Raw genomic sequence first — 57671 nt, 5'->3', positions numbered from 1 at the left:
TTCAAAATCAAAGGCCAGGGAAATCGCTTCCCGAACGCGGCGGTCAGCGAATACCGGACGCTGAATATTAAACGCCAGCCAGCGCGTGTCCTGGGCGGATTCGTTTTTATGCTCGTCTTTAACGATATAGCCTTTCGCGAAATTCTTGCCGATATAACGGGTTGCCCAGTTTTTCGCGCTGCTCTCCACGCGTAAATCGAAGGCGCCCGCTTTGAACGCTTCAAATGCGACATTATCGTCAAGGTAGTAATCATAGCGAAGGGCGTCGAAATTCCAGCGCCCACGGTTTACCGGCAGGTTTGCCGCCCAGTAATCTTTCACCCGGGAATAGACCACGTACTGCCCCATGCGCCAGTCGGTGATGCGGTAGGGGCCGCCGGCCAGCGGCGGCGTGGAGAGCGGGTCGCTGAGCTTATGCTTTTTCCAGAACGATTCAGGCATAACCGGCAGCGAAAACAGGCTGAGCATATTCTCTTTATTCGGCTCGCTCAGCTCAATGCGCACGGTCAGGGGGGCAATGGCGCGCACCGTTGCGCCTTTATACACAATGCGGAACTGGGGTACGCCTTCGGTCATAAATTTATGAAACGTAAAGGCCACGTCGCTGGCCTTAACCGGCGAGCCATCGTGAAAACGGGCCCGGGGGTTGAGCGAAATTTCGGCCCAGGCGAAGTTATCCGCATAGCGGACATTATCAGCAATCAGCGGATAGTAGCTGCCGGGTTCATCATCGGAGGTCACAAAAAGCGTATCGTAAAGGGATTCCGTTCGCGCCGCCGCGACGCCACGCAGGGCGAAGCGGTTAAAGTTGTCAAATGTTCCCGTGGCGGAGAGCGTGACCTTTCCGCCTTTGGGGGCGGCAGGATTGACGTAATCGAAGTGCGTAAAATTGACCGCGTACTTTGGCTCGCCAATCACGGCGAACGCGATGTTTTCTTTGATGGTTTGCGCCTGGCTCGACAGGCTTGCTAATACCAACAAAAGCAACATGAAGCGCATAAACATCTCGCGGCGGCTCCCTTTTTTACAGACCGGCTCAGTTAAGCTGAATAATAAGTGACGTCACAGGCAATGTGAAATTATTCGGCCTGAGACGACACCTTATTTTGCCAGGTACGGAACTGTTCCAGCGGCATAGGACGGCTAATCCAGTATCCCTGTAGGAAGTGGACGCCATGCTCACGCAGCCAGGCTGCCTGTTCCGGCGTTTCCACCCCTTCCGCAACGGTTAACATATTCAGCTTTCTTGCCAGCGTCAGCACAGCATCCAGCACCGGAGAGGTGACGGTTTCGGTGCCAATTGCGTTGACAAACCCACGGTCGATTTTCAGGTAGTCCATGGTGAAATGTTCAAGATAGATCAGCGCACTGTGGCCGGTACCGAAATCATCAATGGCGATTTCGAATCCTTCGTTATGTAGCCATTCGAAGAGGCTGCTGGCTTCCCGATGGTTAAGCATGTCGCGCTCGGTGATCTCCAGCACGATCTGGAAGTAATCTGGCGGCAGTAAGCTTTTGAAGGTGCGCATATCATCTTTGAAGCTTTCCGCATGCAGATGCCCCGGCGCGATATTGATCCCCAGTTTTGCGCCCGGCGGCAGCACGGTTTGTAACACCGGCGCATCGCGAATGATGAGGTCAAACAGATGCAGCGTCAGCGGGACAATCAGTTTTTGCGCTTCGGCAAAATTGATAAAGGCGTCCGGTGGGATCTCACCCATGGTCGGGTGTTTCCAGCGCATCAGCACTTCAACGCCCCGCATCTGAAGTGCATCCGTATCCACCACTGGCTGATAAACCACATAAAACTGACCGCGCTTGATGGCGCTCAGAATTTCTTTGCCCGGGTTGAGACGCAGGGTGAGGATGTAGAAGTTAAGCGACCCTGCCGCAATCCCGCATAACAGTCCGAAGAACAGGGCGAAGAGGATCTCGTCGCTCGTCCACTCCCTGGCGTACAGTTTGATGGTCAGAGGGACCTCTGTGAGCGTCGCGGTGCGCGCAGGCGTTTGATGTAAATCACGCGCCCTGACGAGGGTGCTTGAGGCGGTGGATAATGCATTGTCGCCGATGATAATCGCGATGCCGGCAAACTCTTCCTGGCGCGCGGTATAAAGCAGGTACGGCGTCAGGTTGAGATTCACCGAGGTGAATACGCCGCCGTCCTCCACTAACGGATTACGATACCAGATGGCAATGGCGGGTCTGTTGGGCAGCATGGGCGTGCCGGGCAGCAGTGCGATATCAATCTGCTTGTTGATGTGCAGTTCGGGTATCAGCTCCTCCATCGGCGTATTCATCGGCCCTGTGGCTGACGAGCAGAACGCCATTTTGTTTCTGACCAGCAGAAAGGCGCGCACGTTGATGCTGAAGGCCGCGCGCGAGGTAAGCTCCGCGTTAACGTCCTGGCAATTATTCAGCGTGAGCGGCTGGAGTACGTCGATCGAGGTTTTCAGCTCCTCGAAATAGTTCTCCATGTAGATGCTCACATCCTTAATTAGCGTATCGAATCGGATTTCCCGCTTATGGTAGCTCCAGAAAAATTGCAATGATCCCAGTAGGATAGCCGCGATCAGGCCGGTAATAATGCTGAAGAACAGTATCTTGCGATGACTGGCGAAGTAGCGGGTGAGCATAAACGTCGTGATTCCTGAATTGCCGCTGATTATATTCAGTGTAACGGGCAAAAAAAAGCACCGCCTAAGCAGTGCTTTTTTTTATTATATCGCCAGCCAAGGGATAACCAGCGATACAATCATGATATTAACTGCGTGTCAGTACGCGGCGCGCTTCGTTGTAGCGCTTCTTCCAGTACGGTTCGTTCATGCTGGAGATGGTGACGCCGCTGCTGGTGGAGGCATGTACAAACTGGTCATTACCAATGTAAATGCCAACGTGTCGACCTGTTGAACCAGCACGGAACAGAACTAAGTCACCGGTGCGCAGCTTGGTGCGGGAAATTGACTTGCCCATCTCCTGCTGTTCGTAGGTCGAACGCGGAAGATCTAATCCAAATTGCTCACGGAACGTACGTTGTACAAAACTGGAACAGTCAATACCTTTTTTAGTATTGCCGCCAAGACGATAACGCACGCCTTTCCAGTCAGCATACTGGTCCATAATACGGGACTTCACGTCCAGATTACGTACCATATTTTCAAATTCATCCTGAGAAGCTTGCAGTGAAGAGGAATCTTCCGTTCCCACAACACGCGTCTCAGGATGCATATTCTTTGCGGTGTTCGATGTACTACATGCAGATAACAGTACCGCGACTGCTATCGCCGGGATCCCCCGTAAGATATATCTCAGAAACGGTTGAGATTTGACCATTTTGTTTATTTTCCCTTGAAGTCCTTAACGACAAATATCGTTATAAAAATGCCAAACGTGACGAGACTAATTATCTGTACACAATGAGACAATTGTTTCTGATGACATTTGTGGCACAGCGCACAAAATTATTCACCATCGAAATAATTATCCCTATGGGGCAAAACGAGTTCGAGATTAACCGATTGCCTGGGGTATTGCGAGTAAAAAAACCGTTTTTTTTATAAGAAATTGTGATACAGAAAGTAAAAATGGGCAATTGCTCAAAATAGCGGCAGATCCGCAGCGTTATCGCGCAATTGCTTCATTTTTATCATGAATACGATGACGAGAATATGACAGCGTGAAAGGATCGGGGGACGTGATCTATCAGGGATCGCAATGATCCCTGACGGTTAACGTTAAAAAACGGTAGTTATTTGTTTAATACTTGTTGCTTTCTGCGCGGGAGATAGCGATCAAAAACGGCAATCAGGCGATCGCTCAAGGGGGTCATCAGCACCCACGGCAGACCAATCAGCACTGCTGAAAGAGAACCCACGACAATATCCGTCAGCCAGTGAGCGCCAATCATCACGCGCGGGAAGGCAAATATCACCACAATAAGCAGGGCAATAGTGAATGCCTTCTTGCCGAAATAGCGCAGCATGAAACCCGAAAAAATAAGCAGCATCATGCCGTGATCGCCCGGAAAACTGTCTTTCGACGCATCTTTCGTTGGAATATGCAGCAATTCGCTGACGCGGTAAATATTCGGGAAAGAGAGCGACGGGCTGGCGCGTTTTACCGGCATCAGATGTTGCGCCAGCTGATTAATAACCACCGCAGCCAGAAGCATCACCAGACCGATGATCAGGATACGGCGACGCCCTGTGCCATCCTCTTTGAGCCAGAAAGAGAGCATCAGACCACCCATCGCCAGCAAGGAAATGCCGTCGAAGGCGCGGTTGTTGGTGATTGCCACCAGCCACAGGAACGCATCGCTCTTCACCAGCGCCTGGTTGAAGAAATGAAACAGGCCTGAATCCAGCGGGAACCAGAAACCGTGATTCGCCGGGATATACCAGGAGAAAAAGAGCGCCAGACCGGCGACATTAAGCAGTAATATCAGGGGAAATCGAGTTGTCATAACGTTCAGCATAGAGTGAAAACTGGGGCAACGTTAGCCGCCTGAACTTAAACGAAGCTTCAACAGGCTGGACTGCAGGGCATTCCAGTCGGCGTTAACCGCACTAATTAACTCTATTCGGCTATCCGGCGGCGCGACGTTTTGCGTTTCGATAAAGAAATCCTCGCCCTGACGGTTGATCCGCACCAGCCCGTCTGGCGTGCGCATAATGCCTTTTACGCGATCAAGCGGCGCAAGTCTGGCCCACTCAAGGATGCCTATGGTGTCGAAAACCGTATCGGCATCGAAAATCCATCCGCAGGCCTGATATCCCTGGCCGCTGTTCAGATTACGTCGCCAGCGCTGGTGCTCTGGCAGGCTAAGCGCCGCCAGTCCCTGTTTAACGGGATGGTGATGAGCATGCTCTGCGCTGGCCGGGAGTTCCGCCAGATTCTGGCGAGGCAGGTCGAGCAGGGCGCTATCGATTTTTCCCTGGGTGGTCTGCACGCGGGTACGATTGCCGCCGAAATGTTGCCACCACGCCTCAAGCGCGGCCTGGCTTTCCGCCGTGGCGCGATCTTCTTTATTAGCGACAATAACGTCCGCCGAGGCGAGCTGATCGCGGAAGTTCTCATTGGCCACCGCTTTTTCATCAAGCAGCAGACGCGGGTCGAGCAGGCACAGGGTGGCGCGCAGATCGATCCACGGCTCGTAGACCGGTGCGGTCAGCAAATCGAGGATCTGCTTCGGATGGCCCAGACCGGTAGGCTCAATCAGCAGGCGGTCCGGTTTACCCTGACGCAGCAGCGTATTGAGCCCGACCTGCATCGGCAGGCCATTGACGCAGCACATGCACCCGCCGGGGATCTCTTTAATCATTGCGCCACTCTCTGACAGCAGCGCACCATCAATGCCCACTTCGCCAAATTCATTGACCAGTACGGCCCATTTTTCTGCAGGATCTTTATTCGCCAGCAGATGGAGAATTGAGGTGGTTTTACCGCTGCCGAGAAAACCGGTGATGAGGTTCGTTTTGGTCACATGCACTCCAGACGAGAATTGTGATGCTATAACACTATTCTCTTATCCTGGCGAAAAACGTACCCAATGAGAAGGGGAAGGGCGAACGGAGGCGACGTCCGTTCGCGTTAAGCGCAATAATCGTTAAATATTTAACGTTTCTATAACAGCCTGACGGGCGCCGCGGCGGGTGATGCGCGCGTATGCCTCGCTTACCGCCTCAACAAATACGCTATTCTGGGGGAGATCGTGGCCAAAGACCTCGCTCAGCCCCAGCAGCGCGTTAACGCGGTCAGCGTCGTGGCTGGCCCCGACAATCGCGCGAATTTTATCGCTGAGGGGATCGCGAACATCAATCGCGTTGCCGCGTTCGTCGGTACCGCTGACGTACCGTATCCAGCCGGCAACGCCCAGTGCCAGAAGAGGCCAGTCGGTATTTCGCTCAAGGTGGATGCGGATGCCATCCAGCATCCGTTGCGGCAGTTTCTGGCTACCGTCCATCGCAATCTGCCAGGTCCGGTGTTGCAGCGCCGGGTTGGCGAAGCGCGCAATCAGGCTGTCGGCATAGGCGGTCAGGTCCACATCCTTTATACGCAGCGTAGGCGCCTGCTCCTCCAGCATTAACCGCCGGGCGGCTTCACGGAAGGCGGCATCCTCCATACATTCATTAATATGCGCGTACCCGGCGAGGTATCCCAGATACGCCAGGAAAGAGTGGCTGCCGTTGAGCATGCGTAATTTCATCTGCTCCCACGGCAGAACGTCCTGCACCATCTGGACACCTGCCACTTCCCACTCCGGACGCCCGGCAACAAAATTATCTTCCACCACCCACTGAATAAACGGCTCGCAGCTGATGGCACACGGATCGTCGACGCCGAGCGCATCGGCGATTTCTGCAAGCGAGGCCTCCGTCGCCGCGGGAACAATTCTGTCGACCATCGTGCCCGGAAAACTCACGTGGCCTTCGATCCACTCCGCCAGGGCCGGGGAACGTTTCTGCGCCATGCCAAGCACGGCATTTTTCACCACGTGGCCATTGTCAGGAATATTGTCACAGGAAAGCACGGTAAACGCTGGCAAACCTCGCTCGCGGCGGCGATGTAGCGCCTCGACCAGGATCCCAGGCGCAGAATGCGGTTCGGCGGGGTTGTCCAGGTCGTGCTGGATCCGCGCGTTTTGTCGATCCAGCTTACCGGTCGCGGGATCGATGCAGTAGCCTTTCTCGGTGATGGTGAGCGATACAATCGCCACCTGGGGCTCACAAAATTTCTCAATAATGGCGGACAGGGAGTCAAGCTTTGCATTCAGGCATTCATGAACGGCGCCGACAATGATTGGCTGATTTCCTTCAGCACCTTTCTCCAGCACGGTAAACAGATGATCCTGCGCGCGCAGCTGGCCCATCAGCACATCACCGCTAAAGAGGCTAATCTCACAAATCCCCCAGTCGCCGCCTTTTTCATTCAGCACCCGGTTTGTTAACAGCGCCTGGTGCGCGCGGTGAAATGCGCCAAAGCCAAAATGGACGATCCGGGAGCGTAATTGCTTGCGATCGTAGCGAGGTTGCTGAACATGGGCAGGAAGCGAGGTGGAGGCAATTGTCTTCATGAAATACACACCTGATTAACCATTAATTAACAATGCCAGTGTAAAGTTATATGACAGCAAATAAAATTGGTGAGCCGTAAATATCCCCGTTCTGTGAGTTAGATCAATCAACGTGTGGCGGTATGTTGACCCTGTACGCTAAACATGTATGGTAGTCGTCATTGCAGTAACACATATTGGTATAACAACTTTAGAGGGTGAGGCAATGGAACAAACCTGGCGTTGGTACGGGCCGAACGATCCGGTTTCTCTTGATGATGTGCGTCAGGCTGGCGCAACGGGTGTCGTGACGGCGCTGCATCACATTCCTAACGGCCAGGTCTGGCCGGTTGAGGAAATTCAACAGCGCCAGGCGCTGCTGGCGGAGAAGGGATTAACCTGGTCTGTCGTGGAGAGCATTCCGGTCCACGAAGATATCAAAACCCATTCCGGGGATTACCAGACCTGGATTGCGAACTACCAGCAGAGCATTCGCAACCTGGCGGCCTGCGGCATTGATACGGTTTGCTATAACTTCATGCCTATTCTGGACTGGACGCGGACCGATCTGGAATACCCGATGCCGGACGGCTCAAAAGCGCTGCGTTTCGACCAGATTGCCTTTGCGGCATTTGAGCTGCACATCCTGAAACGCCCTGGCGCCGACGCGGATTACACCGCTGAAGAGCAGCAGCAGGCGCTTCAATGGTTTAATGACGCGAGTGCAGCGGATATTGAAAAGCTGACCCGCAACATCATTGCGGGCCTGCCGGGCGCAGAAGAGGGATACACGCTGGACCAGTTCCGCGCGCGTCTGGCGGAATACGGCGATATTGATAAGAACCAGCTGCGTGAAAACATGGCTTATTTCCTGCGCGCTATCGTACCGGTTGCGGAAGAAGTCGGCTTGCGTCTGGCCGTGCATCCGGACGATCCACCGCGTCCTATCCTCGGTCTGCCGCGCATCGTTTCCACTATCGAAGATATGCAGTGGCTGAAAGAGACGGTCAACAGCATCTATAACGGCTTTACCATGTGTACGGGCTCCTACGGTGTTCGCGCGGATAACGACCTGGTGCAGATGATTGAAGCCTTTGGCGATCGCATTCACTTCACGCATTTGCGCGCGACCTGCCGGGAGGATAATCCTAAGACCTTCCACGAAGCCGCGCACCTGGGCGGAGACGTCAATATGGTCGCGGTGGTCGATGCCATCCTGGCAGAAGAGGCGCGTCGTAAGCAGGCTGGCGATGTCCGTCCTATTCCGTTCCGCCCGGACCACGGGCACCAGATGCTGGACGATCTGCGCAAGAAAACCAACCCTGGCTATTCGGCGATAGGCCGACTGAAAGGGATGGCGGAAGTGCGCGGCGTTGAGCTGGCGCTGAAGATGACGAAATACCCGGAGCTTCTTTAAGCTCTGTTGCCCGGTGGCGCTACGCTTACCGGGCCTACAAAAAAACCGGCCTGAGAGCCGGTTTTTGTGTTTTTGTAGGTCGGGTAAGGCGAAGCCGCCACCCGACAAACGCCGCTATCAGTCAGCGCGACCCATATAGCGTTTTTCTTCGATATGGATGCGGATTTTCTCGCCTGCGGAGAGGTATTCCGGCACCTGCACAACCAGACCGGTGGTCAGAGTGGCAGGTTTGTTGCGGGCACTTGCGGATGCGCCCTTGATGCCAGGTGCCGTCTCAACGATTTCCAGATCGACGGTCTGAGGCAGTTCCAGCGCCAGCAGCACGCCATCCCAGGTCAGAACCTGCATGTCAGGCATACCACCTTCAGGGATGAACAGCAGCTCTTCTTCAATCTGATCTTTGGTGAAGATATACGGGGTGTAATCTTCTTTATCCATGAACACGTACTCGTTGCCGTCGACGTAAGAGAAATCAACATAGCGACGGGTCAGGGTCACGGTATCGACAATATCGTCACCTTTAAAGCGCTCTTCCACTTTCAGGCCGGTACGCACATCGGCAAAACGCATTTTGTACAGCGTGGCAGCACCACGGGCGCTGGGAGCCTGAATGTCGATGTCTTTCACAATCAGCAGTTTGCCGTTGTAATTCAGTACCATACCTTTCTTAATTTCGTTCGCTCTTGGCATTGCAATAATCCTGTTTACGGGAGGTAAAAAATATCGCGCCAAATTACTCGTGCGCGGCCTTTCAGGCAAGCGGAATTCGTGGCTTTTGCTATCAACGCACAAAAGGTGTTACTGTGCGCCCGATGCCCGACTGCACGGGCTTCGTCACTGAGAGAGCATGTATGGATTGTCGTCCAGATTGCGGCGCGTGCTGTACCGCTCCGTCCATTTCAAGCCCGATACCCGGAATGCCGGAGGGCAAGCCCGCCAATACCCGCTGTGTTCAGCTCTCTGAATCCAACCTGTGTATGATCTTTGGTTCGCCCCTGCGCCCGAAGGTCTGCTCCGGGCTACAGCCTGGGGTCGAGATGTGTGGCAGTTCGCGTGCGCAGGCGATGCTCTATCTGCTTGAGCTGGAAGCGCTCACCGCGCCTTAAACGTCTTTGATTCTCGCCAGACAGCCAATGGTCAGCGTACACATCACCAGCGCAATCCAGAACACCGTGTGGTAGTTCCAGATCTCAGCAACGACCCCGGCCATGGAGCCTGCAATAATCCAGCCCACGCGCGTGGTATTAGTATAAAGGGTGGTCGCTGAGCCTGCCTGGCCCGGCATCAGATCCTGGAAGTAGAGCATGCCAATCCCCGCCAGAATCCCGATATAGATGGCGTTCAGCAGCTGTAAAGCCAGCAGCAGCCCCGGCGTATGGACCGTCAGCATACCGACGTAGAACAGCAGCCCGGCGACGGCCGCGATGCGCATCAAAAAACGTTTTCCGAAACGCTTCGCGTAATAGCCCGCTATCAGCATGGTCGGGATCTCCAGACCGGCAGCGGTGCCCATCATTATGCCGGCCAGTTTCTCCGGCAGATGCAGTTCATCAATAATAAACAGCGGCATGTTAATGATATACAGGCTGTTGGTGCCCCACATCAGCGTGCAGATAATAAACAGCAGCAGGGCATCGCGACGATTACGGCGCGGGGCCTCCAGAACGCCTGTCGCCACTTTGGGCTCTTTGCGCATTGACGGCAGGAAGCACCACACCATCGCACCGCACGCCACAAACGCGACCGCCGCGCTCAGGTACATCACCGTAAAGCCAAACCCCATCGCCAGCGCGTAAGCCAGCGGCGGGCCAATCACCCACGCCAGCGACACCTGAGCACGTAGGACCGAGCTGAACATCACCGCTTCACGCCCGGTATGGTCGGCATGCTCGCGGGCGAGGGCAAACAGCTGCGGGTTGGCGGTTGAGCCAAAGCTGCTCAGAAAAACCCCCACGAACAATAAAATGAAGTAGCTACGGTTCCATGCAAACAAAACGCAGGCCAGGACGCCCATCAGGCAGCAGAAAACGATCAGGCTTTTACGATCGCCTTTTCGGTCGGAACGGCCCGCCAGGAACTGGCTTACCAGGATGCCGATAATGGCGCTCCCGGTAAAAAAGAAGCCAACCATCGCAGGACGGGCGTGAACCTCGTTGGTCAGGAATAAGCTCAGCGTTGGGGTTTGCAACGCGCCAGCAATGCCCGTGAAGAAGGCAACAATCAGGAACGCCGTTGACGTCAAATCGAAGGGCTTCGGCGAGGTGGCCGCAGGGGTGTTATGCATGTTTTATAATTAGCGAGTAACAGAGAGGGGCGGAGTTTACGCCGTTAGCTAAAAAATAAACAGTGGGCGAGGTCAATGATGCCACGAAAAATCAAAATGGCATTTCAACTTCTCACCCTGCTGGCTGAACTTAGCTGAAACTGATTTGCTGAACTTCAGCAAAATTCAGCTGAATGCGGAAGAAATGTGCTGCATCTCTAAATTCTGAGATCGGAAATACGACTTTTCTTGCAAGACATTGCAGAAAGCGCAAGACTTTTTGAAACGTTTCAGCGCTATCTTGTTTTAGCAAACGGAGCAGGCTAGCGTATTTTTTCTCATGTAAGCTGAAACGATTCACTTTCAGCAGGAGAGGAGAACCATGTTCCAGTTATCTGTTCAGGATATTCACCCAGGCGCTCAGGCCGGGGATAAAGAAGAGGCTATTCGTCAGGTCGCCGCTGCCCTTGTGCAGGCAGGCAACGTCGCGGATGGCTACGTAAACGGTATGCTGGCGCGCGAGCAGCAGACCTCCACCTTCCTCGGTAATGGGATTGCCATTCCGCACGGTACAACAGACACCCGCGACCAGGTGCTGAAAACCGGCGTGAAGGTTTATCAGTTCCCGCAGGGCGTGCTCTGGGGCGAAGGTCAGGTAGCATATGTGGCTATCGGCATCGCGGCCAGCAGCGACGAACATTTGGGTCTGCTGCGTCAGCTAACGCATGTCCTGAGTGATGACGCCGTGGCAGAACAGCTGAAGTCAGCGACAACCGCTGAAGAGCTGCGTGCCTTGCTGATGGGTGAAAAACAGAGTGAAGCGCTGAAACTGGATAATGACACGCTGACGCTGGATGTTGTGGCTTCGGATCTGGTCACGCTGCAGGCGCTGAACGCGGGTCGTCTTAAAGAAGCCGGGGCGGCTGATGCCACCTTTGTGACGCGCGTGATTAACGACAAACCGTTGAATCTTGGCCAGGGTATCTGGCTGAACGACAGTGCTGAAGGCAACCTGCGCAGTGCTATCGCGGTGAGCCGTGCAGCCACAGCGTTTGACGTTGAGGGTGAGCCTGCCGCCATGCTGGTCACCGTGGCGATGAACGATGAGCAGCCAGTGTCGGTGCTGAAGCGTCTGGGCGATCTGCTGCTGAATAATAAAGCTGAAAAATTGCTGAACGCGGATGCTGCCACCGTGCTGGCTCTGCTGACCAGTGATGATGCGCTGACGGATGACCTGCTGACCGCTGAGTTCGTGGTACGTAACGAACACGGCCTGCACGCCCGTCCAGGCACCATGCTGGTGAATACCATTAAACAATTCGAAAGTGAGATCACCGTGGCTAACCTTGATGGTACGGGCAAACCGGCCAACGGCCGTAGTCTGATGAAAGTGGTCGCGCTGGGCGTGAAGAAAGGTCACCGTCTGCGTTTCACCGCGCAGGGTGCTGATGCTGAACAGGCGCTGAAAGCGATTGGCGACGCCATCGCGGCAGGTCTGGGGGAGGGCGCATAATGAGCAGACGTGTTGCGACTATTACGCTGAACCCGGCATATGACCTGGTGGGGTTTTGCCCGGAGATTGAGCGCGGCGAAGTAAACCTCGTGCGTACCACTGGCCTGCATGCTGCGGGCAAAGGGATTAACGTCGCGAAAGTGCTCAAGGATCTCGGTATCGATGTCACCGTGGGTGGATTCCTCGGTAAAGATAACCAGGACGGTTTCCAGCAGCTGTTCAGCGAGCTGGGCATTGCTAACCGCTTCCAGGTCGTTCAGGGCCGTACCCGTATCAACGTCAAGCTGACGGAGAAAGACGGTGAAGTAACCGACCTGAACTTCTCTGGCTTCGAAGTCACCCCGTCAGACTGGGAGCGCTTTGTTAACGACTCCCTCACCTGGCTCGGTCAGTTCGACATGGTGTGCGTCAGCGGCAGCCTGCCGTCCGGCGTGAGCCCGGAAGCGTTTACCGACTGGATGACGCGCCTGCGTAGCCAGTGCCCATGCATTATTTTCGACAGCAGCCGTGACGCACTGGTTGCGGGTCTGAAAGCGTCTCCATGGCTGGTGAAGCCGAATCGCCGCGAACTGGAGATTTGGGCTGGCCGTAAGCTGCCAGAATTAAAAGATGTGATTGATGCAGCCCATGCGCTGCGTGAGCAGGGTATCGCTCACGTCGTGATCTCGCTGGGTGCAGAAGGCGCGTTGTGGGTTAACGCTTCTGGCGAATGGATTGCCAAACCGCCGTCAATGGAAGTTGTGAGTACCGTTGGCGCTGGGGATTCGATGGTTGGCGGCCTGATTTACGGCCTGCTGATGCGTGAATCCAGTGAACATACGTTACGTCTTGCCACCGCCGTTGCAGCCCTGGCCGTGAGCCAGAGCAATGTCGGTATTACCGATCGTACCCAGTTAGCCGCGATGATGGCGCGCGTTGACTTAAAACCTTTTAACTAACAGCAGGAGAGGAATAATGAAAACGCTGCTGATCATTGACTCCGGTCTCGGACAGGCTCGCGCCTATATGGCGAAGACCCTGCTGGGCGCGGCGGCACAAAAAGCACACCTGGACATCATTGATAACCCGGGTGATGCTGAACTGGCGATTGTTCTGGGTGATAAAATCCCTGCGGACAGTGCGCTGAACGGCAAAAAAGTGTGGCTGGGCGACATTAATCGCGCGGTGGCACATCCAGAACTGTTCCTGAGTGAAGCGAAAGGCCACGCGTCGGTTTACAGCGCACCTGTCGCGACAGCACCGACCGCGGCTGCGGCCACCGGGCCGAAACGTATTGTGGCGGTAACGGCGTGTCCAACTGGGGTAGCGCATACCTTTATGGCGGCTGAAGCCATTGAAACCGAAGCGAAAAAACGCGGCTGGTGGGTAAAAGTCGAAACCCGTGGATCCGTGGGTGCCGGTAACGCTATCACCCCGGAAGAAGTGGCGGAAGCCGATCTGGTGATTGTGGCGGCCGATATCGAAGTCGATCTGGCGAAGTTTGCCGGTAAGCCGATGTACCGCACCTCAACCGGCCTGGCGCTGAAAAAGACCGCTCAGGAATTTGATAAAGCGCTGGCGGAAGCCAAACCTTACCAGGCTACCGGTGCGGCTAAAACCGCCACCGAAGGGAAGAAAGAGTCTGCGGGGGCCTACCGTCACCTGCTGACGGGTGTGTCTTACATGCTGCCGATGGTGGTGGCGGGTGGTCTGTGTATCGCGCTCTCGTTTGCGTTTGGTATTACAGCATTTAAAGAAGAAGGTACGCTTGCGGCTGCGCTGATGCAGATCGGCGGGGGTTCAGCGTTCGCGCTGATGGTGCCGGTTCTGGCAGGCTTTATCGCTTTCTCCATCGCTGACCGTCCTGGCCTGACGCCGGGTCTTATCGGCGGTATGCTGGCCGTCAGCACCGGTTCCGGTTTTATCGGCGGTATCATTGCCGGTTTCCTGGCCGGTTACGTCGCGAAGCTGATCAGCTCGAAGCTGAAGCTGCCGCAGAGTATGGAAGCGCTGAAACCGATTCTCATCATCCCGCTGATTTCCAGCCTGGTGGTGGGTCTGGCGATGATTTACCTCATCGGTAAACCGGTAGCGGGCATCCTGACGGGTCTGACCCACTGGCTGCAAACCATGGGTACGGCGAACGCGGTTCTGCTGGGCGCAATCCTCGGCGGTATGATGTGTACCGATATGGGCGGTCCGGTGAACAAAGCGGCATACGCGTTTGGCGTTGGCCTGCTGAGTACCCAGACTTACGCGCCGATGGCGGCGATCATGGCGGCCGGTATGGTGCCACCTCTGGCGCTCGGCCTGGCGACCATTATCGCCCGTCGTAAGTTCGACAAAGCGCAGCAGGAAGGTGGTAAAGCGGCGCTGGTGCTGGGTCTGTGCTTCATCACCGAAGGTGCAATCCCGTTCGCGGCGCGTGACCCAATGCGTGTACTGCCATGCTGTATCGTGGGCGGTGCGGTGACGGGGGCCATCTCCATGGCGATTGGCGCGAAGCTGATGGCACCACATGGTGGTCTGTTCGTCCTGCTGATCCCAGGCGCAATCACCCCGGTACTGGGTTACCTGCTGGCAATCATTGCCGGTACGCTGGTGGCGGGTCTCTCTTACGCGGTGCTGAAACGTCCGGAAGCGGAAGTGGTTGCAAAAGCAGCGTAAGCGATAAGCAACAAAAAAGCCGGGTGCTAAGCAACCCGGCTTTTTTTATGCCGCCTGTTCAGCGGTCTGCTGTGCCTTGAGCCACGCGATCTCTTCCGCCCAGATATCCGGATTGATGGTTTCCAGCACCATGGGGATACCGTCGAAACGGGCATCCTGCATAATAAAGCGAAATGCATCGTGACCGATATTGCCTTCGCCCAGGCTGTGGTGGCGGTCAACCCGGCTACCAAAGGCGCTTTTCGCATCGTTGAGGTGCATACCGCGCAGGTACTTGAAACCCACGATGCGCTCAAACTCATCGAACGTGTTTTTCGTTGCCTCGGTTGTACGCAGATCGTAACCAGCCGCAAACGCGTGACAGGTATCAATGCACACGCCCACGCGGGATTTATCTTCCACGCCGTCGATGATCGCCGCCAGATGTTCGAACTTAAAACCGAGATTGCTGCCCTGACCGGCAGTGTTTTCGATCACCGCGGTCACGCTGTTGGTTTTCTCCAGGGTGATGTTGATGGACTCAGCAATACGCGCCAGACAGGCGTCTTCGTCGATCTGCATCAGATGGCTACCCGGATGGAAGTTCAGCAGCGTCAGCCCCAGCTGTTCACAGCGCTGCACTTCATCAAGGAACGCCTCGCGGGATTTATCCAGTGCTTCCTGAACCGGATGACCGAGGTTAATCAGATAGCTGTCGTGGGGAAGGATCTGGCCCGGCCCGTAGTGGTATTTTTCACAGGCGGCTTTGAAATCATCAATCACGTCGGTGGTGAGCGGTGCGGCGCGCCACTGGCGCTGATTTTTGGTGAACAGGGCGAAAGCGGTTGCCTCGATTTCGGCGGCGCGAATGGCGGCGTTTGCAAGGCCACCTGCAGCGCTGACGTGCGCTCCAACATATTTCATAAAAAGACTCCTGTTAACCCGAAACGCTTATCATAACGGGTTAACAGGAGAACGACGAGAGGGTTTATGCCATCAGGCTGTGTACGGCGAGGTTAATCGCGCCGCCGCCCACAATCAGCCAGATAAAGAGCACCAGCGCCATCAGCAGCGGTTTTGCGCCGGCTTTTTTCAGGGCGCTGACGTGCGTGGTCACACCCAGAGCCGCCATCGCCATGGCCAGCAGCACCGTATCCAGCGTCACCAGCATATCCACGACCGCTTTTGGCAGAAGGTGGAACGAGTTAAAGATAGCGACCACGATGAACAGGATCGCAAACCACGGAATGGTGATTTTGCTTTTCTCGCTGCCACCTGCCGGAGCCAGTTGCTTAACCCGCGCGGCCAGGAAAATCAGGAACGGGGCCAGCATCATGACGCGCAGCATTTTGGCGATGACCGCGGCATTTTCCGCTTCCGGATTGATGGCGTGACCTGCTGCGACCACCTGCGCCACCTCGTGCATCGTCGAACCGATATAGATGCCGTAGGTTTCCGGGCTAAACCAGTGCGCCACCAGCGGATACATAGCCGGATAAAGGAAGATCGCCAGCGTACCAAAGATGACCACCGTCGCGACGGCCACCGTCACTTTACTGGCTTCAGCTTTAACGACCGGTTCCGTTGCCAGTACCGCTGCCGCACCGCAAATGCTGCTGCCTGCGCCAATTAACCAGCTGGTCTGCTTGTCCAGGCCAAACACCTTCTGGCCGATAAAGCACGCCAGCATAAAGGTGCTCGAAAGGGTCAGGACATCAATGGCAATCCCGCTCACGCCGACATCCGCAATCTGCGAAAAGGTCAGGCGGAAGCCGTAAAGAATAATGCCCAGACGTAATAAATGTTGTTTGGCGAAAATGACGCCCCCGTCGCAGGATTTCCAGATGTGCGGGTAGACGGTATTCCCGACCACCATGCCGAGCAAAATAGCCAGCGTTAATGCACTAAACCCGGCACCGGCCACTGCCGGTATACTGCCGCCCCATAAGGCCACACCGGTGATGACGGAGCTGAGCGCGAGACCCGGCACGAAGTGCCACACTGTACGATGATGTTGTAAGGTGAGTTCTGACATAACCTTCTCCTTTGTCTGGCTAAAGGTTACGGCGATCTGGCTTAAAAATAAAATTGATTATATACTTATAATCAATCTATATAAGTGGTAAGTGACCATGCACATTACATTGCGTCAGCTGGAAGTGTTTGCCGAAGTGCTGAAGAGCGGCTCTACGACTCAGGCGTCACAAATGCTGGCGCTCTCTCAGTCTGCCGTGAGTGCGGCGTTGACCGATCTTGAAGGACAGTTAGGCGTTCAGCTTTTCGACAGGGTAGGGAAGCGTCTGGTGGTCAATGAGCATGGCCGCCTGCTTTACCCGCGCGCGCTGGCTCTGCTGGAGCAGGCTATCGAAATCGAACAGCTGTTCCGCGAAGACAACGGCGCGATCCGCGTTTTTGCCAGCAGTACCATCGGTAACTACATCCTGCCGGAAGTGATTGCCCGCTATCGCCGGGATTTTCCCTCGTTGCCGCTGGAGATGAGCGTGGGTAACAGCCAGGACGTCATCAACGCGGTGATCGATTTTCGCGTGGACATCGGTCTCATTGAAGGTCCGTGCCACAACGTCGATATCATCGCTGAGCCCTGGCTGGAAGACGAGCTGGTGGTGTTTGCCTCCCCGGCCTCTTCTTTATTACAGGGCGAGGTGACGCTGGAGCGCCTGGCGCAGGCTCAGTGGATCCTGCGCGAGCAGGGTTCCGGCACGCGTGAAATTGTCGATTACCTGCTGCTGTCTCATTTGCCGCATTTCCAGCTGGGAATGGAGCTGGGGAACTCGGAGGCGATTAAGCATGCGGTGCGTCATGGACTGGGGATCAGCTGCCTTTCCCGACGCGTGATTGCCGAACAGCTTGAGACGGGATCGCTGGTGGAAATTCCTGTTCCATTGCCGAAACTGGTGCGCACGCTGTGGTGCATCCATCATCGTCAGAAACACCTTTCCAGTTCGCTGCAGCGTTTTCTGCGCTATTGCGAGATGTGAAATTGCCCCTCATCCCGGCCCTCTCCCCAAAAGGGGGAGGGAAAAATGATGCTTTACTTATAATCCTGGCCGCGTCATGAAGCTCTCTTATAACTGAGTATTTCTGCCGGAAGGAACGCCGATCGTCTGCTACAATCGCGCCTCATTTATTGAATGGACAGCATTTTCACATGGTTTCAGAAACTAAAACCACAGAAGCGCCCACGCTACGTCGTGAACTCAAGGCGCGTCACCTGACGATGATCGCCATTGGCGGATCCATCGGTACAGGTCTTTTCGTTGCCTCTGGCGCAACGATTTCGGCAGCTGGCCCGGGTGGGGCATTATTCTCTTATATCCTGATTGGCCTGATGGTCTACTTCCTGATGACCAGCCTGGGTGAACTGGCGGCATACATGCCGGTATCCGGTTCGTTTTCGACCTACGGACAAAAATACGTGGAAGAAGGCTTCGGCTTCGCGCTGGGCTGGAACTATTGGTACAACTGGGCTGTTACCATCGCCGTTGACCTCGTCGCCGCACAGCTGGTGATGACCTGGTGGTTCCCGGACACGCCGGGCTGGATCTGGAGCGCGTTGTTCCTGGTCGTCATTTTCCTGCTGAACTACATCTCCGTACGCGGGTTTGGTGAAGCGGAATACTGGTTCTCTTTGATCAAAGTGGCAACCGTCATCATCTTTATCGTCGTCGGTGTGGCGATGATCGTTGGTATTTTCAAAGGGGCAGAGCCTGCGGGCTGGAGCAACTGGACAATAGGCGATGCGCCGTTTGCCGGTGGGTTCTCGGCCATGATTGGCGTGGCGATGATTGTCGGCTTCTCTTTCCAGGGCACTGAGCTGATTGGTATTGCGGCCGGTGAATCTGAAAACCCAGAGAAGAACATTCCTCGCGCGGTGCGTCAGGTCTTCTGGCGTATCCTGCTGTTCTACGTGTTCGCGATCCTGATTATCAGCCTGATCATTCCGTATACCGATCCAAGCCTGCTGCGTAACGATGTGAAAGACATCAGCGTTAGCCCGTTCACTCTGGTCTTCCAGCACGCGGGACTGCTCTCTGCGGCGGCGGTAATGAATGCGGTGATCCTGACGGCAGTGCTGTCTGCGGGTAACTCCGGTATGTACGCGTCCACCCGTATGCTTTACACCCTGGCCTGCGACGGTAAAGCGCCGCGCATCTTCGCTAAACTGTCTCGCGGTGGTGTGCCACGTAACGCTCTGTACGCCACCACGGTGATTGCCGGTCTGTGCTTCCTGACCTCCATGTTCGGCAACCAGACGGTTTACCTGTGGCTGCTTAACACCTCCGGGATGACGGGCTTTATCGCCTGGCTGGGCATTGCCATCAGCCACTATCGCTTCCGTCGCGGTTACGTAATGCAAGGTCATGATCTGAACGACCTGCCGTATCGCTCAGGGTTCTTCCCGCTGGGGCCAATTTTCGCCTTCATTCTGTGTCTGATTATTACGCTGGGCCAGAACTATGAAGCGTTCCTCGCGGATACTATCGACTGGGGCGCCGTCACGGCAACCTACATTGGTATTCCGCTGTTCCTGATCATCTGGTTTGGTTACAAACTGACGAAAGGAACACACTTCGTTCGCTACAGTGAAATGGAATTCCCGGAACGATTTAAACAATAACCGCAATTCCTCTCTTTCAGCCCGCTCATTCGAGCGGGCTTTTTTATGGGGCGGTTAGAAGCTGTAAGTCATGCCCACGGTATAACGACGTCCATCAAGCACGGTGTCATACGTATCGTAATCAATTTGCTTATCGAGCACGTTATACACACCGGCAGTCACAAGCAGGTTTTTGTTCGCGTTGTAGCGCAGACCCACATCCACCTGGGTATAGGACGGTGTACCCTGGGACATTGATGTACGGCTCAGATACTCAGACGTTTTACCGCGCAGGTTCAGACGACTCCAGAAGCCGACGTCTGGTGTCGCCTGCCAGTCCAGGGTGGTATTGAACATATGTTTTGGCATTTTGTTCAACGGCTTACCGGAGAACTGGCCGCTCTTCTGCTCGGATTCCGTATAAGTGTAGTTGGCAGTCCAGTTCACATCGCGCGTGATTTTCCAGCCGAAGGTAGACTCCACGCCGCGCATGTTGGCTTTGTCAACGTTGACGCGGTCGCTCACGAAATCATAGCTGTGATCGCCAATCGTACAGGCGGGATCGGAACTGCTGTTACAGCGGCGAACTTCAGTAATTTTGTCTTTGAAGTCGGTATTGAACAGCGTCACACCGGCATTAAGATTGTCGTTATTATCCCAGAGCAGGGCGATCTCTTCACTCAGACTCTTCTCTGGTTTCAGGTCCGGGTTGCCAACGATGATACCGTCAAGACGGCCACCACCCGTTACCTGCCCCCAGCTGGCAGACGACTGACGCAGGTCCGGTGCACGGTAGCCCGCAGAAACCCCGCCTTTCAATGTCCACTGCTCGGCGAGGTGCCATACACCGTAACCACGTGGCGTCCAGTTAGTACCATAGTTTTGGTCTTTGTCCATGCGCAGGCCGCCGGTTAACGTAAAGCTTTCCGTCATTGCCCATTCATCTTCGGCAAACAGTGCCCAACTCCAGCGTGTTAGTTTGTTCAGGCCATCGGCAGCCTCCAGCTGATTGCCGTTGTCGCGCAGTTTCTCATAGCGATATTGCCCGCCGAGAGTCAGGGTATGATCGGCGAGGAAGATCTGGTTCTGGTTGTTGAAGGTGGTGTTGTACGAGCGCATTTCACGATCCGGATTATTCGTCTCTTCCTGTTGGATATAGCTGGTGGTATTGAAGTCGTCGTAATAACCGCTGTGGGTTAATGAGTAGGTGGTATGTTCATAGCGGGTTTCGCTTTTGATATTTGGCGTACAGGTCGTTCCACGGCAGGTTTCCGTCGCTTTCGACATCCCCGGCGTGCTGTTTCTGTCCTGAAGTTCACGGGCAAAGTCGAGGTCGAAATCATTTTGCTCGTCCGGCGTGAAATTCAACGTAATACCGCCGTTACGCATTTTCTGCTCGTTATACCCGTTTACAATCTTATCTTCTGCGCGGCGTGACAAAAGCCCCGTCACTTTTGCGCCAAGCAGCCCGTCAATCAGGGGACCTGAAGCGTAGGCGTTGGTCTGAAAGATATCACCGGAATCATTGTTTTCCTGGAAGGTTGCATCGCCATGCAACGAACCTGTCCAGGCCTTGGTGTTCGACACTTTTTTGGTAATGACGTTGATGACTCCACCCATAGCATCAGAACCGTAAAGTGAGGACATCGGGCCACGGATAACCTCGATACGCTCAATGGACTCCAGCGGCGGCAGCCAGCCTTGTTCAATGCCCGAGTTGTCGCTGTTTGGGCGGGTACTGCGCGTACTCACGCGTTTGCCGTTCACCAGGAACAGCGTGTACTGCGACGCCATGCCGCGAATACTGATATCACTGCTGCTCCCGCCGCCAGTAACGACGACGCCCGGGACGTCTTTCAGGGCATCGGTGACATCACGGTAGGCTTTATCTTCAATCTGCTGTTTTGAAATCACCGAGATGGAGGCGGGGGCATTCTGGATTTTTTGTTCAAAACCCGTCGCAGTGACGACAACGGTGTCCTGATCGGCTGCGTGAACGAAGGAGGAAAGTGTGGCGGCGCCAATGGCGGCGGCCAGCAATTTAACGCGTGGTATTGTCATTTGTACATTCCATATAAAAAGAAAAAAACTCCATCGGGATAACCCTGAGAACTGTATGTATTTGTCTTGTAAGAACTCTTTGTGATGGAGAAGAGTCTGGAATTGTACAAAAGAATGTATAATTGTAAACACAAATGATAATTGAAATCATTTGTGTTTGATGTGTTGGCAAGAAAATAGCCTGGTTTCAAGCGGATAGGATTATGTCAATAAGGGGAAAAGCCCGACAGGCGAGAGGCTATCGGGCAAATAGCGAAAATTACGCGAACAAATGCGCCGCGTGGAAGCGGAGATGATCCTCAATAAAGGAGGCCATAAAGTAATAGCTGTGGTCATATCCTGGCTGAATGCGCAGCGTGAGCGGCCAGTCCTTCTGACGTGCCGCTTCAGCTAAAACGGCGGGCTGGAGTTGCCCGGCGAGGAACTGATCCGCATCGCCCTGATCGATAAGCATCGGGATCGCATTCGCTGAGTCGCTCGCCAGCATCAGCGTACAGCTGTCCCATTCCTGCCATTTCGTTTCATCTTTGCCCAGATAGTGGGTGAAGGCTTTTTGTCCCCACGGTACCTGCGTTGGGTTAACAATCGGCGCGAACGCAGAGACGCTGGTATATTTCCCGGGGTTTTTCAGCGCCATGATTAGCGCCCCGTGTCCGCCCATGGAATGTCCGCTGATGGCGCAGCGATCGTTTACCGCGAATTCGGCCTGAATCAGCGCAGGCAGCTCGTCACGGATGTAGTCATACATACGATAATGACTCGCCCACGGCTGCTCGGTCGCATTCAGGTAAAACCCGGCGCCTTTACCCAGGTCGTATCCTGCATCATCCGCCACATCGTCCCCACGGGGGCTGGTATCGGGCATCACCAGCGCGATACCCAGCTCGGCCGCAATACGCTGCGCACCGGCTTTGGTTGTGAAGTTTTCGTCGTTGCAGGTCAGGCCAGAAAGCCAGAACAGAACAGGCGGATTCTCTGCCGGAGGCAGGAAAATACTGAACGTCATGGCGCAGTTCAGCGTGGTGGAGTCGTGCCGCCAGCGCTGCTGTCGACCTTCAAAACAACGGTGCTCTTCGAGCAGTTCCATGCAAGGCTCCTTAATGAGAATAGCTATTCATTAGCATCATAATACAGCGTTTTCATTTACCTGTGAGCAACTTTCACTTTCGCGGAACGGAAAGATGCTGCATCATAAATTTACTTTTCTTTAACAATTGGAGCGGTCATGGCGCTGCGTATTGCGCTTAGTGGGTTTGTCGTGCTGGTGGTGGCGATGGGGATAGGGCGCTTTGCCTTTACGCCTCAGGTACCGCTGATGATTGCCGCCGGGCAACTCACGCTCACCAGCGCAGGCCTGGTGGCGGCGATGAATTATCTTGGCTATCTGGTGGGAGCATGGGATGCCATGCGCGCGCGCCGCTTTGTTGAAACGCGGCTCTGGCTCGGCATTACGGGTGCGGTTGCATTGACGCTGCTCTCCGCGGCGGCGGATAACGCCGTCATACACGGCCTGCTGCGCTTTGCGATCGGCTGCATGAGTGGCTGGTCAATGGTGCTGATTGCCGCCTGGACCAACGAGCGGCTGGGGCAACTGGGTAAACCGGGGCTCAGTGCTGCGGTGTTTGCCGGCCCCGGCGCGGGTATCGCCCTGAGCGGCCTGCTCGCGGTCTATATTCAGGCGAAATCCCTTTCGGCCGGTGCGGCGTGGCAGATCTACGGCGTGCTGGCGCTCGTGTTGATTGCGCTGGTGGCACGCTATCTGCCGCGTGCGGGTCAGCTTCATCGCCCGGGGACTGCGCCTGAGTCGCTGCGGCTGACCGCGGATTTAAAGCGCCTGGTCTGGAGCTACAGCCTGGCGGGATTTGGCTATATCCTTCCGGCGACCTTTTTATCGCAAATGGCCGCCGTGCGCTTTCCCGGCAGCCTGTTTGCCCAGTTTGTCTGGCCGATTTTTGGTCTCGCCGCTGTGGTGGGGATTGCGCTCAGCATTGCCTTGCGACATATCTCCACGGCTAACCGCAGGCTGGCTATCGTGCTGTGGCTTCAGAGCGCGGGTGTCCTGGCGGCCTGGCTGCTGCCGGGCATCGGCGGTTTGCTGACGGGCGGGCTGCTGGTAGGTGGCGGGTTCCTTTGCGCCGTGCAACTCTCTCTTTTATACGGCCGAGAGCTGGCACCGAACCACACGCGTTATATGGCGGGACTGCTCACCACCGGGTATGCCATCGGGCAGTTGATTGGCCCGGTGACGTCGGCATTATCGACCTGGCTAACCCACCGGCTGGAGCCTGCGCTGGGGCTGGCGGGCGTCGCGTTGTTCATCGGCGGCGCCCTGGTCTGGAATCGTCACGCTGAAAGGCAACAGCAATTGCAATAATTATCGTCGTGAATACTGGATTATGTGCGTCGCCTCACGCACAATGAGCGCATACTTTTGCCACAACGAGGGCGAAAGACGCCACACCTGCAGGAGAAGAAAATGTCATCACTCAGTAAAGAAGCTGCCCTGGTCCATGAAGCCCTGCTTGCGCGCGGTCTCGAAACGCCATTGCGTCCGCCCGTTGAGGATATGGACAATGAAACCCGTAAAAGTCTGATTTCCGGGCATATGACCGAGATCATGCAACTGCTGAATCTCGATCTGAGCGATGACAGTCTGATGGAGACGCCTAAGCGCATCGCGAAAATGTACGTCGACGAAATTTTCTCTGGCCTGGATTACGCCAACTTCCCGAAAATTACCGTTATTGAAAATAAGATGAAGGTGGACGAGATGGTCACGGTACGTGATATAACGCTGACCAGCACCTGCGAACATCACTTCGTCACTATCGACGGTAAAGCGACCGTGGCTTACATTCCGAAAGATACGGTGATTGGTCTGTCGAAGATCAACCGTATTGTGCAGTTCTTCGCGCAGCGTCCGCAGGTTCAGGAGCGTCTTACGCAGCAGATCCTGATTGCCCTGCAAACGCTGCTGGGCACCAATAACGTGGCGGTCTCCATCGATGCCGTTCACTACTGCGTGAAAGCCCGCGGCGTACGTGATGCGACCAGTGCAACCACCACCACTTCGCTGGGCGGTCTGTTTAAATCGAGCCAGAACACCCGCCAGGAGTTCCTGCGCGCCGTGCGTCACCACAACTAATCTCACAGGGCAGGGACCATGGAGCGAAACGTCACGCTCGATTTTGTTCGCGGCGTCGCCATACTGGGTATCCTGCTGCTGAATATCAGCGCCTTCGGTCTGCCGAAGGCCGCTTATCTCAATCCCGCCTGGTACCGCGACATCACCCGAAGCGATGCCTGGACCTGGGCAATCCTTGATCTGTTTGCCCAGGTTAAATTCCTCACGCTCTTTGCCCTGCTGTTTGGCGCAGGACTACAGCTTCTGCTTAAACGCGGCACCCGCTGGATCCAGTCGCGCTTAACCCTTCTGGTGATCCTCGGTTTTATCCACGGTCTGTTCTTCTGGGACGGCGATATTCTTCTCGCGTATGGGTTAGTCGGGCTTATCTGCTGGCGTCTCATTCGTGATGCGCACAGCGTTAAAAGCCTGTTTAACACCGGCGTGATGCTCTATCTCATGGGGCTTGGGGTGCTGCTGCTGCTGGGGATGATCTCTGGCGAAGCGACCAACCGTTCCTGGATCCCGGATGCTGCAAACCTGCAGTACGAGCAGTTCTGGAAGCTAAAAGGCGGTACGGAAGCCATTAGCAACCGGGCGGATATGCTGGGGGATAACCTTCTTGCGCTGGGGGCGCAATACGGCTGGCAGCTGGCAGGGATGATGCTGATGGGGGCGTCATTGATGCGCACCGGGTGGCTGAAAGGGGAGTTCAGCCTGCGTCATTATCGTCGCACCGGGGCGGGGCTGGTTCTGCTCGGCGTGCTGATAAACCTCCCGGCGGTGATGACACAGTGGCACATTCACTGGGATTATCGCTGGTGCGCTTTCCTGCTCCAGGTACCGCGTGAACTGAGCGCGCCATTCCAGACCATCGGCTACGCGGCACTAATATATGGCTTCTGGCCGCAGCTTTCTCGCCTGTGGCTTATCAGCGCAGTCGCCTGCGTCGGGCGCATGGCGTTAAGCAATTACCTCCTGCAAACGTTGATATGCACCACGATTTTCTATCGCTTTGGCCTGTTTATGAAATTCGACCGCCTCGGGCTGCTGGCGTTTGTTATTCCGATCTGGGCGGTTAATCTGGCGTTTTCCGTTATCTGGCTGCGTTATTTCCGTCAGGGGCCGCTGGAGTGGGTGTGGCGTCAGTTAACCGCACATGCTTCAGGGGTATCATTGAGTAATACATCCAGATAACGATCTGGATCACAATCATTAACAAAACGGATGTAAGCGTTTTCATGACTGTGAGCTTCTTCACGTAGTCCCTTTTCTCTCGCTGCCAAAATAGCCACCTTGCTAAACACAGGGGGTGTCTGTGAGTTGCTGCAATCCTTTGAAGGATGGTGAATATGATCACCATTCGTGATGTCGCCCGTCTGGCGGGCGTTTCTGTGGCTACCGTCTCCCGCGTGCTGAACAACAGTGCGCTGGTGAGCCCTGAAACCCGTGAAACCGTAATGAAAGCCGTGACCCAGCTCGGATACCGGCCAAATGCCAACGCGCAGGCGCTTGCCACGCAGGTCAGCGATACCATCGGCGTGGTGGTGATGGATGTCTCAGACGCCTTTTTCGGTGCGCTGGTGAAAGCGGTCGATGTGGTTGCCCAGCAGCATCAAAAATATGTGCTGATTGGCAACAGCTATCATGAGGCGGAGAAAGAGCGTCATGCCATCGAAGTACTGATTCGCCAGCGCTGTAACGCCCTGATTGTTCACTCCAAAGCCTTAAGTGATGAAGAGCTTGCCGGGTTTATGGAACAGATTCCGGGCATGGTGCTGATTAACCGAATTGTGCCGGGCTATGCCCACCGCTGTGTTGGGCTGGATAACGTCAGCGGCGCCATGATGGCCACCAAAATGCTTATCAATAACGGCCATCAGCGGATCGGTTATCTTGCCTCCAGCCATCAAATTGAAGATGACGCGTACCGGCGTGAGGGCTGGCAAAACGCCCTGAAAGAACACGGCATTACCGCATCAGAGAGCTGGATCGGCACCGGTACGCCTGACATGCAGGGCGGTGAGGCGGCAATGGTGGAGTTGCTGGGCCGCAATCTGCAGCTTTCTGCGGTGTTTGCGTATAACGACAGCATGGCAGCGGGCGCGCTGACGGCACTGAAAGATAACGGCATTGCGGTGCCGCAGCATTTGTCGTTGATTGGCTTTGACGACATTCCGATCGCCCGTTACACCGACCCGCAGCTGACCACGGTGCGCTATCCCATTGCTTCTATGGCAAAACTGGCTACTGAACTGGCGTTACAGGGAGCCGCAGGGCTGCTGGATCCTGGGGCGACGCATTGCTTCATGCCAACCCTGGTGCGTCGGCATTCCGTCGCGTCGCGGCAAATTGTGGCTCCGATCACTAACTGATTACATGAGGTGATGTAACCGTTTTCAATCTGTGAGTAAATTCACAGTATCTTAACAAGGCGCTGACTATGATGTCAGCGTTTTAGCAGCTGAAACGCTATGTAACGGTGATTATTCACTTTAACAGTAGCCAATGTGCCGCAAACAACGAATAAAACGCATTTCTGGAGCGTTACCGACCACGGAAGAGAGAAATTTTATAAGTGAACGTCGGCTGTCAGTAACGTTTTATTAACATCTGCCTGCCGCTCGTTATTCACCAGAACTACCCTGCATAAAAAAAACCGGAGATACCATGAATAAGAAGGTGTTGACCCTGTCTGCTGTAATGGCAAGCATGCTTTTTGGTGCAGCAGCGCACGCTGCGGATACCCGTATTGGTGTGACGATTTATAAATACGACGACAACTTCATGTCTGTTGTACGTAAAGCTATCGAGAAAGATGCGAAAGCAGCGCCAGACGTACAGCTGCTGATGAATGACTCCCAGAATGACCAGTCCAAACAGAACGACCAGATCGACGTTCTTCTGGCGAAAGGCGTGAAAGCCCTGGCGATCAACCTGGTTGACCCGGCTGCAGCAGGCACGGTAATTGAAAAAGCGCGCGGCCAGAATGTGCCAATCGTCTTCTTCAACAAAGAACCTTCCCGTAAAGCGCTGGATAGCTATGACAAAGCGTATTACGTCGGTACTGACTCCAAAGAGTCCGGCATTATTCAGGGCGATCTGATCGCGAAACACTGGGCAGCGAACCCGAACTGGGACCTGAACAAAGACGGTCAGATCCAGTTCGTTCTGCTGAAAGGCGAACCTGGTCACCCGGATGCTGAAGCGCGTACGACTTACGTTATCAAAGAGCTGAATGATAAGGGCCTGAAAACCCAGCAGCTGGCATTAGATACCGCGATGTGGGATACCGCCCAGGCGAAAGATAAGATGGATGCCTGGCTGTCCGGCCCTAACGCGAACAAAATCGAAGTGGTTATCGCCAACAACGATGCGATGGCAATGGGTGCGGTAGAAGCGCTGAAAGCCCACAATAAATCGTCCATTCCGGTATTCGGTGTGGATGCCCTGCCAGAAGCGCTGGCGCTGGTTAAATCTGGCGCGATGGCCGGTACCGTTCTGAACGATGCCAATAACCAGGCGAAAGCCACCTTCGATCTGGCGAAAAACCTCGCTGACGGTAAAGGCGCGGCAGATGGCACCAGCTGGAAAATTGACAACAAAATCGTTCGCGTACCTTACGTGGGCGTAGACCAGTCCAACCTGGCTGAGTTTATCGGTAAATAAGTGAGTTAACCTGTCTCCACTGGGCGCAATTCGTTGCGCCCTTTTATAACGCGATATGCGAGGCCAACAAGGTATAATTATGGTCAGCACAACTACTCAGTCAACCGGTGAATACTTGTTGGAAATGAACGGTATTAACAAGTCATTTCCCGGTGTTAAGGCACTCGATAATGTTAATTTAAAAGTCCGTCCTCACTCTATTCATGCATTAATGGGGGAGAACGGTGCGGGTAAATCAACATTATTAAAATGTCTTTTTGGGATCTATCAAAAAGATTCTGGCAGCATTCTTTTTCAGGGGAAAGAGATCGATTTCCATTCAGCGAAAGAAGCACTGGAAAACGGTATCTCGATGGTTCACCAGGAATTAAACCTGGTACTGCAACGTTCCGTTATGGATAACATGTGGTTGGGGCGTTATCCAACCAAAGGTGTCTTTGTCGATCAGGACAAAATGTATCGTGACACCAAAGCGATTTTTGATGAGCTGGATATTGATATCGATCCGCGCGCTCGCGTGGGAACCTTATCCGTCTCACAAATGCAGATGATCGAAATTGCCAAAGCGTTCTCCTATGATGCGAAAATCGTCATCATGGACGAACCGACATCGTCATTAACGGAAAAAGAGGTTAATCACCTTTTTACCATTATTCGTAAGCTGAAAGAACGCGGCTGCGGCATTGTCTACATCTCTCACAAAATGGAAGAGATCTTCCAGCTGTGCGATGAGATTACCATCCTGCGCGACGGCCAGTGGATTGCCACGCAGCCGCTGGAAGGGCTGGATATGGACAAGATCATCGCCATGATGGTTGGCCGCTCCCTTAACCAGCGCTTCCCGGACAAAGAGAACAAGCCGGGTGAAGTGATTCTTGAAGTGCGCAATCTCACCTCGCTGCGTCAGCCGTCCATCCGCGATGTCTCCTTCGACCTGCACAAAGGCGAAATCCTGGGGATTGCCGGTCTGGTGGGGGCAAAGCGTACCGACATTGTGGAAACCTTGTTTGGTATCCGTGAGAAGGCCCAGGGCACCATTACGCTGCACGGAAAGAAAATTAACAACCACAATGCCAACGAAGCCATTAATAACGGTTTTGCGCTGGTAACGGAAGAACGTCGTTCGACGGGTATTTATGCTTATCTGGATATTAACTTTAACTCGTTAATTTCTAATATTCGTAATTACAAAAATAAAGTCGGACTGCTGGATAACTCCCGCATGAAGAGCGATACCCAGTGGGTGATTGACTCCATGCGCGTGAAAACGCCTGGCCACCGCACGCAAATTGGTTCGCTTTCGGGGGGTAACCAGCAAAAAGTCATTATCGGACGTTGGTTATTAACCCAGCCAGAAATTCTGATGCTGGATGAACCTACCCGTGGCATTGACGTCGGCGCGAAGTTTGAAATTTATCAGCTGATTGCCGAGCTGGCGAAAAAGAATAAAGGGATCATTATTATTTCTTCCGAAATGCCGGAACTGTTAGGGATCACAGACCGTATTCTGGTTATGAGCAATGGTCTCGTTGCCGGTATTGTTGACACCAAAACGACAACGCAAAACGAAATTTTGCGTCTTGCGTCTTTGCACCTTTAAGATCAGGGGCTCCTCATGAGTGCGTTAAATAAAAAAAGTTTTCTCACTTACCTGAAAGAAGGCGGAATTTACGTTGTTCTTTTAGTCCTGCTGGCCATTATCATTTTCCAGGACCCTACGTTCTTAAGTCTGCTGAACCTGAGTAACATTCTGACCCAGTCTTCCGTGCGTATTATCATTGCGCTGGGCGTGGCGGGCCTTATCGTCACTCAGGGGACTGACCTTTCTGCCGGTCGTCAGGTCGGCCTGGCGGCGGTTATTGCGGCAACCCTGCTGCAGTCGATGGAAAACGCCAACAAGGTCTTCCCGGAAATGGCGACCATGCCGATTTTCGTGGTGATCCTGATTGTCTGCGCCATCGGCGCGGTGATTGGCCTGATCAACGGTATCATCATCGCTTACCTGAACGTGACGCCATTTATCACCACGCTGGGTACGATGATCATCGTTTACGGTATCAACTCCCTCTACTACGACTTCGTGGGCGCGTCTCCTATCTCGGGCTTTGACAGCGGCTTCTCAACCTTCACGCAAGGGTTTATCGCGCTGGGCAGTTTCCGCCTGTCGTATATCACCTTCTATGCGCTGATTGCGGTGGCGTTCGTCTGGATCCTGTGGAACAAAACGCGCTTTGGTAAAAACATCTTTGCTATCGGCGGTAACCCGGAAGCGGCGAAAGTCTCCGGCGTCAACGTGGCTCTGAACCTGCTGATGATCTATGCCCTGTCCGGGGTGTTCTACGCCTTCGGTGGGATGCTGGAAGCGGGTCGTATCGGTTCTGCAACCAACAACCTCGGCTTTATGTACGAACTGGATGCGATTGCAGCCTGTGTGGTCGGCGGCGTCTCCTTCAGCGGCGGCGTGGGTACCGTTCTCGGTGTGGTCACCGGTGTGATCATCTTCACCGTGATCAACTACGGCCTGACCTACATCGGTGTGAACCCGTACTGGCAGTACATCATTAAAGGCGCGATTATTATCTTCGCTGTTGCGCTGGATTCACTGAAGTACGCACGTAAGAAGTAAGCTCAACAATGAAAAACCCGCAGCGATGCGGGTTTTTTTTTATGAGAAAAGTGTGGCTATCAGCGATTTTGAAATGGGCACCAGCCCGGTTTGAAGCCCGAAGGGTTTAAAGATTTTGTTAATGATGTCAGCGGAATAGTTGCCTCTGTTATTTTCTACATCTGACAATGTTTTTCGGGATACGCTGACTAATTTTGCATATTCATCCTGTTTTAGCCCCAACACCTCGACCCTGAGTTTCCTCAGTGCTTCTCCTTGCGTGATTTTACCCAACAATATGTCCCGAATGGCTGCGTGCAAGAGATCCTGACGATCGCGTGTATCGACGCGTGTTAAGCCTGGTGAAACGCGTTGCCTGTTTACCTGCGTTAACTTGTCAGGATCCTCTGCGTCGTCATGATGTCTCCTTCCATTTGCGCTGCGTATACGGGCTAATGTTTGCAGAAACTCTGACTCTGTCTTATCGGGTGTTTTCATAATAAGCCCCAGCGGGAAAGTTTGTCTGGAATAAAGCGAAAACCGATTGCAGGCATTTCCAGTATCTGTTTTGGAACACCGCGCGCCGCCAATCTTTCCGGTAGGTCGACGAGTTGAACGGCTGTCTCATGCAGGGCGTTAAGCAACGTCGAAGGGGGAATCCACTCCGCCAGCTCCGGTTGCGCCACCTGCCGCGGCGCCTCTTTCCTGGGCATAATCCAGAAAGTCGGCTGCCCGCTCGATGACGTCCGTAACCGTAAACGTTTTAGCGCTTGCGAATTCATTCCATTCCGGTACGGATTCTTTAATGCGTAAATTCCCAACAGGGGACATTGTGCCAAATTTTAGCAATAAAAAATTTTGCTGGCTGAGTGGTAATTCACTGATACCAAGCGCATTTATCCAGTAGCGACGACTGGCGCCGGCGGGAATGATATCGTCGATGAATCGCAGCCAGCCTGGATTTCCGTGGTCATTAAAAAAAGTGATACGGAGTGATTAAGGCAAGTAATGCCACTTATATCTCACATTATCCATTTTTTGAGAGGTTAATGAGTAATATATTACTCATTGTGCAAATTTATTTTTTCTTCTGCAGATCAAGCAGTTGCTCCGGTGTCACAGCCGGGTAACCCTGCGCGTCTTCCGGTACTTCATGCATCGCCGGAATCGGCACCAGCGGGCCTAAAAAGCGCGGTTCACGTTTGAAAATGTAGAGGTCCGCCAATGCGCCAAAGCGCGCGCCAAATTCGCGCACGCGCACGCTCAGCATATCTTTAGGCGACGGCACCGCGTAGCACTGCGCCTGAATACCCATATGCAGCGCAATAAACAGCGCGCGCTCGCAGTGGAAACGCTGGGTGATGATGATGAAGTCGTTGGTGTCGAACACTTTGCGGGTGCGCACGATGGAGTCGAGGGTGCGGAAGCCTGCGTAGTCGAGCACGATGTCGGCAGGATCCACGCCTGCGGCAATCAGGTCCTTACGCATCGTCACCGGTTCGTTATAGCTTTGCAGCGCGTTATCACCGCTTAACAGCAGATAGTTCACCTTGCCGCTGTTGTAAGCGTTCAGCGCGCCCTGAATTCGGTAACGATAATACTGGTTGATCACCCCGGTTCGGTAATACTTGGCGGTGCCGAGCACCACGCCCACCTGGCGATAGGGCAGGTCCTGCAGGTCATCAAAGATGTAAGGGGCGGTTTTCCAGCTCATCCAGCGGTCGAGACCCAGCACGATCAACAGCAGTATGCCGACCAGGACAGACAGGCTGTAAAAAACGCGCTTTAACATGGAGATGGCTCGTTCGTGGATGAAAGTTCACTCAGGCTACTTTACCCGTCTGGTTAGCGCAAGAAACAGCGACTCAACTGAGGGGTTTTTCAGCAATGTGGCGGACATTTTTGTCCGCCGGAAGGATTTATGCCAGCAGTACGCGGTCGATCGTCGTGCAGCCTAACGCCTTGAGCGTCGCAGCGGTGGCATCCCACTGAATCAGTGGCGCATCGGCCTTTTCGGCCAGAATTGCGCGCTGAATGTCGGGGTAGTCGTAGCCGTTCAGGCTCAGCAGGTTGAGCGCACCCTGCAGCGGCGGCAGCGTTGGGTTAAACGCGGCGTTTTCCGCATAGCTGCCGGTGAAGATACGGCCATCGCGGCACTGCAGCGCCACGCCGCTTGGGGCGTTACTGTACGGAGTGTGGCTCTTGTTAGCCGCACGAATGGCCGCTTCGCTCAGGTCATCGCCGGACAGGGCGAAACCATGATCCTGCTCGTCCATCAGCAGCGTTTTAATGTCCAGATCTTTCGGGCCGAAGGCATCCGGCAGGTAATCGCCCAGCGTATGTGGCGCACGTCCCGGCAGGTTGATGCGCAGTTGCAGCCCGCTGTTCAGCTCGTTCATAAACTGACGGCAGTGGCCGCACGGCGTGTAGTTCACGGTGATGGCGCTCAAGGCCTTTTCACCGCGCAACCAGGCGTGACTGATAGCGCTCTGCTCCGCATGAACGGTTTGCTGCATGGTTGCGCCCAGGAACTCCATGTTTCCACCGAAGTACCAGGTTCCGCTGACGCCGCGCGCAATAGCGCCGACGTTGAAGTGGGAGAGATCGGCACGCGCGCAGGCGGCAGCCAGGGGCAGCAGTGCGAAAGCCAGCGCGTCTTCGTCCAGTCCCGCTGCTTGTTTCAGCATGGTGACCTGCTCTGCCGTCAGCAGGGCGGGGAAATGTGCATCTGCCAGGACGGGAGCAAGGGCTGATTGCAAATTCTCTGCAAGCTGAGCGAAGGCAGCTTGAAAACGTGGGTGCATGGCGTTTGCCTCATAAAGGTTAATGGATCGGTAGTTTACGGAGCCGCTGGGGCTTTATATGTGATCCACTTCTCATTATGTATGCAACTTATGAAATCAAAATGAAATTTGCGCGACGCATCGCAAATTTTAGCCCATCACCGCCAGTATCAACGGGAAAATGAACGGGGCGAGCAGGGAGGTGATAATCCCGCATATCACCAGCGCCAGGGAGCTAAAAGCCCCTTCCTGATAGTCCAGCTCCGCGCAGCGGGCGGTACCCAGGGCGTGCGAGGCGGTACCCATCGACAATCCCCGCGCCGCTTTAGTATGGATCCGCATCGCGTTCAGGAGGGTGTGACCAAACACCGCGCCGAGAATACCGACGAAAATGACGCACATCGCGCTGATGGCCGGGATCCCGCCGAGGCTGCCGCCTACCGCCATTGCGATAGGTGTGGTCACCGATTTAGGCAGAATAGAGGCCGCAATTTGTGGCGAAGCGCCCATCAATAGCGCCACCGACGTGCCGGTGATCATCGCCACCAGGCTGCCCACAAAACAGATAGTAATGATGGATTTCCAGCGGGCGCGGATCTGGTGCAGCTGCTCATATAAAGGAAAGGCGAGGGCCACAACGGCGGGCTGCAACAGGTCGTTTAAAATTTTGCTGCCGGCAAAGTAACGTTCGTAAGGGATGCCGGTGAGCAGCAGGAAAGGAATAATTACCACCATCGCCACCAGCAGGGGGTTGAGCAGCGGCATTTTGAAGCGTGCGGCAAGTTTACGCGCGGCGAAGAAGACCAGCAGGGTTAACGGCAGAGACCACCAGATATTAGCCATCATTTTTTTGTTTTCTCCCCGATGACGTTACGTTCGCCATGTACCAGATGTGAACTCCAGCTCACAACAAGGAAAACCACCAGCGTGCTAACCGCGCAGGAGACCACAATCGGGCCGAACTGGGCTTTGAGCAAATCAAAATACTGCATGACCCCGACGCCGATGGGCACGAAAAGCAGCGCCATATAGCGGATGAGGACGAAACAGCCGGGGTTAACCCACTTTGCGGGCAGAATTTGCAGCGCCAGTAAAACAAAGAGGATCAGCATGCCGATAATGCTGCCAGGAATGGTGATAGGCAGCAGCGACGCGATAAAAATCCCGGCATACAGGCAGGCGTAAATCAGGACGAATGCGCGCAGATATTGCCAGATAATGTTCAATGATTTGCTCATGGTGATAGTCCTTGATGAAACGCATTCATCATACAATTAAACCTGAAAATGTGCCACGGATCACATCATGAATTTTGAGCATACCAGACATTCCGGAATGGAACGCCGGGCTTTCCACATACATACAGAGCAGCTACTATAGCGCGTCTTTTTTCACAGGTACTCAGAATGCGTGTTTTACTGGCCCCGATGGAAGGCGTGCTCGACTCTCTTGTGCGCGAGCTGCTTACCGAGGTGAACGATTACGATCTCTGCGTGACGGAGTTTTTGCGCGTGGTCGATATGTTGCTGCCAGAAAAGTCATTCTACCGTCTCTGTCCTGAACTGCACCGCCAGAGCCGGACGCCTTCCGGTACGCTGGTGCGGATCCAGCTGTTAGGCCAGTATCCTGAATGGCTGGCGGAAAACGCCGCCAGGGCCGTGGCGCTGGGTTCTTATGGCGTCGATCTCAACTGCGGCTGTCCGTCAAAGCTGGTCAACGGCAGCGGCGGCGGGGCAACGCTACTCAAGGATCCTGAGCTGATTTATCGCGGCGCAAAAGCCATGCGCGAGGCGGTACCCTCGCATCTGCCGGTCACCGTGAAAGTTCGTCTGGGCTGGGACAGCGGAGATAAGCAGTTTGAAATTGCCGATGCGGTGCAGCAGGCTGGGGCCACCGAGCTGGTGGTGCATGGCCGCACCAAGGAAGATGGTTATAAAGCTGAGCGGATTAACTGGCAGGCGATTGGCGAGATCCGCAAACGGCTCACTATTCCGGTGATCGCTAACGGCGAAATCTGGGATTACGAAAGCGCGCAGGCATGCCTGAAAGAGACGGGCTGCAATGCGGTGATGATTGGCCGCGGTGCGCTGAACGTGCCCAACCTCAGTCGCGTCGTGAAATATAACGAACCGCGTATGCCATGGGCTGACGTGGTGACGCTGCTGCAAAAATACAGCCGTCTGGAAAAGCAGGGTGATACCGGTTTGTATCACGTCGCGCGCATCAAGCAGTGGCTGAGCTATTTACGTAAAGAATACAGCGAAGCGCTGGGGTTATTTCAGGCGATCCGCACGCTCCAGACGTCGGCTGAAATTGCGCGGGTCATTCAGTCAAAATAACTAGCGGTAATATTTAAATTTAAATAATTCACTAGGTGAATATTTTGCTAATTATGTAAATGTATAACAATTTGCGGATTGCCACGCGTTACTAAAAAACGGAAAGTCATCAAGCGTAAGTTGCGCCTTTATTTTTTGAGTGCATGGCGTAATGAAACGTTTTCTTATTTTATCTCTGAGTGCTCCCCTTGTTTTTATGCTGGCTGCGTGCGCACCGGAACATTCCACGGTAGCGCCAATAAAAACGCAGGCGACAGCTGCATCTATAAATACCCGACTTAACCATGCGGACTGGCCGAAAAACGAATGGTGGAAAGAGTATAACGACCCGCAGCTAAATGCGCTTATTGCGAAAGCGATAGCGGATGCCCCGGATATGCAAATTGCCCGGCAACGTATTACGCTCGCGGAAGCACAGGCGAAGGCCGCTATTGCTGCCGATGGCCCACAACTGGATTTTTCTGCGGATGTTGAACGGCAGAAAATGTCGGCAGAAGGCCTGATGGGCCCGTTCGCGCTGACCGATCCGGCAGCGGGAACGACTGGCCCATGGTACACCAATGGCACCTTCGGCCTCACGGCGGGGTGGGATCTGGATCTGTGGGGGAAAAATCGCGCCCGGATTGCCACGCGTATCGGTAAAGTGAATGCGCAAAAAGCGGAGCTGGAGCAGACTCGCCAGCTGCTTGCCAGCAGCGTTGCGCGCCTTTACTGGGCGTGGCAGACCCAGGCCGCTGCCGGGGATGTCCTTTCCCAAATTAAGCAGGAGCAGAAAAATATTATCGATGCCGATCGTGAACTGTATCAGCACGGTATTACCTCCTCGGTGGAGGGCGTCGAAACCGATATTTATGCCAGCAAAACGGATGAAAAGTTAGCGGACGTGAAGGGCAAAATGAAGGCCATTGAGGCGCGACTGACTGCGTTGACCGGTACATCGGCCATAGCGCTTACGCGCCATGCGTTGCCTGCGACAGAAGCCTCGCTCCCTTCAACGCTGGGATATGAACTGCTGGCGCGCCGCCCGGATCTTCAGGAGGCGCACTGGTATATCGAAGCCTCCCTGAGCGAGGTGGAGGCCGCCAGAGCAGCATTCTATCCTGACGTGAATCTGATGGCCTTCTTACAGCAGGATGCCCTGCACCTCAGCGATCTGTTCCGCTCTTCCGCTCAGCAGATGGGCGTGACCGCCGGTTTGACCCTGCCGATTTTCGACAGCGGCAGGCTGAACGCCAATCTGGATAGTGCCCAGGCGCAGAATAACCTCTCTGTCGCGAACTACAACAAAGCGGTGGTGGAGGCGGTGAATCAGGTGGCGCGAACGGCCAGCGAAGTCGAAACCCTGACGGCAAAAAACCGTCACCAGCAGCAGGTCGAAAAAGACGCGGCACGTGTCGTGGCGCTGGCGCAGGCTCGTTTTAGGGCAGGTATCCTTGCGGGGTCGCGGGTCAGCGAAGCCAGAATCCCGGCGCTTAAAGAACACCTTGAGACGGTCATGCTGAAAGGACAGTATATCGACGCCACGCTGCAACTAACGTCGGCGCTGGGGGGCGGCTATCATCACGGCTAAAAAGAGGCGTTATCTATACTTATCTCTTTGCTGTTTTTCAGGAGGTGAGTATGACCAGAGTAGCGATTGTTACCGCATCGGATTCCGGGATTGGTAAAACCACGGCCCTGATGCTGGCAGAGCGCGGGTTTGATATTGGCATTACCTGGCATTCTGATGAAAAAGGTGCGCTGGAAACCTGCAGTGAAGTGGAAGCGAAGGGGCAGCGAGCAGAGGCTGTCCATCTCGATTTAAGCACGCTCCCGGAAGGTGCTGAAGCCATTGACGTGCTGATTGCGCGTTTCGGTCGGCTGGACGTGCTGGTTAACAATGCCGGGGCGATGACCAAGGCGCCCTTCCTGGAGATGCCGTTTGACGACTGGCGGAACATCTTCACCGTCGACGTGGACGGTGCGTTTCTCTGTTCGCAGATTGCGGCACGGCAGATGGTGAAGCAGGGGGAAGGGGGGCGAATTGTCAACATTACCTCGGTACATGAGCACACGCCGCTGCCGGAGGCCAGCGCCTACACCGCTGCGAAACATGCGCTCGGCGGCCTGACCAAATCCATGGCGATAGAACTGGTTAAGCACAACATTCTGGTGAACGCCGTTGCGCCGGGTGCCATTGCCACACCCATGAACGATATGGACGACTGCGAAGTGAAAGAAGGCTCAATGCCGGAAATCCCACTGGCGCGCCCCGGGCATACGAGAGAAATCGCCAGCCTGGTGGCGTGGCTGTGCGACAGCGACGCCAGCTATACCACCGGGCAATCGTTTATCGTTGACGGGGGTTTTATGCTGGCGAATCCGCAGTTTAAGCCGGAGGGGTAGCTACTTTTTGCCCTCTCCCTGTGGGAGAGGGTCAGGGCATCAGGTCGCACCCGGCTACGCCTCATCCCGCGCCTTTTCCCGATGTTTCAGCCACAGCCTGACCCCAATCACCGCCACAACCACGACAAGCAACCATGCCCAGTGCTTCAGATGCTGGTCGAGATTATGCAGCCACGGACCTATCACCTCGCCTCCCACGTAACCGAGCGTCGTAAAGATCAGCGCCCAGGCAATGGCGCCAAGAATATTCAGCGGCAGGAAAATTTTCGGCGGCAGACGGCTGGCGCCAATCAGTATCGGCCCGATTATCCTGAAGCCGTACATAAAACGGGTGCCTATGACGAACAGGTAAGGGTGGCGCTGGATCAGGCGCTGCGCGCGGTTAATTTTCTTTTTGTGTTTAGCGAAACGCTTGAGAAGCGTCGGACCAAAGCGCAGACCCAGAAAGTAGAGTAGCTGATCGCCAATCATGCCGCCCAGCGCGACCGCAGCGACGACCAGCGGAAATTTCAGTAAGCCCTGATGCGCGGCGACGCCGCCTAACAACGTGATGGTTTCACCTTCTGCCACGCTACCAATGACCAGCGCGGCATAGCCATATTGTTCAATGAGTGCGTTAATATCCATTACGTAAATGTTATCTCCCTCAGCGTACCTCGTTTAATCATATACCCCATGAATCAACAGCGGGGAAATCAACGGAAATTTCCCACTGTACATAAAATAATCTAAAGCCTGCATTATACTTAAGGTATCGCTGACGGGCCGACAACAAGGGGGCGCTATGAACCATGTCTGGGGACTTTTCTCCCATCCCGATCGTGAAATGCATGTCATCAAAAGTGAGAACGAAACGGTCTCGCATCATTACACCCACCATGTGCTGCTGATGGCCGCGGTGCCGGTAATATGCGCGTTTATTGGCACAACACAAATCGGCTGGAATTTCGGTGACGGCACCGTGGTTCAGCTTTCCTGGTTTACCGGGCTTTATCTTGCCATTCTCTTTTATGGCCTGATGCTGGCGGGCGTGGCGGTCATGGGGCGTGTCATTCACTGGATGGCACGTAACTATCCGCAACGTCCATCGCTGGCGCGCTGTATGGTCTTCGCTGGATACGTCGCGACCCCGCTGTTCTTAAGCGGTATTGTTGCACTGTATCCACTGGTCTGGTTGTGCGCACTGATCGGTACGATTGCTCTCTGTTACACAGGTTATCTGCTGTATCTGGGGGTTCCAACCTTCCTGAATATCAACAAAGAAGAGGGGCTGAGCTTCTCCAGCTCCACACTGGCTATCGGTGTGCTGGTGCTGGAGGCGTTACTGGCACTGACGGTTATTCTTTGGGGTTATGGATACCGTCTCTTCTAAGCTCACTGCATTGCTGGTGTAAATGCCAGCAATGCAGCATCTGTTCACGATTATCCGCTGGCGACAAAGCACTGTGACGGCTATGATGCCGAAGCCAGCCTGCGTTTATCCGTCGACGCAGGCGGTGTACGTCATTACGTGCGTGAATAATTATCAGAAGTCTCACCATGCTGAAATTCCGAGTCTCTTTACTTAGCCTGGCGCTGTTGCTGGGGGCGTCCGCTGCTGTGCCAGCCGTCGCTAAAACGCCCGCGGTGACCACTGCTGCTGCCCAGCCGCAAATTGCATCCGGCAGCGCGATGATTGTCGACCTCAACACCAATAAGGTGATTTACGCCAGCCATCCGGACCTGGTGCGCCCGATCGCTTCAATAACCAAATTAATGACCGCGATGGTGGTGCTTGATGCCCATCTGCCGCTGGACGAAAAACTGAAAGTGGATATCAGCCACACGCCAGAGATGAAAGGGATCTACTCTCGCGTGCGCCTGAACAGCGAAATCAGCCGTAAAAACATGCTGCTGCTGGCGCTGATGTCATCCGAAAACCGTGCGGCCGCGAGCCTGGCACACCACTATCCTGGCGGTTACGACGCGTTTATTCGCGCGATGAACGCCAAAGCCAAAGCGCTGGGGATGAACAATACGCACTATGTTGAACCGACGGGTCTGTCGATTAACAACGTCTCGACGGCCCGCGATCTGACGAAACTGCTGATTGCCAGCAAGCAGTATCCGCTGATTGGCCAGCTCAGCACGACCCGTGAAGAGATGGCGACCTTTGCCAACCCGGCCTATACGCTGCCGTTCCGCAACACTAACCATCTGGTTTACCGGGATAACTGGAACATTCAGCTAACGAAAACCGGATTCACCAACGCGGCAGGACACTGTCTGGTGATGCGTACCGTGTTTAACGGTAAGCCGGTGGCGCTGGTGGTGATGGATGCCTTCGGGAAATATACTCACTTTGCGGATGCGAGCCGCCTGCGGACCTGGATTGAGACCGGGAAAGTGCAGCCTGTACCGGCCGCGGCTTTGACGTATAAAAAGCAGAAAGCGGAGCAGATGGCGACGGCGCAGAACGATTAGGTACCTCTGCGCGCTGATGCCCTCACACCAACCCTCTCCCACAGGGAGAGGGAGAACACACTAAAAACGGTAACTCAGGTTACCGTTTTGCTTTTATTCCGGCAGCGTCCAGTCCCCGTCGTTGAGCGGGCGCTGCATAATCACCGTATCCCGCCAGTCGCCTTTCTTGTATCCCACGCTGCGCAGCTGACCGACAATCTCGAAGCCATGCTTTTTATGCAGCCGCAACGAACCGGCGTTGTTATTGCCATCTCCCACTACGGCAATCATCTGCCGCCACGGGCCTTGTTCGCAGCGTGCGATAAGCGCATCCATTAATGCCGTGCCAAAACCGCGGCCGGTGGTGCTGGCGTCCACGTAAATCGACTCTTCCAGGGTATAGCGGTAGGCGTGTCGCGGTCGGTAAGGACTGGCATAGCAGTAACCCACCACGATGCCGCGATACAGCGCGATGAGCCACGGTAAACCGTTCTCAGCCACGCTTTTCATACGCTGGCGCATTTCGTCGATAGTCGGGGGGACTTCTTCAAAGGACGCGCGTCCGTGAAGCACATGCCAGGCATAAATTGCGGTGATGGCATGCACATCATCGGGAAGGGCGTCGCGCACTTCCAGTTCGGTTTCGGATAAAACGTCAACAGCCGACATGATGTGCCTGCTCCTCGTGATCGCATGCCGGAGAAACGTTTCTCCGGCGACAGACCGTTACTCTATTACGATTAACAAGCGCTAAACAATCTCTCAAATTTGGCTGTAGGAATTAATCAGACGCTTGCGTTAAGTGCTGCTCCGCGTCTGGGCTCTCTTTCCAGTATTTCTTCCGCGTTGTTTTACCAATGCCGGGGTTCATGCTGTTTGTAGGGTCATTCTCGCGATAAAACTGCTTAAGTGCGTCAGGAGCTTTATAAAGATGCCCGACGTTGTGTTCCGCAGGATATTGTGCGCCACGCTCGTGAAGAAGGGCGAGCATCTGCTCTTTCAGTTCGTGGGCATCAACCCCTTTTTTGACAATGTAATCCTGATGGAAGACATAGCACATAAAATGGCCGTAATAGAGCTTATGCACCAGCTTGCTGTCAATTTCCGGCGGCAAATGCTCAAACCACTCGGTGTCGTTACGGCGCAGGGCAATATCCAGCGCCAGGATATCTTCCACCTCGTCAGAGTGTACTGCCTGGTAACGGATAGCGGCTCCCGCCGCGGCAAAACGGTGCAGGAAGGCTTTGCTGCCCTCTTCAGGGGTACAGGCGAAGAAATCCCCTTCGGCGGTTTTGAAGAAGTCGGTCAGCCAGGCCTGCGCTTCGGCAATCCCGTCACCGGCCATTTTCAGCAGCAGATGATGTTCGTACTTATCACGCCAGGTTTTCATTCGCTCCGGCAAATGCGCCGGGAAAACGTTGCCCAGTTTCTGCATAAAGCGGTCGGTGAAGTGAGGTTTGAACAGCGACACTTTCTCCAGCATCGCATCGGTGCGGCCCTTCATGGTGAAGAAGAACGGCATTTTGTCGGTGCCGAGCTTGTCGATCATCAGGAACGTATCTTTGCCGTAACGCTCGGCAATGTCGTAAATGTCCCGATGCATATATTCGCCCGCCACCGGCAGGTGGGTGAATTCGCCCAGAATATGACGACGGATTTCGGTTAACACTTCAGGCTGGTTGGTGCCGATATAAAACACCTGCTGCTTTTTCTCTGCCGGGAAGGTGTCGAGACGCACCGCGAAAACGGCAAGCTTGCCCGCACAGCCGGAGGACTCAAACAGACGGTCAGGGTCGGCGTTATAGCGCGCCGGCGTATCGGCTTCAATATCGCGCACGCGGGTAATGTAGTCATGGTCGTGCGCGTGGCGGCCGTCGTGCTGCACGTCTTCGTCCTTCACGCGATCGTCGTCGAGCTTGCTGAGGATCTGTTCCGGCGTGACGCCGAGATCGATTCCCAGATGGTTCACCAGCGTCAGCTTGCCGTCTTCATTGATACGGGCAAACAGCGACATCTCGGTGTAAGCCGGGCCGCGCTGCACCAGCGAGCCGCCGGAGTTATTGCAGATCCCACCGACGACCGAGGCGCCAATGCAGGAGGAGCCGATCACCGAATGCGGTTCGCGTCCCAGCGGCTTAAGCGCTTTTTCCAGCGAGTAAAGAGTGGTACCTGGGAAGGCGAGTACCTGCTCGCCTTTATCCAGCAGATGCAGCTTGTCGAGGCGCAGAGTGCTGATAATCACGATGTCACGATCGTAATCGTTGCCGTTCGGCGTAGAACCTTCGGTCAGGCCGGTGTTGGCCGCCTGCATTAATATAATCTTGTCGGCGGCAACGCAGGCGCTCAGCACGCGCCACAGTTCCAGCAGCGTGCCCGGAAAGACTACCGCCAGCGCCTCGCCCTGACCGGAGCGGAAACCCTTACGGTAGCGGGCGGTTTTAGCCGGGTCGGTGAGCAGGTGAGAGGAGCCAACCAGGCGCGACAGTTCGTTAATGAATGTTTTGTTATCGTCAGTTCGAACAGAAGACATCTTCCACTCCTTGTGGTGGGGCAAATTTCTCGCTGTAAAGCATAGCGCGATTAACAGTTTCGCGGTCTACTATTCATGAGAAAAATCAGAGAATAACCCTGCAAGCAAAAGAGGGTTTATGGCACACTGCGCTTTTCGCCCGGACCGGTGGCCTTCTTCCGGCGGTTAATGATGAGAGAGTAACGACATGAGATGGATATGTTCTTTAGGTGTCGCCGTCAGCCTGGCGCTGCAGCCTGCGCTGGCAGATGAGTTGTTTGGCAATCACCCGCTTACGCCTGAAGCCCGGGACGCATTTGTCACGGAACTGCTTAAAAAGATGACGGTTAATGAGAAGATCGGCCAGCTGCGTCTGATAAGCGTCGGCCCGGATAACCCGAAAGAGGCCATCCGGGAGATGATCAAAGAAAGCCAGGTGGGCGCCATCTTTAACACCGTCACCCGCCAGGATATCCGCAAAATGCAGGATCAGGTAATGGCGCTTAGCCGCCTGAAGATCCCTCTCTTCTTCGCCTATGACGTGGTACACGGCCAGCGCACCGTCTTCCCTATCAGTCTCGGCCTGGCCTCCTCCTTTAACCTCGATGCGGTGAAAACAGTCGGTCGCGTGTCGGCTTATGAAGCGGCGGATGACGGCCTGAACATGACCTGGGCTCCGATGGTCGATGTCTCGCGCGATCCGCGCTGGGGCCGCGCATCGGAAGGCTTCGGTGAAGATACGTATTTAACCGCCACGATGGGCAAAACCATGGTGGAAGCGATGCAGGGCAAAAGCCCGGCAGACCGCTATTCGGTGATGACCAGCGTCAAACACTTCGCGGCCTATGGCGCAGTGGAGGGCGGTAAAGAGTACAACACTGTCGACATGAGCCCGCAGCGCCTGTTCAACGACTATATGCCGCCGTACAAGGCAGGGCTGGATGCAGGCAGCGGCGCGGTGATGGTGGCGCTTAACTCGCTGAACGGCACGCCGGCGACCTCCGATTCGTGGCTGCTGAAAGACGTGCTGCGTGACCAGTGGGGCTTTAAAGGCATCACCGTGTCTGACCACGGCGCGATTAAAGAGCTGATCAAACACGGCACTGCATCCGACCCGGAAGACGCCGTGCGCGTGGCGCTGAAGTCTGGCATTAACATGAGCATGAGCGATGAATACTACAGCAAATACCTGCCGGGGCTGGTGAAGAGCGGCAAGGTGACGATGGCGGAGCTGGACGATGCCACGCGCCACGTGCTGAACGTGAAATATGACATGGGGTTGTTTAACGATCCGTACAGCCACCTGGGGCCAAAAGATTCCGACCCGGCGGACACCAATGCTGAAAGCCGCCTGCACCGCAAAGAAGCGCGTGATGTGGCGCGCGAAAGCCTGGTGCTGCTGAAGAACCGCCTCGACACGCTGCCGCTGAAAAAATCCGGCACCATTGCCGTGGTGGGCCCACTGGCTGACAGCAAACGCGACGTGATGGGAAGTTGGTCTGCGGCAGGCGTCGCCGATCAGTCCGTGACCGTGCTGACCGGTATCAAGAGCGCCGTCGGTGAAAACGCCAAAGTGGTGTACGCCAAAGGGGCAAACGTCACTAATGATAAAGACATCGTCACCTTCCTCAACCAGTACGAGGAAGCGGTGAAGGTCGATCCGCGCACGCCGAAAGAGATGATCGACGAAGCGGTAAACGCGGCTAAGCAGTCGGACGTCGTTGTCGCGGTCGTGGGCGAAGCGCAGGGGATGGCGCATGAAGCTTCCAGCCGTACCGATATCACTATTCCGCAGAGTCAGCGCGATCTGATTGCCGCCCTGAAAGCCACCGGCAAGCCGCTGGTGCTGGTGCTGATGAACGGTCGTCCGCTGGCGCTGGTGAAAGAAGACCAGCAGGCAGATGCCATTCTGGAAACCTGGTTCGCCGGTACCGAAGGCGGTAACGCTATCGCCGACGTGCTGTTTGGCGATTACAACCCGTCCGGCAAGCTGCCGATGTCCTTCCCGCGCTCCGTCGGGCAGATCCCGGTTTATTACAGCCACCTGAACACCGGTCGCCCGTACAACGCCGACAAGCCGAACAAGTACACGTCACGTTACTTCGATGAAGCCAACGGCCCGCTGTATCCGTTTGGTTATGGTCTGAGCTACACCACCTTCAAGGTCTCCGGGGTGAAAATGTCGGCCCCGACCCTGAAGCGTGATGGCAAAGTGACCGCCAGCGTCGAGGTGACCAACACCGGCAAGCGCGAAGGGGCAACGGTGATTCAGATGTACGTGCAGGATGTCACTGCGTCGATGAGTCGTCCCGTGAAGCAGCTGCGTGGTTTCGAAAAGGTTGACCTGAAACCGGGTGAAACCAAAACCATCAGCTTCCCGATTGACGTGGATGCGCTGAAGTTCTGGAACCAGCAGATGAAATACGATGCGGAACCCGGCAAATTTAACGTCTTTATCGGGGTGGACTCCGCTCGCGTGAATAAAGGCGAGTTCGAACTGCTGTAACCTTTCCTGCCTTTGCATCCCCCCGTCCTGCGGGGGATGCATCTTACCTTATGCTAAAAAGGCATTTTGACGGTTAATTCTGCCGTTTTAAGCTACGCTTTTCTCTCAAGCCTCTGAAAAAGGCAGCAAAAAAATGAGGATAGCGGAATGACGATTATTAAGGGGATGTTGGGATCGGCGGCATTACTGGCGGCGCTGAGTGTGCCGTTACAGGCGGCGGAGCCGGTAAAAGTGGGTTCCAAGATCGATACCGAAGGCGCGCTGCTCGGGAATATTATTTTGCAGGTGCTGGAAAGCCACGGTCTGAAAACCGTCAATAAAGTCCAGCTCGGCACCACGCCCGTGGTGCGCGGGGCGATTACCTCCGGCGAACTGGATATCTACCCGGAATACACCGGCAACGGGGCATTCTTCTTTAAAGATGAAAACGATCCGGCATGGAAAAACGCCAAAGCCGGGTATGAGAAAGTCAAAAAACTCGACGCGGAACAGAACAAACTGGTCTGGCTGACCCCGGCTCCGGCCAACAATACCTGGACCATCGCTGTGCGCAAAGATGTGGCGGAGAAAGGTAAGCTGACCTCACTGACGGATCTTAGCCGCTACCTGAAAGAGAAGGGTGATTTTAAGCTTGCGGCGTCCGCAGAGTTTATCGAGCGTCCTGACGCGCTGCCCGCGTTCGAAAAAGCCTACGGTTTCAAACTCGACCAGGCGCAGCTGCTCTCTCTGGCGGGCGGGGATACTGCGGTGACCATCAAAGCCGCAGCGCAGCAAACCTCGGGTGTTAATGCGGCCATGGCCTACGGTACCGATGGCCCGGTGGCGGCGCTCGGCCTGCAGACCCTGACCGATCCTAAAGGCGTTCAGCCGATTTACGCCCCGACCCCGGTCGTGCGTGAGGCGGTGCTGAAAGTCCATCCGGAGATTGCCGACTGGCTCAAGCCGGTCTTCGAAAAGCTGGATGAAAAAACGCTGCAGCAGCTGAATGCCAGCATTGCCGTCGAGGGACTGGATGCCAAAAAAGTGGCCGCCGACTTCCTGAAACAACAAGGGCTTGTGAAGTAACGGGAAAGGGCTGTGCCAATAAAATGTCATAACCGCGTACTGCTACTGTTGGCCTGCACGGCCATCGCGGCGGTCGCGTTACCGTTTGTGAATGTCGCCCCTAACCGCCTGATGTCGGGGGAGGGCAAAGCGCTCTGGCAGGTCTGGTCGTTTACGCCGGGGTGGCTGGCGGCGTCGCTGGGCGCGTGGGTGATCCTGTCGCTCTGGCAGGGACGCCCGGCGCAGTGGCTGACGCTGCTCCTCTCCGAAGGGCTGTTTATTCTCCTGTTCTGGAGCGCCGGACTGGCGGCGACGCATATGGCGTCGGCGGAAAGTCCACTGGCGAGGACCTCTATAGGCAGCGGCCTCTGGCTGTGGCTGGCGCTCTGTTTGCTGGCCTGCAGCGATGCGATTCGTCGACTCATCTCCAGTGCCGTCTGGCGCTGGGTACTGAATGCGCAGATTTGGTGTATACCATTGTTCCTGCTGTTCAGCGGGGAGCTGAACAATCTCTCGCTGTTAAAAGAGTACGCCAACCGCCAGGAGGTATTTGATGATGCCCTGGCGCAACACCTGACGATCCTCTTCGGCACGTTCCTTCCGGCGCTTCTGCTCGGGATTTCGCTGGGCATGTGGTGTTACCGCCATCCTTCCCGCCAGGGCAGCATTTTTGCCGTGCTCAACGTCATCCAGACGATTCCTTCCGTTGCGCTGTTTGGCCTGCTGATAGCCCCGCTGGCCGGGCTGGTGAAGTCGTTTCCGGTGCTGGGCGCGGCAGGCATCGCCGGAACGGGATTAACCCCGGCGCTTATCGCGCTGGTGCTCTATGCACTGTTGCCGCTGGTGCGCGGCGTGGTCGCGGGGTTAAGCCAGGTCGCGCCGGATGTGCTGGAAAGCGCCCATGCCATGGGGATGAGCGCGCGGCAGTGTTTCTGGAAGATACAGCTCCCGCTGGCGCTACCCCTGCTGCTGCGCAGCCTGCGGGTAGTTGCCGTTCAGACCGTGGGCATGGCGGTGATCGCCGCGCTGATTGGCGCGGGTGGCTTTGGTGCGCTGGTGTTCCAGGGGCTGCTGAGCAGTGCTCTCGATTTGGTGTTGCTGGGCGTGGTGCCCACGATTGCGCTGGCGGTGGTTGTCGACGCGCTGTTTGCCTTATGGCTCGCGCTGCTCAGGAGAAGCGCCAATGATTGAATTTCATGATGTCAGTAAAACCTTTGCGGGTCGCCCGGCGGCGAGCCATCTCAACCTGAACTTTGCCGAGGGCGCGTTTTCCGTGCTGATTGGTACGTCAGGGTCGGGAAAATCCACCACGCTGAAGATGATCAACCGTCTGGTCGAGCATGACAGTGGGCTGATCCGCTTTGCCGGGGAAGAGATCCGCAGTCTGCCGGTGCTGGAGTTGCGCCGTCGGATGGGCTATGCCATTCAGTCCATCGGACTGTTTCCCCACTGGACGGTGGCGCAAAACATTGCCACTGTGCTGCAGCTGGAGAAATGGTCGCGGGCTAAAACGGCTGACCGGGTGGAGGAACTGATGTCTCTGCTGGGGTTAGAGACTGCCTTGCGCGACCGCTATCCGCACCAGCTTTCCGGTGGGCAGCAGCAGCGCGTGGGCGTGGCGCGCGCGCTGGCGGCCAATCCGCAGGTGTTGCTGATGGACGAACCCTTTGGTGCGCTGGATCCGGTAACGCGCGGGGCGCTGCAGACGGAAATGACCCGTATTCACCGCATTCTCGGAAGGACGATTGTCCTCGTGACGCACGATATTGATGAAGCTCTGCGTCTGGCTGACCATCTGGTCCTGATGGATCACGGCGAAGTGGTGCAGCAGGGCGCGCCGCTCGCGCTGCTGACCAGCCCGAAGAACGACTTTGTGCGTGAGTTTTTTGGCCGCAGCGAGCTGGGCGTCAGGTTGCTCTCCCTGCGCACGGTCGGTGACTATATGCGTCGACAGGATACGTCGCTCGCCGGTGAACCGCTACAGGCGCAAATGACCCTGCGGGATGCTCTCTCCGCGTTTGTGGCGCGCCAGTGTGAAGTGCTACCCGTTTCGGATGCCCGGGGGGCACCGTGCGGAAGCTTACATTTTCGCGATCTGCTGGCCGGGGAGGTGACGCGTGAAGGCTCTGCGTGATCCGCTCCTCTGGCTGGTAGCGCTGTTTGTCGCCTTACTGTTTTTGATGCCTCACAGCGCGGTACTGTTCAGCGCACTTTTCCCTGGGCTGCCGCGCCCGGTGTACCAGCAGGAGAGCTTTATTAATCTCGCCGTGGCGCATCTCTGGCTGGTGGCGCTCTCCAGCACTGTCGCGATTGTGCTGGGCACAGGTGCGGGTATCGCGGTGACCCGGCCTGCCGGGCGGGAGTTTCGTCCACTGGTGGAAACCATCGCGGCTATTGGACAGACCTTTCCGCCGGTGGCGGTGCTGGCCATTGCGGTGCCGGTCATGGGATTTGGTCAGCAGCCTGCGCTTATCGCGCTGATTTTATACGGGGTGTTGCCCATTCTGCAGGGCACGCTGGCGGGTATTGCGGCTGTCCCGGCATCGGTGTTAAGCGTGGCAGAAGGGATGGGGATGAGTCGCTGGCAGCGGCTGCGCAAGGTGGAACTGCCGCTTGCAGCACCGGTTATCATTGCCGGGATCCGCACGTCGGTGATTATTAACATCGGGACGGCGACCATTGCGTCTACGGTGGGGGCCAATACGCTGGGAACGCCGATCATTATCGGCTTAAGCGGGTTTAACACGGCTTATATTGTGCAGGGGGCGGTGCTGGTCGCGCTGGCGGCTATCGTCGTCGATCGCCTTTTCGAGCGGCTGGCGATGTACCTCAGCCGACACCGCCACGAACAATAAACGAGTACCCTGCCAGCATTACGCCGCCGATACCGCTTACGGCCATCAGGACAAAAAGGGTAATCACGGCCAGTTTGGTTGCCTTCATCATGTGCTCCTGTTGTTAACGGAACAATTATACGGTGAAGCGCGGCTGTTAATGAACCATTAAATGCCGTTATGGCTCATCCGGGCCAAGGGAATAAACCGGATACCCATTCTCACGCCATTCCGTCAGCAGCTGTTGCTGCGTGGCGGACGGCACTTCGCCACACCAGACCAGCAGAGTCTGGCCGTCGAAAAACTCAGGCTTAAGCTGCGCCAGCGAGTGCGCAAGGACATCCACGCGCCAGCCCTGTTGGGTGGCAATCCACGCTTCCAGCCACAGGCGGGTGGTGTCGTGCACGTTCCAGCCGACCACCAGCGCATCTTTTCCGGCCTTGTTCTTCGCCGAGGCGAGGCAGACGGCAATGTAGTTAATCAGCACGCCGTCGAGCATGCTGAGCAGCGCCTGCAGGGTGGACTGCTGGCATTGCAGGCGTCGGCGGAGCGGAATGAAAAGATGGGCGATGAGCGTCTGTGCCGGATAATCGCGGCCCTGCTCTTTGATCCATGCGCGCAGGCGCTGCACATTACCCGCCTGCAGGAGCCGCAGCAGGGTTTCCTGCTGTTCGCGCCAGAGGTGCTGCGTGTCCGGGTCGTCGTGGCTCAGCAAGGACTTCACTTTACCGACCTGCACGCCGTTGTCTATCCAGCTTTTAATTTCGCGGATCCGGTCGATATCGGCATCGTTGAACAGGCGATGTCCGCCGTCCGTTCTCTGCGGTTTAAGCAATCCATACCGTCGCTGCCACGCCCGTAGGGTAACGGGATTGATATCACAAAGGAGTGCCACTTCACCTATCGTGTAAAGCGCCATATTTGCCCCCTGGCTTACGCGTTCCCAGCTTAACTGTAGACCCACTTTGCCGAACCAGGAAGGATTGATTGATTTTTGAACAAATAATGCGAAGGATGCGCGATGATCGGAAAAAGGTGTGATAACGGACACGATTTTGCGCTTTTTTGGGATGCTTCAAAGAAAGCAAACCTGCAACAGTGTATGTTACGCGTTTTTAGCGTGTGCGGTTTTGAGTATGTACGAGTTTAATCTGGTGCTGCTGTTGCTTCAGCAGATGTGCGTGTTTCTGGTCATCGCCTGGCTGATGAGCAAAACGCGTCTTTTTATCCCGCTGATGCAGGTCACCGTACGTCTGCCGCATAAGCTGCTCTGCTACGTCACCTTCTCTATTTTTTGCATAATGGGGACTTATTTTGGTCTTCATATCGAAGACTCTATCGCCAATACGCGCGCGATCGGCGCGGTGATGGGCGGGCTGCTTGGCGGCCCCGTCGTCGGTGGCCTTGTGGGGTTAACTGGCGGGCTGCATCGTTATTCCATGGGCGGGATGACGGCGCTCAGCTGTATGATCTCTACGATCGTGGAAGGGCTGCTTGGCGGCCTGGTACACAGCTACATGATCAAGCGTGGTCGCCCGGATAAAGTTTTTAGCCCGCTCACTGCCGGGGCGATCACCTTTGTGGCCGAAATGGCGCAGATGGCGATCATCCTGCTGATTGCCCGTCCCTTTGACGATGCGCTGCACCTGGTCAGCAGTATTGCGGCCCCGATGATGGTGACTAACACTGTCGGCGCGGCGCTGTTTATGCGCATTCTGCTTGATAAACGCGCCATGTTTGAGAAGTACACCTCGGCCTTTTCTGCCACGGCGTTGAAGGTTGCCGCCTCGACCGAAGGGATCCTGCGCCAGGGGTTCAACGAGGAGAACAGCATGAAGGTGGCGCAGGTACTCTACAAAGAGCTCGATATCGGCGCGGTCGCCATCACCGATCGCGAAAAGCTGCTGGCGTTTACCGGCACCGGAGACGATCACCATCTGCCGGGCAAACCTATCTCCTCAACCTATACGCTGCGGGCCATTGAAACCGGCGAAGTAGTGTATGCCGATGGTAACGAAGTGCCTTATCGCTGCTCGCTGCATCCGCAGTGTAAGCTGGGCTCCACGCTCGTCATTCCGCTGCGCGGTGAAAATCAGCGGGTGATGGGCACCATCAAGCTGTATGAGGCGAAAAACCGCCTGTTCAGCTCCATCAACCGCACGCTGGGGGAGGGGATCGCTCAGCTGCTGTCAGCGCAAATCCTCGCCGGGCAGTATGAACGGCAGAAAGCCCTTTTAACGCAGTCTGAGATTAAGCTCCTGCATGCGCAGGTTAATCCGCATTTCCTGTTTAATGCCCTGAATACGCTTAAAGCGGTGATCCGCCGCGACAGCGATCAGGCCGCGCAGCTGGTGCAGTTTCTGTCGACCTTTTTCCGCAAGAACCTGAAACGTCCGTCAGAGATAGTGACCCTGTCCGATGAGATTGAGCACGTGAACGCCTATCTGCAGATTGAGCAGGCGCGTTTCCAGTCTCGCCTGCAGGTGTCGCTTTCCGTCCCGGATGACCTGGCGTATCAGCATCTTCCGGCCTTTACCCTGCAGCCTATCGTGGAAAATGCCATCAAACATGGAACTTCGCAGCTGCTCGGGAGCGGAGAGATCACGATTGCTGCCAGCCGTTTTAACCATCATCTGGTGCTGGATATTGAAGATAATGCCGGGCTTTATCAGCCTTCCACGTCGGGCGGGCTAGGGATGAGCCTGGTGGATAAACGTCTGCGTGCCCACTTTGGCGACGACTGCGGTATTACCGTGGCCTGTGAGCCGGACCGATTTACCCGTATTACCGTTCGACTGCCGCTGGAGGAAAACGCATGTTAAGAGTGCTGATTGTGGATGATGAGCCGCTGGCACGGGAAAACCTGCGCGTTCTGCTGCAGGAGCAGCCAGATATTGAGGTTGTGGGAGAGTGTGCGAACGCCATTGAGGCCATTGGTGCCGTGCATAAGTTGCGCCCTGACGTGCTGTTCCTCGACATTCAAATGCCGCGTATCAGCGGGCTGGAGATGGTGGGTATGCTCGACCCGGCGCATCGTCCCTACATCGTGTTTCTGACGGCCTTCGACGAGTATGCCGTTAAGGCTTTTGAGGAGCACGCGTTTGATTATTTACTCAAGCCGATTGAAGAGAAGCGGCTGGAAAAGACCCTGAACCGGTTACGCCAGGAGCGAACCGTCCAGGATGTCACGCTGCTGCCAGAGAACCAGCAGCCGCTGAAATTTATCCCGTGCACCGGGCACAGCCGAATCTATCTTTTGCAGATGGATGATGTGGCCTTCGTGAGTAGCCGACTGAGCGGCGTGTTTGTCACCAGTGCAGAGGGAAATGAAGGATTTACCGAACTGACTCTGCGCACGCTGGAGAGCCGCACGCCGCTGATCCGCTGTCATCGCCAGTATCTGGTGAACATGGCGCATCTGAAAGAGATCCGCCTGGAAGACAACGGCCAGGCCGAGCTGGTCCTGCGCGCCGGGCAGACTGTTCCCGTCAGCCGCCGCTATCTGAAAAGTTTGAAAGAGGCGATTGGCCTGTAAAGCTGGTACACTGCGCGCCATTGCATCATCGACATTCGAAGGCTCTATGCTCAGTAACGATATTCTCCGTAGCCTGCGCTACACCCTGAAAGCAAACAACAACGACATGGTGCGCATTCTTGCACTGTCCGACATGGAATCCACGTCTGCAGGTTTTGACACCTGGATGACCAAAGAGGATGAAGAGGGCTTCGTGCGCTGCCCCGACATCATTCTGTCGGGTTTCCTGAACGGTCTGATTTATGACAAGCGTGGCAAAGATGAGTCCGCCCCGGAGCTGGCGCTGGAGCGTCGCGTGAACAACAACACGGTACTGAAAAAGCTGCGTATCGCGTTCTCGCTGAAAACGGACGATATTGTGGCGATCATGACGGAGCAAAAATACCGCGTATCCGTGCCGGAAGTGACTGCCATGATGCGCGCGCCGGACCACAAAAACTACCGCGAGTGCGGCGATCAGTTTCTGCGTAATTTTCTGCGCGGGCTGACCCACCGGGTGCATCACCCTAAAGCGTAAAGGCGGCATGGGTGCGGCCTGATGCCCTCACCCCGACCCTCTCCCACAGGGAGAGGGAGAACAAAAAAGCCGGAGATAATCTCCGGCTTTTTTGTTATTTCACCTGCTGACCCGGCTTCGCGCCTTCGTCAGGGCTTAACAGGAAAATGTCTTTCCCGCCGGGGCCTGCGGCCATCACCATCCCCTCAGAGATGCCGAAGCGCATTTTACGCGGTGCCAGGTTCGCCACCATCACGGTCTGACGGCCAATCAGTACCTGTGGATCCGGATAGGCTGAACGGATGCCGGAGAAGACGTTGCGCTTCTCGCCGCCCAGATCCAGCGTCAGGCGCAGCAGCTTGTCAGAGCCTTCCACGAATTCCGCGTTTTCAATCAGCGCTACGCGCAGGTCAACTTTGGCGAAATCGTCAAAGGTGATGGTTTCCTGAATCGGATCGTCCGCCAGCGGGCCGGTCACCGGTGCTGTAGCGGCCTTCACCTCTTCTTTAGAGGCTTCGACCAGAGCTTCAACCTGCTTCATCTCAATGCGGTTATACAGCGCTTTGAAGGTGTTCACCTTGTGGCTGAGCAGCGGCTGCTGGATAGCATCCCAGGTCAGTTCGGTGTTCAGGAAGGCTTCAGCACGCGCGGCCAGCTGCGGCAGAACCGGTTTCAGCCAGGTCATCAGCACGCGGAACATGTTCAGACCCATGGTGCAGATCGCCTGCAGGTCGGCGTCGCGGCCTTCCTGTTTGGCAACCACCCATGGCGCCTGCTCGTCTACATAGCGGTTGGCAACATCTGCCAGCGCCATGATTTCACGAATGGCTTTACCGAATTCACGGCTTTCCCACGCTTCGCCAACCGCAGCGGCGGCGTCAGTGAAGGTTTTATACAGCTCAGGATCGGCCAGCTCTGCGGAGAGCACGCCGTCAAAGCGTTTGGCGATAAAGCCTGCGTTACGGGACGCCAGGTTCACCACCTTGTTGACGATGTCCGCGTTCACGCGCTGGACGAAATCTTCCAGGTTCAGGTCAATGTCGTCGATGCGAGAGGAGAGCTTCGCCGTGTAGTAGTAGCGCAGGCTATCCGCGTCGAAGTGGTTCAGCCAGGTGCTGGCTTTAATGAACGTCCCGCGAGATTTAGACATCTTCGCGCCGTTAACCGTCACGTAGCCGTGCACGAACAGGTTGGTCGGCTTGCGGAAGTTGCTGCCTTCCAGCATTGCCGGCCAGAACAGACTGTGGAAGTAAACGATGTCTTTACCGATGAAGTGATACAGCTCGGCAGTGGAATCTTTCTTCCAGTATTCGTCGAAGCTGACGGTGTCGCCACGCTTGTCGCACAGGTTCTTGAAGGAGCCCATGTAGCCGATGGGTGCGTCCAGCCAGACGTAGAAGTATTTGCCCGGTGCGTTCGGGATTTCGAAGCCGAAGTACGGCGCATCGCGGGAGATATCCCACTGTTGCAGACCGGATTCGAACCACTCCTGCATCTTGTTCGCCACCTGCTCCTGCAGCGCGCCGCTGCGGGTCCACGCCTGCAGCATTTCGCTGAAGGATGGCAGGTCAAAGAAGAAGTGCTCGGAATCACGCATCACAGGCGTAGCGCCGGACACCACGGATTTCGGCTCGATAAGCTCAGTCGGGCTGTAAGTTGCGCCACACACTTCGCAGTTATCGCCGTACTGATCCGGTGATTTGCATTTCGGGCAGGTGCCTTTGACGAAACGGTCCGGAAGGAACATGCCTTTTTCCGGATCGTACAGCTGAGAGATGGTGCGGTTTTTGATAAAACCGTTCTCTTTCAGACGCGTGTAGATTAGCTCCGACAGCTCACGGTTCTCGTCGCTGTGGGTGGAGTGATAGTTGTCATAGCTGATGTCAAAGCCAGCAAAATCGGTCTGATGCTCCTGACTCATTTCGGCAATCATCTGCTCCGGGGAGATACCCAGCTGCTGCGCTTTCAGCATGATCGGCGTGCCGTGAGCATCGTCAGCACAGATGAAGTTTACCTCGTGGCCGCGCATTCGCTGGTAACGGACCCAGACATCAGCCTGGATATGCTCCAGCATGTGGCCGAGGTGGATTGAGCCGTTGGCGTACGGCAGGGCGCACGTTACCAGAATTTTTTTCGCGACTTGAGTCATAGTAGGCATTACTTCTTTTAACTGTGAAAAGGGTTTTCGATATTACCAAAAGGGGCATTATTAAGTAAGCACAAACCGCGGCCTTTCAGGTAAACTTGTTGTCTAAGGTCTTATTCACAAGAACAAAGGAGTCGGGATGAGTTCTCAATCCCAGGCCAAATCACCGGAAGCCTTACGAGCAATGGTCGCCGGGACGCTGGCTAACTTTCAGCATCCAACCCTGAAACATAATCTCACGACGCTGAAAGCGTTACACCATGTTGCGTGGCTGGACGATACGCTGCACATTGAGCTGCAGATGCCCTTCGTCTGGAGCACCGCCTTTGATGCGCTGAAAGAGCAGACCAGCTCTGAGCTGCTGCGCATTACCGGAGCGAAAGCGATCGACTGGAAGCTGAGCCACAGCATCGCCACGCTGAAGCGTGTGAAGAATCAGCCTGGCGTGAACGGTGTGAAAAACATCATCGCCGTGAGCTCAGGTAAAGGCGGGGTGGGCAAATCGTCTACCGCAGTAAACCTGGCGCTTGCGCTGGCGGCGGAAGGGGCGAAGGTGGGTATTCTCGATGCCGATATCTATGGTCCGTCCATTCCAAACATGCTGGGTGCGGAAAACCAGCGTCCAACCTCGCCGGACGGTACGCATATGGCGCCGATCGTGGCGCATGGGCTGGCGACCAACTCAATCGGTTACCTGGTGACTGACGATAACGCCATGGTCTGGCGCGGCCCGATGGCCAGCAAAGCGCTGATGCAGATGCTGCAGGAAACCATGTGGCCGGATCTCGATTATCTGGTGCTGGATATGCCGCCGGGTACCGGTGATATCCAGCTGACGCTGGCGCAGAACATTCCGGTAACGGGCGCTGTGGTGGTGACCACACCGCAGGACATCGCGCTGATCGACGCCAAAAAAGGCATCGTCATGTTCGAAAAAGTGGAGGTGCCGGTACTCGGTATCGTTGAGAACATGAGCATGCACATCTGCAGCAACTGTGGGCACCACGAGCCAATCTTTGGTACCGGTGGCGCAGAAAAGCTGGCCGAACAGTATCATACCCAACTGCTGGGTCAGATGCCGCTGCATATCACCCTGCGCGAAGATCTGGACAGCGGAAAACCGACGGTTGTTAGCCGTCCGGACAGCGAATTTGCGGATATGTATCGTCAACTGGCGGGGCGCGTTGCGGCGCAGCTTTACTGGCAGGGCGAAGTCATTCCGAGCGAAATCGCGTTCCGCGCGGTGTAACTCCTCTGCACTTTAATGCCGGGTGGCGCTTCGCTTACCCGGCCTACAAATGGCACCATCACGTAGGTCGGGTAAGGCGAAGCCGCCACCCGACGTTAACTCAGCCGATAATGCATCAGATAGTACTCTCCGTCCGGAGAATCACCCGTTGCCTCAATGTGCCAGCCATGTCGCTGGTAAAACGCAATAGCCCGCCTGTTCTTCACCAGACACTTCAGTGCACCCGTGCTGGTAAACGTTTTCTGTACGTGCTCAAGTAACAGATGTCCGACACCCAGGCTCTGAGACTGCGGATCAACAAACAGGTTGTGCAGAAAATTATCGTTGGTCCAGACGGAAGCAAACCCCAGGCGATGGCCGTCCTGCTCCGCAACCCAGATGGCTTCGTCCCGGGTAGCGGCGTCGAAATCTTCCAGATGCCAGCCAGAGTCATCAAGCCAGGGCCAGGCATCGCGTC

53 protein-coding genes (2 of these 53 cut by a window edge) are annotated in these 57671 nt (G+C 55.4%); 28 read left to right on the top strand and 25 right to left on the bottom strand.

What is annotated here, in order from left to right; all coding sequences use genetic code 11:
• The 6 genes from L3068_RS15410 to L3068_RS15385 form a co-directional block, all read right to left on the bottom strand.
• Positions 1-1005, bottom strand: partial view of an extracellular solute-binding protein gene (locus tag L3068_RS15410; RefSeq protein WP_117580823.1) — the 5' portion only. Its footprint begins 801 nt before the window's first position; 1005 of the gene's 1806 nt are visible here — the first part of the coding sequence; its start codon is at positions 1003-1005; its stop codon lies off the left edge, out of view.
• Positions 1006-1079: 74 nt separating this feature from the next.
• Positions 1080-2636 carry a cyclic di-3',5'-guanosine monophosphate phosphodiesterase PdeN gene (pdeN, locus tag L3068_RS15405; RefSeq protein ID WP_236904722.1) on the bottom strand — a complete coding sequence of 519 codons (1557 nt, stop codon included), beginning with the start codon at positions 2634-2636 and terminating at the stop codon, positions 1080-1082.
• Between the two features lie 127 nt (positions 2637-2763).
• Complete coding sequence (gene mepS / locus L3068_RS15400) at positions 2764-3333, bottom strand: bifunctional murein DD-endopeptidase/murein LD-carboxypeptidase (RefSeq protein WP_014884584.1); 570 nt, start codon at positions 3331-3333, stop codon at positions 2764-2766.
• Positions 3334-3748: 415 nt separating this feature from the next.
• Complete coding sequence (locus tag L3068_RS15395) at positions 3749-4462, bottom strand: phosphatase PAP2 family protein (RefSeq protein WP_014884583.1); 714 nt, start codon at positions 4460-4462, stop codon at positions 3749-3751.
• Between the two features lie 33 nt (positions 4463-4495).
• Positions 4496-5482: a CobW family GTP-binding protein gene (locus L3068_RS15390; protein ID WP_117580825.1), complete on the bottom strand. Its 987-nt coding sequence runs from the start codon at positions 5480-5482 to the stop codon at positions 4496-4498.
• A gap of 123 nt (positions 5483-5605) precedes the next feature.
• Positions 5606-7072, bottom strand: a complete 1467-nt coding sequence (locus L3068_RS15385; protein WP_117580826.1) for a mannitol dehydrogenase family protein — start codon at positions 7070-7072, stop codon at positions 5606-5608.
• 205 nt (positions 7073-7277) lie between these two features.
• On the opposite strand from L3068_RS15385, the gene uxuA reads away from it, so the two are divergent.
• The gene (gene uxuA, locus L3068_RS15380; RefSeq protein ID WP_117580828.1) at positions 7278-8468 is read left to right on the top strand and encodes a mannonate dehydratase; all 1191 of its coding nucleotides are present in this window, start codon (positions 7278-7280) and stop codon (positions 8466-8468) included.
• A 117-nt stretch (positions 8469-8585) separates the two neighbouring features.
• Here uxuA and yeiP read toward each other — a convergent pair whose 3' ends face one another.
• On the bottom strand, positions 8586-9158 hold the full coding sequence (gene yeiP, locus L3068_RS15375; protein WP_014884579.1) for an elongation factor P-like protein YeiP: 573 nt from the start codon (positions 9156-9158) through the stop codon (positions 8586-8588).
• A gap of 161 nt (positions 9159-9319) precedes the next feature.
• Here yeiP and L3068_RS15370 point away from each other — a divergent pair, with 161 nt between their 5' ends.
• On the top strand, positions 9320-9574 hold the full coding sequence (locus L3068_RS15370) for a YkgJ family cysteine cluster protein (protein WP_023330932.1): 255 nt from the start codon (positions 9320-9322) through the stop codon (positions 9572-9574).
• On the opposite strand, the gene setB is transcribed toward L3068_RS15370, so the two are convergent.
• Positions 9571-10752: a sugar efflux transporter SetB gene (gene setB / locus L3068_RS15365; protein WP_047027536.1), complete on the bottom strand. Its 1182-nt coding sequence runs from the start codon at positions 10750-10752 to the stop codon at positions 9571-9573. The genes L3068_RS15370 and setB overlap by 4 nt on opposite strands.
• 361 nt (positions 10753-11113) lie before the next feature.
• Between setB and fruB the strand changes: the two genes are divergently transcribed.
• Genes fruB through fruA form a run of 3 tightly spaced genes read left to right on the top strand, consistent with a single transcriptional unit; the run spans position 11114 to position 14890 of the window.
• Complete coding sequence (fruB, locus tag L3068_RS15360) at positions 11114-12244, top strand: fused PTS fructose transporter subunit IIA/HPr protein (protein ID WP_023330930.1); 1131 nt, start codon at positions 11114-11116, stop codon at positions 12242-12244.
• The gene (gene fruK, locus L3068_RS15355) at positions 12244-13182 is read left to right on the top strand and encodes a 1-phosphofructokinase (RefSeq protein ID WP_008500936.1); all 939 of its coding nucleotides are present in this window, start codon (positions 12244-12246) and stop codon (positions 13180-13182) included. The genes fruB and fruK overlap by 1 nt, the downstream gene beginning before the upstream one ends.
• A gap of 16 nt (positions 13183-13198) precedes the next feature.
• Positions 13199-14890, top strand: coding sequence for a PTS fructose transporter subunit IIBC (fruA, locus tag L3068_RS15350; protein WP_045280979.1), 1692 nt, complete (start codon positions 13199-13201; stop codon positions 14888-14890).
• Between the two features lie 45 nt (positions 14891-14935).
• Here fruA and nfo read toward each other — a convergent pair whose 3' ends face one another.
• On the bottom strand, positions 14936-15793 hold the full coding sequence (nfo, locus tag L3068_RS15345; RefSeq protein ID WP_117581195.1) for a deoxyribonuclease IV: 858 nt from the start codon (positions 15791-15793) through the stop codon (positions 14936-14938).
• A gap of 64 nt (positions 15794-15857) precedes the next feature.
• Positions 15858-16904: a YeiH family protein gene (locus tag L3068_RS15340; RefSeq protein ID WP_117581197.1), complete on the bottom strand. Its 1047-nt coding sequence runs from the start codon at positions 16902-16904 to the stop codon at positions 15858-15860.
• 97 nt (positions 16905-17001) lie between these two features.
• Here L3068_RS15340 and yieE point away from each other — a divergent pair, with 97 nt between their 5' ends.
• A complete protein-coding gene (gene yieE / locus L3068_RS15335; RefSeq protein WP_014884572.1) occupies positions 17002-17868 on the top strand; it encodes a DNA-binding transcriptional regulator YeiE in 867 nt (288 codons plus the stop codon).
• A 170-nt stretch (positions 17869-18038) separates the two neighbouring features.
• Positions 18039-19508, top strand: a complete 1470-nt coding sequence (gene lysP / locus L3068_RS15330; RefSeq protein ID WP_014884571.1) for a lysine-specific permease — start codon at positions 18039-18041, stop codon at positions 19506-19508.
• Positions 19509-19562: 54 nt separating this feature from the next.
• On the opposite strand, the gene L3068_RS15325 is transcribed toward lysP, so the two are convergent.
• Positions 19563-21548, bottom strand: a complete 1986-nt coding sequence (locus L3068_RS15325; protein ID WP_214602739.1) for a ligand-gated channel protein — start codon at positions 21546-21548, stop codon at positions 19563-19565.
• Positions 21549-21807: 259 nt separating this feature from the next.
• Positions 21808-22635: an S-formylglutathione hydrolase gene (gene fghA / locus L3068_RS15320; RefSeq protein ID WP_045268786.1), complete on the bottom strand. Its 828-nt coding sequence runs from the start codon at positions 22633-22635 to the stop codon at positions 21808-21810.
• Positions 22636-22773: 138 nt separating this feature from the next.
• On the opposite strand from fghA, the gene L3068_RS15315 reads away from it, so the two are divergent.
• The 7 genes from L3068_RS15315 (at position 22774) to mglC (ending at position 30967) form a co-directional block, all read left to right on the top strand.
• Positions 22774-23922: a YbfB/YjiJ family MFS transporter gene (locus L3068_RS15315; RefSeq protein ID WP_117581200.1), complete on the top strand. Its 1149-nt coding sequence runs from the start codon at positions 22774-22776 to the stop codon at positions 23920-23922.
• A gap of 102 nt (positions 23923-24024) precedes the next feature.
• On the top strand, positions 24025-24693 hold the full coding sequence (folE, locus tag L3068_RS15310) for a GTP cyclohydrolase I FolE (RefSeq protein ID WP_014884567.1): 669 nt from the start codon (positions 24025-24027) through the stop codon (positions 24691-24693).
• 18 nt (positions 24694-24711) lie between these two features.
• On the top strand, positions 24712-25869 hold the full coding sequence (gene yeiB / locus L3068_RS15305; RefSeq protein ID WP_117581202.1) for a DUF418 domain-containing protein YeiB: 1158 nt from the start codon (positions 24712-24714) through the stop codon (positions 25867-25869).
• 155 nt (positions 25870-26024) lie between these two features.
• Positions 26025-27047 carry an HTH-type transcriptional regulator GalS gene (gene galS / locus L3068_RS15300; protein WP_014884565.1) on the top strand — a complete coding sequence of 341 codons (1023 nt, stop codon included), beginning with the start codon at positions 26025-26027 and terminating at the stop codon, positions 27045-27047.
• A 295-nt stretch (positions 27048-27342) separates the two neighbouring features.
• Positions 27343-28341 carry a galactose/glucose ABC transporter substrate-binding protein MglB gene (gene mglB, locus L3068_RS15295; protein WP_014884564.1) on the top strand — a complete coding sequence of 333 codons (999 nt, stop codon included), beginning with the start codon at positions 27343-27345 and terminating at the stop codon, positions 28339-28341.
• A 79-nt stretch (positions 28342-28420) separates the two neighbouring features.
• Positions 28421-29941 (top strand): galactose/methyl galactoside ABC transporter ATP-binding protein MglA, encoded by a 1521-nt coding sequence (mglA, locus tag L3068_RS15290; RefSeq protein ID WP_014884563.1) that lies wholly within the window; start codon positions 28421-28423, stop codon positions 29939-29941.
• A 15-nt stretch (positions 29942-29956) separates the two neighbouring features.
• Positions 29957-30967, top strand: coding sequence for a galactose/methyl galactoside ABC transporter permease MglC (gene mglC / locus L3068_RS15285; protein WP_013097952.1), 1011 nt, complete (start codon positions 29957-29959; stop codon positions 30965-30967).
• A gap of 39 nt (positions 30968-31006) precedes the next feature.
• On the opposite strand, the gene L3068_RS15280 is transcribed toward mglC, so the two are convergent.
• The 6 genes from L3068_RS15280 to L3068_RS15255 all read right to left on the bottom strand — a co-directional run bounded on the left by L3068_RS15280 (position 31007) and on the right by L3068_RS15255 (position 34967).
• Complete coding sequence (locus tag L3068_RS15280; RefSeq protein WP_047625327.1) at positions 31007-31444, bottom strand: helix-turn-helix transcriptional regulator; 438 nt, start codon at positions 31442-31444, stop codon at positions 31007-31009.
• Complete coding sequence (locus tag L3068_RS15275; protein ID WP_047625326.1) at positions 31441-31728, bottom strand: hypothetical protein; 288 nt, start codon at positions 31726-31728, stop codon at positions 31441-31443. The genes L3068_RS15280 and L3068_RS15275 overlap by 4 nt, the downstream gene beginning before the upstream one ends.
• A 296-nt stretch (positions 31729-32024) precedes the next feature.
• Positions 32025-32738 (bottom strand): outer membrane permeability protein SanA, encoded by a 714-nt coding sequence (gene sanA, locus L3068_RS15270; RefSeq protein ID WP_032636024.1) that lies wholly within the window; start codon positions 32736-32738, stop codon positions 32025-32027.
• 127 nt (positions 32739-32865) lie between these two features.
• Entirely contained in the window at positions 32866-33750 is an 885-nt protein-coding gene (gene cdd / locus L3068_RS15265; RefSeq protein WP_014884560.1) for a cytidine deaminase, read from the bottom strand.
• A gap of 129 nt (positions 33751-33879) precedes the next feature.
• On the bottom strand, positions 33880-34575 hold the full coding sequence (locus L3068_RS15260) for a CidB/LrgB family autolysis modulator (protein WP_014884559.1): 696 nt from the start codon (positions 34573-34575) through the stop codon (positions 33880-33882).
• The gene (locus tag L3068_RS15255; protein ID WP_014884558.1) at positions 34572-34967 is read right to left on the bottom strand and encodes a CidA/LrgA family protein; all 396 of its coding nucleotides are present in this window, start codon (positions 34965-34967) and stop codon (positions 34572-34574) included. The genes L3068_RS15260 and L3068_RS15255 overlap by 4 nt, the downstream gene beginning before the upstream one ends.
• 168 nt (positions 34968-35135) lie before the next feature.
• Here L3068_RS15255 and dusC point away from each other — a divergent pair, with 168 nt between their 5' ends.
• From dusC to L3068_RS15240, 3 genes are all read left to right on the top strand, one after another.
• The gene (gene dusC, locus L3068_RS15250) at positions 35136-36068 is read left to right on the top strand and encodes a tRNA dihydrouridine(16) synthase DusC (RefSeq protein WP_023330920.1); all 933 of its coding nucleotides are present in this window, start codon (positions 35136-35138) and stop codon (positions 36066-36068) included.
• A gap of 151 nt (positions 36069-36219) precedes the next feature.
• Complete coding sequence (gene mdtQ, locus L3068_RS15245) at positions 36220-37638, top strand: multidrug resistance outer membrane protein MdtQ (protein ID WP_117581204.1); 1419 nt, start codon at positions 36220-36222, stop codon at positions 37636-37638.
• A 50-nt stretch (positions 37639-37688) separates the two neighbouring features.
• Positions 37689-38453, top strand: a complete 765-nt coding sequence (locus L3068_RS15240) for an SDR family oxidoreductase (protein ID WP_117581206.1) — start codon at positions 37689-37691, stop codon at positions 38451-38453.
• 54 nt (positions 38454-38507) lie between these two features.
• On the opposite strand, the gene L3068_RS15235 is transcribed toward L3068_RS15240, so the two are convergent.
• Positions 38508-39080 (bottom strand): DedA family protein, encoded by a 573-nt coding sequence (locus L3068_RS15235; protein WP_023338535.1) that lies wholly within the window; start codon positions 39078-39080, stop codon positions 38508-38510.
• Positions 39081-39237: 157 nt separating this feature from the next.
• On the opposite strand from L3068_RS15235, the gene L3068_RS15230 reads away from it, so the two are divergent.
• Positions 39238-39825 carry a Yip1 family protein gene (locus L3068_RS15230; RefSeq protein ID WP_014884553.1) on the top strand — a complete coding sequence of 196 codons (588 nt, stop codon included), beginning with the start codon at positions 39238-39240 and terminating at the stop codon, positions 39823-39825.
• Positions 39826-39992: 167 nt separating this feature from the next.
• Positions 39993-40916: a D-alanyl-D-alanine endopeptidase gene (gene pbpG / locus L3068_RS15225; RefSeq protein WP_014884552.1), complete on the top strand. Its 924-nt coding sequence runs from the start codon at positions 39993-39995 to the stop codon at positions 40914-40916.
• Between the two features lie 93 nt (positions 40917-41009).
• Here the strand turns inward: pbpG and L3068_RS15220 are convergent, their stop codons facing one another.
• Complete coding sequence (locus L3068_RS15220; RefSeq protein WP_014884551.1) at positions 41010-41564, bottom strand: GNAT family N-acetyltransferase; 555 nt, start codon at positions 41562-41564, stop codon at positions 41010-41012.
• Positions 41565-41676: 112 nt separating this feature from the next.
• Positions 41677-43425, bottom strand: coding sequence for a D-lactate dehydrogenase (gene dld / locus L3068_RS15215; protein ID WP_045268777.1), 1749 nt, complete (start codon positions 43423-43425; stop codon positions 41677-41679).
• 187 nt (positions 43426-43612) lie between these two features.
• Here dld and bglX point away from each other — a divergent pair, with 187 nt between their 5' ends.
• The 5 genes from bglX (at position 43613) to L3068_RS15190 (ending at position 49809) form a co-directional block, all read left to right on the top strand.
• Positions 43613-45910 carry a beta-glucosidase BglX gene (gene bglX, locus L3068_RS15210; RefSeq protein WP_117581208.1) on the top strand — a complete coding sequence of 766 codons (2298 nt, stop codon included), beginning with the start codon at positions 43613-43615 and terminating at the stop codon, positions 45908-45910.
• A gap of 147 nt (positions 45911-46057) precedes the next feature.
• Positions 46058-46975, top strand: a complete 918-nt coding sequence (osmF, locus tag L3068_RS15205; RefSeq protein WP_117581210.1) for a glycine betaine ABC transporter substrate-binding protein OsmF — start codon at positions 46058-46060, stop codon at positions 46973-46975.
• Between the two features lie 12 nt (positions 46976-46987).
• Positions 46988-48145 (top strand): ABC transporter permease, encoded by a 1158-nt coding sequence (locus tag L3068_RS15200; protein WP_214602738.1) that lies wholly within the window; start codon positions 46988-46990, stop codon positions 48143-48145.
• Positions 48138-49088, top strand: a complete 951-nt coding sequence (locus L3068_RS15195; protein ID WP_045134295.1) for an ABC transporter ATP-binding protein — start codon at positions 48138-48140, stop codon at positions 49086-49088. Before L3068_RS15200 ends, L3068_RS15195 begins: the two co-directional genes overlap by 8 nt.
• Positions 49072-49809: an ABC transporter permease gene (locus L3068_RS15190; RefSeq protein WP_023330914.1), complete on the top strand. Its 738-nt coding sequence runs from the start codon at positions 49072-49074 to the stop codon at positions 49807-49809. The genes L3068_RS15195 and L3068_RS15190 overlap by 17 nt, the downstream gene beginning before the upstream one ends.
• Here L3068_RS15190 and L3068_RS15185 read toward each other — a convergent pair.
• Complete coding sequence (locus L3068_RS15185) at positions 49784-49897, bottom strand: protein YohO (protein WP_010433613.1); 114 nt, start codon at positions 49895-49897, stop codon at positions 49784-49786. The genes L3068_RS15190 and L3068_RS15185 overlap by 26 nt on opposite strands.
• A 69-nt stretch (positions 49898-49966) precedes the next feature.
• Complete coding sequence (gene mlrA, locus L3068_RS15180) at positions 49967-50707, bottom strand: HTH-type transcriptional regulator MlrA (protein ID WP_014884545.1); 741 nt, start codon at positions 50705-50707, stop codon at positions 49967-49969.
• A gap of 217 nt (positions 50708-50924) precedes the next feature.
• Here mlrA and L3068_RS15175 point away from each other — a divergent pair, with 217 nt between their 5' ends.
• The 3 genes from L3068_RS15175 to L3068_RS15165 are packed head-to-tail and all read left to right on the top strand — an operon-like array spanning position 50925 to position 53840.
• Positions 50925-52610, top strand: coding sequence for a sensor histidine kinase (locus L3068_RS15175; RefSeq protein WP_117581212.1), 1686 nt, complete (start codon positions 50925-50927; stop codon positions 52608-52610).
• Entirely contained in the window at positions 52604-53323 is a 720-nt protein-coding gene (gene btsR, locus L3068_RS15170; protein WP_014884543.1) for a two-component system response regulator BtsR, read from the top strand. Before L3068_RS15175 ends, btsR begins: the two co-directional genes overlap by 7 nt.
• Before the next feature lie 46 nt (positions 53324-53369).
• On the top strand, positions 53370-53840 hold the full coding sequence (locus L3068_RS15165) for a YehS family protein (protein ID WP_014884542.1): 471 nt from the start codon (positions 53370-53372) through the stop codon (positions 53838-53840).
• 94 nt (positions 53841-53934) lie between these two features.
• Here the strand turns inward: L3068_RS15165 and metG are convergent, their stop codons facing one another.
• Positions 53935-55968: a methionine--tRNA ligase gene (gene metG / locus L3068_RS15160; protein WP_023337540.1), complete on the bottom strand. Its 2034-nt coding sequence runs from the start codon at positions 55966-55968 to the stop codon at positions 53935-53937.
• A gap of 136 nt (positions 55969-56104) precedes the next feature.
• Between metG and apbC the strand changes: the two genes are divergently transcribed.
• Positions 56105-57214: an iron-sulfur cluster carrier protein ApbC gene (apbC, locus tag L3068_RS15155; RefSeq protein WP_023330911.1), complete on the top strand. Its 1110-nt coding sequence runs from the start codon at positions 56105-56107 to the stop codon at positions 57212-57214.
• 95 nt (positions 57215-57309) lie between these two features.
• On the opposite strand, the gene L3068_RS15150 is transcribed toward apbC, so the two are convergent.
• A protein-coding gene (locus L3068_RS15150; RefSeq protein ID WP_226856235.1) for a GNAT family N-acetyltransferase crosses the window boundary here: on the bottom strand, positions 57310-57671 show its 3' portion. Its footprint extends 94 nt past the window's final position; only the last 362 of its 456 coding nucleotides appear in the window; its start codon lies beyond the right edge, outside the window; the stop codon is at positions 57310-57312.

Origin of the sequence: Enterobacter cloacae complex sp. ECL414, assembly GCF_021869685.1 — a bacterium.
In the GTDB taxonomy this organism is placed as follows: Bacteria; Pseudomonadota; Gammaproteobacteria; order Enterobacterales; family Enterobacteriaceae; genus Enterobacter; species Enterobacter kobei.
This window is presented reverse-complemented; position numbering and strand designations above follow the sequence as displayed.

Bases quoted from the DNA above. Each gene is read 5' to 3' on its own strand.
- pdeN (WP_236904722.1), bottom strand. From the start codon at position 2,636: ATGCTCACCCGCTACTTCGCCAGTCATCGCAAGATACTGTTCTTCAGC.
- mepS (WP_014884584.1), bottom strand. From the start codon at position 3,333: ATGGTCAAATCTCAACCGTTTCTGAGATATATCTTACGGGGGATCCCG.
- L3068_RS15395 (WP_014884583.1), bottom strand. From the start codon at position 4,462: ATGACAACTCGATTTCCCCTGATATTACTGCTTAATGTCGCCGGTCTG.
- L3068_RS15385 (WP_117580826.1), bottom strand. From the start codon at position 7,072: ATGAAGACAATTGCCTCCACCTCGCTTCCTGCCCATGTTCAGCAACCT.
- uxuA (WP_117580828.1), top strand. From the start codon at position 7,278: ATGGAACAAACCTGGCGTTGGTACGGGCCGAACGATCCGGTTTCTCTT.
- yeiP (WP_014884579.1), bottom strand. From the start codon at position 9,158: ATGCCAAGAGCGAACGAAATTAAGAAAGGTATGGTACTGAATTACAAC.
- L3068_RS15370 (WP_023330932.1), top strand. From the start codon at position 9,320: ATGGATTGTCGTCCAGATTGCGGCGCGTGCTGTACCGCTCCGTCCATT.
- setB (WP_047027536.1), bottom strand. From the start codon at position 10,752: ATGCATAACACCCCTGCGGCCACCTCGCCGAAGCCCTTCGATTTGACG.
- fruB (WP_023330930.1), top strand. From the start codon at position 11,114: ATGTTCCAGTTATCTGTTCAGGATATTCACCCAGGCGCTCAGGCCGGG.
- fruK (WP_008500936.1), top strand. From the start codon at position 12,244: ATGAGCAGACGTGTTGCGACTATTACGCTGAACCCGGCATATGACCTG.
- fruA (WP_045280979.1), top strand. From the start codon at position 13,199: ATGAAAACGCTGCTGATCATTGACTCCGGTCTCGGACAGGCTCGCGCC.
- nfo (WP_117581195.1), bottom strand. From the start codon at position 15,793: ATGAAATATGTTGGAGCGCACGTCAGCGCTGCAGGTGGCCTTGCAAAC.
- L3068_RS15340 (WP_117581197.1), bottom strand. From the start codon at position 16,904: ATGTCAGAACTCACCTTACAACATCATCGTACAGTGTGGCACTTCGTG.
- yieE (WP_014884572.1), top strand. From the start codon at position 17,002: ATGCACATTACATTGCGTCAGCTGGAAGTGTTTGCCGAAGTGCTGAAG.
- lysP (WP_014884571.1), top strand. From the start codon at position 18,039: ATGGTTTCAGAAACTAAAACCACAGAAGCGCCCACGCTACGTCGTGAA.
- L3068_RS15325 (WP_214602739.1), bottom strand. From the start codon at position 21,548: ATGACAATACCACGCGTTAAATTGCTGGCCGCCGCCATTGGCGCCGCC.
- fghA (WP_045268786.1), bottom strand. From the start codon at position 22,635: ATGGAACTGCTCGAAGAGCACCGTTGTTTTGAAGGTCGACAGCAGCGC.
- L3068_RS15315 (WP_117581200.1), top strand. From the start codon at position 22,774: ATGGCGCTGCGTATTGCGCTTAGTGGGTTTGTCGTGCTGGTGGTGGCG.
- folE (WP_014884567.1), top strand. From the start codon at position 24,025: ATGTCATCACTCAGTAAAGAAGCTGCCCTGGTCCATGAAGCCCTGCTT.
- yeiB (WP_117581202.1), top strand. From the start codon at position 24,712: ATGGAGCGAAACGTCACGCTCGATTTTGTTCGCGGCGTCGCCATACTG.
- galS (WP_014884565.1), top strand. From the start codon at position 26,025: ATGATCACCATTCGTGATGTCGCCCGTCTGGCGGGCGTTTCTGTGGCT.
- mglB (WP_014884564.1), top strand. From the start codon at position 27,343: ATGAATAAGAAGGTGTTGACCCTGTCTGCTGTAATGGCAAGCATGCTT.
- mglA (WP_014884563.1), top strand. From the start codon at position 28,421: ATGGTCAGCACAACTACTCAGTCAACCGGTGAATACTTGTTGGAAATG.
- mglC (WP_013097952.1), top strand. From the start codon at position 29,957: ATGAGTGCGTTAAATAAAAAAAGTTTTCTCACTTACCTGAAAGAAGGC.
- L3068_RS15280 (WP_047625327.1), bottom strand. From the start codon at position 31,444: ATGAAAACACCCGATAAGACAGAGTCAGAGTTTCTGCAAACATTAGCC.
- L3068_RS15275 (WP_047625326.1), bottom strand. From the start codon at position 31,728: ATGAATTCGCAAGCGCTAAAACGTTTACGGTTACGGACGTCATCGAGC.
- sanA (WP_032636024.1), bottom strand. From the start codon at position 32,738: ATGTTAAAGCGCGTTTTTTACAGCCTGTCTGTCCTGGTCGGCATACTG.
- cdd (WP_014884560.1), bottom strand. From the start codon at position 33,750: ATGCACCCACGTTTTCAAGCTGCCTTCGCTCAGCTTGCAGAGAATTTG.
- L3068_RS15260 (WP_014884559.1), bottom strand. From the start codon at position 34,575: ATGATGGCTAATATCTGGTGGTCTCTGCCGTTAACCCTGCTGGTCTTC.
- L3068_RS15255 (WP_014884558.1), bottom strand. From the start codon at position 34,967: ATGAGCAAATCATTGAACATTATCTGGCAATATCTGCGCGCATTCGTC.
- dusC (WP_023330920.1), top strand. From the start codon at position 35,136: ATGCGTGTTTTACTGGCCCCGATGGAAGGCGTGCTCGACTCTCTTGTG.
- mdtQ (WP_117581204.1), top strand. From the start codon at position 36,220: ATGAAACGTTTTCTTATTTTATCTCTGAGTGCTCCCCTTGTTTTTATG.
- L3068_RS15240 (WP_117581206.1), top strand. From the start codon at position 37,689: ATGACCAGAGTAGCGATTGTTACCGCATCGGATTCCGGGATTGGTAAA.
- L3068_RS15235 (WP_023338535.1), bottom strand. From the start codon at position 39,080: ATGGATATTAACGCACTCATTGAACAATATGGCTATGCCGCGCTGGTC.
- L3068_RS15230 (WP_014884553.1), top strand. From the start codon at position 39,238: ATGAACCATGTCTGGGGACTTTTCTCCCATCCCGATCGTGAAATGCAT.
- pbpG (WP_014884552.1), top strand. From the start codon at position 39,993: ATGCTGAAATTCCGAGTCTCTTTACTTAGCCTGGCGCTGTTGCTGGGG.
- L3068_RS15220 (WP_014884551.1), bottom strand. From the start codon at position 41,564: ATGTCGGCTGTTGACGTTTTATCCGAAACCGAACTGGAAGTGCGCGAC.
- dld (WP_045268777.1), bottom strand. From the start codon at position 43,425: ATGTCTTCTGTTCGAACTGACGATAACAAAACATTCATTAACGAACTG.
- bglX (WP_117581208.1), top strand. From the start codon at position 43,613: ATGAGATGGATATGTTCTTTAGGTGTCGCCGTCAGCCTGGCGCTGCAG.
- osmF (WP_117581210.1), top strand. From the start codon at position 46,058: ATGACGATTATTAAGGGGATGTTGGGATCGGCGGCATTACTGGCGGCG.
- L3068_RS15195 (WP_045134295.1), top strand. From the start codon at position 48,138: ATGATTGAATTTCATGATGTCAGTAAAACCTTTGCGGGTCGCCCGGCG.
- L3068_RS15185 (WP_010433613.1), bottom strand. From the start codon at position 49,897: ATGAAGGCAACCAAACTGGCCGTGATTACCCTTTTTGTCCTGATGGCC.
- mlrA (WP_014884545.1), bottom strand. From the start codon at position 50,707: ATGGCGCTTTACACGATAGGTGAAGTGGCACTCCTTTGTGATATCAAT.
- L3068_RS15175 (WP_117581212.1), top strand. From the start codon at position 50,925: ATGTACGAGTTTAATCTGGTGCTGCTGTTGCTTCAGCAGATGTGCGTG.
- btsR (WP_014884543.1), top strand. From the start codon at position 52,604: ATGTTAAGAGTGCTGATTGTGGATGATGAGCCGCTGGCACGGGAAAAC.
- L3068_RS15165 (WP_014884542.1), top strand. From the start codon at position 53,370: ATGCTCAGTAACGATATTCTCCGTAGCCTGCGCTACACCCTGAAAGCA.
- metG (WP_023337540.1), bottom strand. From the start codon at position 55,968: ATGACTCAAGTCGCGAAAAAAATTCTGGTAACGTGCGCCCTGCCGTAC.
- apbC (WP_023330911.1), top strand. From the start codon at position 56,105: ATGAGTTCTCAATCCCAGGCCAAATCACCGGAAGCCTTACGAGCAATG.